The following is a 56,274-nucleotide window of genomic DNA, read 5'->3' as shown; positions in this document are numbered from 1 at the left end:
TGGCGGCGTAGGCGAGGCCGTCGCCGCGGTCCAGGCCGAGGAGTTCAGCGGCCTTGTCCTCGTTGATGATCGCGGTGTTGAGGCGTTCCCCGTTGCCGGAGAAGTAGCGGCCGACCGCGTGCGGCATCCGGCCGAGCTCGGCCTCGCTGCGCTGCAGGATGACCGGCGTCGCGCCGGCTCCCGCCGCCATGACCACGATCTTCGCCTCGATGGTGCCGCTGCCGATCTGCACCCGGTAGTCGTCGTTGTCGACCACGTTGTAGTGCACCCGGTAGTCGCCCTCGTCGGTCCGCGATATGCGCTGCACCTCGTGCAGCGGGCGTATCCGGGCCCCGTGGGCGAGCGCCGCCGGCAGGTAGTTGAGGGTGAGCGACTGCTTCGCCTCGAAGCGGCAGCCGGCCATCATGAAGTTGCAGTTGACGCACTTGCTGTTGTCGATCGCGGCGGGCAGGGGGTTGGCGGTGCGTCCGGCGTGGTCGCAGGCCGCTGCCCAGAGCCCGCCGGCGTAACTGACGTCGTTCCACTCCTGCTTGGTGATGTTGAGGGACTCGGCGACCCGGTCGTACCAGGGGTCGAGGGTGTCGCGGTCGATGGAGCCCGGCCACATGCGGCGGCCGATGCTGCCGTGCCGTTCGAAGACGAAGCGCGGGGCCCGCGGCATGGCCGCGAAGTAGACGATGCTGCCGCCGCCGACGCAGTTGCCGCCGAGCACGCTCATGCCGTCGCCGACCGTGAAGTCGAAGGCCCTGGTGTAGGAGGAGCCGAGCTTGTAGTCGTGCTCGAACTCGTTGCTCTGCAGCCAGGGGCCGCGTTCCAGGACGGTGACCTTCGCGCCGCCCGCGGCCAGGTGGTAGGCGGTGATCGCGCCACCGAAGCCACTGCCGATGACGAGCACGTCGGTCTGCTCGGCGGTGCTGCTCATGCTGGGCTCCCAGAAGCCGTCGTGTCGGGGTGCATACGGGCGAGGGGGCGGCCGTAGCCGAAGTCGGTGAAGCGCCACAGTCCGTCCGGGTCGGGCGCGGTGATGCCCATCGCGGTGAGACCGGGGTGGCCCTCCGCCAGGGCCTGCCGCGTCGGCAGGTGCGCCGCCGAGTCGAAGGCCATGTTGCAGAAGAGCGCGAGCATCACCCAGAACTCCTTCTCCGGGTGCCCGGGCTTCGTCAGCCGCAGGACCAGCTCGGCCCGGTCGTCGTAGCCGAGCGCCACGAACTGCGGTACGTCCGCGTCGAGTTGCAGGCTCCGCTCCTCGGCGTACGCCGCGGCGTGCTCGTTGAGCAGCCGCGCCAGGTCGTCGAGGCCGTCGTGGATGCCGGTGGCGTCCCAGGCGAGCAGGTCGAGGGCGCCGGCCTGGACCGCGCCGCCGCCGGTGGCGACACCGGCGATCGCCCGGTCCTCGGGCCCGCGCTTCTCTCCCGGGACGATGGTGTCCGCGTACGCCTCGAGCGTCATGGTGCGGAACTCGCCGCTGAGCGCCACTTGCTCTTCGTGGTGACTCAACTCGGCCTCCATTCTGTCTGTTTGGAGCGGGGCGCCCTTGCGGCGTGAGAAAAAGTTAGGCCGGGGCGCGGTGTTCAAGCAACTGCCCTAAGTAGCCGCGAGAACGGAATGAACTCCGCAGAGTCGGAGCATCGCCGGGAGGCCCCCCGGTGGCCGATTCGATTCGCACTTAGGCTCCAAGACCGAGTTCATTTCTCCGCCGCACGCGACATTCCTTCTGCGACAACCACAAGGCCTGCGGAAGTACCTCTCGGCCTCTTGCTTGGGGGAAACTTGAAAGGCTCGGAAGACTCCAGAGAAGTGCCGAGGCACGCCACTCAGCTCGTCCGCATAGACGAGCTGGTCCCCGCGGACTCGCCGCGACTCGGCGGCATCGACAAGGCGCACGTGCGCCGGCTCGCGGCCGTGTACGCGGCACTGCCGCCGATCCTCGTGCACCGGGCGACGCTGCGCGTGGTGGACGGCATGCACCGCGTCGACGCCGCGCGGCTGCGCGGCGACGAGACGGTCGAGGCGCAGTTCTTCGACGGCTCCGACGACCAGGTGTTCCTGCGCTCGGTGACGGCGAACATCAGGCACGGCCTGCCGCTGTCGGTGGCCGAGCGGAAGACGGCCGCGGAGCGCATCCTCGCCTCGCACCCGAACCTGTCGGACCGGGCCGTGGCCGGCTACGTGGGGCTCGACGCGAAGACCGTCGCCTCGGTGCGGGTGTGTTCAGCCGTGGGTTCTCCCCCGCTGAACATGCGGACCGGCGCCGACGGCAAGGTACACCCGCTGGACCGCACCGCGGAGCGCATCCACGCGGCCGAGCTGATGACCCGGGACCCGGACATCCCGCTGCGCGCGGTGGTGCGCGAGACGGGGCTCTCGCTCGGCACGGCCCACGACGTGCGGCGCCGGCTGCAGCGCGGCGAGGACCCGGTGCCGCCCAGCCGGCAGAGCGCCGTCGCCCGGGCCGCGCAGCGGGAGCGCGCCGTACCCCCGCAGCCGAGGGCCAAGGACCGGCCCGCCGCGGCGCCGACGCCCGCGCCGGAGCCGGCGGCCGCCGCCCCCGCACCGGCCTCCCCGCTCTCCCCGCGGTCGCGGGCGCCGCTGGACGTGCTGCGCCGGCTCGCCAACGACCCGTCGCTGCGCCACTCGGAGACCGGGCGGGACTTCATCCGCTGGTTCCACACCCACTTCATCGTCGACGAGGCCTGGCAGAAGCGGGTGGACGCCGTTCCCCCGCACGCCACCGAGTCGATAGCCGATCTCGCCCGGCACTGCTCGGACGCCTGGCGGCGCTTCGCCGACGACATGGCGCGGCGCAAGCACGCCGACTCCGAGCGGATCACGGAAATGCGCGCTACTCAGCCAACTCGGCGTTGACGCCCCACCACCCCGGGGAGATAGGGAGATACGGTGACCACGTCCACCATCGAGCACGCCGTCCGCCGAGTCATCCGCTATATGCACGTGAATCTCGGGCAGGACCTCACGATCGATGACATGGCCCGCACCGCGATGTTCAGCAAATTTCACTTCACCCGGTTCTTCCGGGAGGCGACGGGAACCTCTCCGGGGCGTTTTCTTTCCGCGCTCCGCATTCAGGAAGCGAAAAGGCTGCTGCTTGAGACGGATTTCAGCGTCGCCGACATCAGCAGCCAGGTGGGCTACAGCAGCGTGGGCACCTTCAGCTCCCGCTTCAAGGCGTGCGTCGGGCTCTCGCCGAGCGCGTACCGCGAACTCGACGGCGCCGTCCCGAAGTTCCCCTCCTCGGCGGCGGCCGGTGCGACGGCCGTCGCGCAGAGCCTGACGCTGCGCGGGCGGGTCGTGTTCCCGCCGACCACCGCGCCCGGGCCGGTCTTCGTCGGCCTGTTCCCGAGCTGTGTGCGGCAGGGCCGGCCGGCCCGCTGGACCGTCCTGGACGGCCCCGGCGCCTTCGAGCTACGGAACACCCCCAACGGCACCTGGCACATCCTGGCCCACTCGGTGCCGTACGGCCACGAGGACAGCCTCTTCGGGCAGTCCGCGCCCGAGCTGTCCGTGGGCCGGGTCGGGCCGGTCACGGTGCGGCCGGGGGCGCTGCTCAAGCCCGTGGAGGTGGCGCTGCGCCCGCAGGACGTCCTCGACCCGCCGGTGCTGCTCGCGCTCCTGGACATGGAGTCGCCCGCGGCGGGTGCCCGGGTCGCCCCCTGACGGCCCGTCACCGCCGCTGCCACGACGAAAGCGAGGGCCGGCCACGGATGTCCGTGGCCGGCCCTCGCTGTGGTGGCGCCGTTCCTTCGTCTCAGGGCACCGGATGCACCGTCATCGGCAGCCCGCCCCGCATGCGCAGCGACAGCATCGGCTCCGCGACCGCGTCGTGCCCCGGCACGCTGCGCAGCTCCAGGTCCCGGGTGACGAGCGCCGCGACGAACACGGCCTCCATCATCCCGAGGTTGCTGCCGACGCAGAACCGCGGCCCCGCGCCGAACGGGATGTACGCGTACCGCGGCCGGTTGGCCACCCGCTGCGGGTCGAACCGCTCGGGGTCGAAGGCCTCCGGGTCGTCCCAGTAGGCGCGGTTGCGGTGCAGGATGTACGGGCAGACAAGCACGTCGGACCCGGCGGCGACGTGGTAGCCGCCGACCTCGTCGTCGGCCTGCGCGATCCGCGGCAGCACCCACACCGGCGGATAGAGCCGCATCGCCTCCTGCACCACCATCGTGGTGTACGTCAGCTGGTGCAGGTCCTCCACGACCGGGTTGCGGTCCCCGAGGACGCGTACGGCCTCCTCGCGGACCCGGTCCCGGGCGTCCGGGTGCCGGTCGAGCAGGTGCAGGACCCAGCCGAGGGTGCTCGCCGTCGTCTCGTGCCCGGCGAGCAGCAGCGTGACGAGTTCCTCGCGCAGCCGGGTGCGGGCCGCGTCCGGGTCGGCGTTCTTGCGGGCCACCAGGATCATCCGGGACAGGGCGTCGTCGGCCGGCTCGCCGTCCGCCATGCGCGAGGCACGGTCGGACACCAACCGGTCGACGACGTCGTGGAGTTCGCTGCGGGCGCGGCGGAAGTCGCGCTGCATCCGCGTCGGCACCCACTGCGGGACCAGGCCCTGGGTGACCATCTCGAACATGGCCTGGTCCTGGACCGCCTCGAAGGAGTGCGCGATCGAGTCGTACGCGCTCAGGTCACTGTCGAGGAGGGACCTGCCGAGCACGCCCAGGGTGAGGCCGGTGACCTCGTGCAGTACGTCGACGGGGTCACCGCCCTCGTGCCGGCGCAGCAGGGCGACCAGCTTGGCGGCCTCCTCGGCGACCACGTCGGCCTGCTGGTTGATGCGGCCGGGCTTGAACGCGGGCTGCACGGCGCGCCGTCCGGCCCGCCACACCTCGCCCTCGCTGGTGAGCAGCCCGTCGCCGAGCACCCGCCGGGCCTCCACCAGGCCGATGCCCTTGTGGTAGTTGGCGGCGTTGTCGGCGAGCACGTGCTTGGCGTAGTCGGGGTGGTTGAAGATGTACAGCTTCTTGGGGCCCATGTTGACGCGGACGGCGTCGCCGAGCGCCGCCGCGTCCCGCATCAGGCCCAGCCGGTCGACGGCGAGTTTCTTCAGCAGCCCCGGCAGCGCCGTCGGCGGCGGCCCCGGCGGGTGGACCTTCATGCCGCCCTGCCTTCGGGCAGCTCCGGCACGGCCTGCCGGAAGCGGCCGTTGTGGAAGAGGACGGCCTCCCGGTCGGGGCGCCGGGCCGCGGCCACGACCCGGCCGAGGAAGACGGTGTGGTCGCCCCCGTCGTACGACGCCCACTTCTCGCACTCGAAGTGCGCCACCGCGTCGGCGATCAGGGGCGCGTCGGTCTCCCGGCCGGGCACCCAGTCGACGGTGTCGAACTGGCCGGCGCCCGCTGGTCGTGACCGGCTGGCGAAGTGCCGGGCCACGCCCTCCTGGCCGGCGCCGAGCACCGACACGGAGAACGTCGGCGACGTCTCCAGGCTGCTGTGCATCTGCGCCTCCCTGGTGACGCAGATCAGGACGAGCGGCGGGTCGAGCGACACCGACGTGAACGAGTTCGCCGTCATGCCCCGGGGCGAGGCCCCGCCGACGGTCACCACGGTGACGCCGGTGGGGAACGAGCCGAACGCGCCTCGCAGTTGCTTGCGGTCCTCCAGGTCGACACTCTCCGCGTACGGAGCGATCAGTAGGGTCATTTCTGCCTCCCTGCCAGCGGCCGGACCCCGGCCGCCGAGTAGGGCGCCAGCGCCCGTGCCAGCGCGTCGGGGATCAGTGCGGGGACGGCGGACGACTCCGGGCCGCGCATGCAGGCGATGCGCTGCCCGCCCCGCGCGACCAGCGTCTCCTCGCCGTCCGCCGCCACCTTGACGTAGTCGAACGTGAGGCTGAGCTCGGTGTGGCCGGTGCCGGCCACCCGCATGCGGACGGACAGCTCGTCGAGGGCCATGACCTCGGCGAACATCTCGCACTCCACCTGCAGCGTGAGCAGGCTCAGCTCCCCCTGGGCGTCGACGAGGGCGTCGGGTTCCAGGTGGCCGAGGAACAGCTCCCGGCAACGCCCTTGCCAGCTCAGGAAGTTCACCGGGTCGGCCAGGCCGCAGAGATCGGTCTCTGCGGCCGTGACCCGGTGCCGGTACTCGAAGTGCCGGTACTCGCAGTGGCCCGCCATGTCAGCGGCTCCGTCCCGCCGGGGTGCTCGTACCGTCGGCGAGGACGGCGAAGACGACCGGTTCGAGCACGTCCCGCAGGGCCGTGACGAATGTGGCGATGCGCAGCTCGCCCGCCGTCAGGACCACCCAGTTCGCCCGGCCCGAGGGGGCCAGGGTCAGGGGCGCTCCGGCGGCGACACCGGCCTTCTTCAGGCACTCGACGGCGCTCCAGACCCGGGTGGCGGCGGTGTCCGGCGCCTCCCCGGTCTGCCGCGCCACCTCGGCGGCCAGCGGGGCGTGCTCGCCGAGCAGGCCCTGCCAGTCGTCCTCGGTGCGGACGTTGACGGCCTCGACGTCGCAGGCCACGGTCTGCTCGGTGCTGTCGGAGACCACGCCGAGGGTGAGGCCCAGGGTGTGGGCCGCGGACAGCCGCCGCCCGTCGGCGAGTTCGGGCCGGCCGTCGGGCCGGTAGCCGATCTCGACGCTCTCCCCGAGGGCCCGCCGCACGGCGGCCGCGGTCCCGGCCCGGCGCTCCTCGACGCCCGCGCCGGTGGACGGCTCGACGGCGACCGAGACGTGCGTGCCGAGCTCCTCCTCCAGCGTGCGCTCCAGGTACGAGCCGAGCAGCGGCGCCACCCACGGGCCGGAGCCGTCCGTCTTGCGCACGGCGTGCAGGGTGAGGCCCTCCCAGCGTTCGACGGCGGTGCCGTCGGGGGTGCGGACCACCACGTCGTACACATAGGTGTCGCCGTCGCGGTGGCGCTCGGTGGCGCAGTAGCGCAGCTTGTCCGGGGCCTCGGTGGCGGTGCCGAGCGGGTGCAGGCGCTCGATGCCGGAGGGCAGCAGGGTGGCGTCGGGGACGCACACCTGGTTGCCGTGCATCAGGGCGTCGCGCATGCCCGGGTCGGCGAGCAGCAGCTCGTTGGGCAGGAACCCGGCGAACCAGCCGCCCGGCGCCCGGAGTTCGACGTCCGCGTCCACGTGCCGGGCGGCGGCCCGGTGGAAGTGCAGCAGCCGGTGGAAGCGGTCGCCCTGGAAGTTGACGCCGCCGTAGAGGTCGGTCGCCGGGTCGAGCGGCGCCGCGGGGACGCCGGGGTCGACCTGCTCGGGCGGGCCGTCGGGCACGGTGGTCTCGCCGTACTGCAGGCGGGCCCGGAAGTGCTCGGCGACGAAGCCGGTCTCCTCGGCGTGGATCGCGACGTCCACCGCGCTGGTGCCGGTGACGGTCGCCGCGATCCGGATGCGGGTGGTGCCGCCGGGCGGTACGACGATGGGCCGCAGGAACTCCACGCCCTCCAGGGTCGGCGTGCCGCTCCAGCCGGTCGCGGCGTGCGCGACCTGGGTCATCGCCTCCATGCCGACGACGGCGGGCATCAGCAGGTTGCCGTCGAGGAGGTGGTCGGCGAGATACGGGTCGGTGCCCGCGTTCAGCTCGACCTCGGTGACGAGTTCGACGCCGTGGTAGCGCACCAGCGGGGTGCCGGTGAAGCGGAGCAGCGGCAGCTGCGGCAGGTCGCGGCGTACGGTCTCGATGCCCTCGGTGCGGCCGCTGATGACGGCGACGACCGGGGCGTCGGGGTCGTTGACGAGGCGCAGCAGGATCTCCACGCCCTGGTCCGGGGAGACCGGGACGATGCCCTCGCGGGACAGCGACTCGACGACGGACAGCTTCTCGCCCATGCCGACGCCGGACCACACCGACCACTCCATGCACACGGCACGGCAGTTCGGGTTGGTGCGGGCGACCTCCTCGGTGAGGTCGGCCAGCCACTCGTTGGCGGTGGCGTAGTGCGCCTCGCCGCGCAGGCCGGCCCGGCCGATGATCGAGCCGAACGTGACGAACAGCTTCAGCCGGTCCTCGCCGACGGCGTCGAGCACGGCGCGCAGCCCGTCGACCTTCGGGGCGAAGGTGGAGCGGACGGTGTCCATGCCGAGGCCGGTGAGCGCGGCCGGCTCGTTGCGGCCGGCGCCGTGCAACAGGGCGGTGACCGGGCCGAGTTCGCCGGTCAGCTCGGCGACGGCGGCACGGACCCGGTCGGGGTCGGTGACGTCGGCGGCCGCGTACCGCACGGTGATGCCGCTGTCGGCCATGCGCTGCAGGTTGGCGGCCAGGTCGGCGTCCTGCGCGGGGTCGGAGCGGCCCAGCACGGCGAGCTTGGCGCTGCTGTCCTTGGCCACGGCGAGGGCGCACTCGGCGGTGATGCCCTTGCCGCCGCCGGTGACGAGGAGGACGTCGTCGGCGCCGAGGACGCGTTCGGTGCGCTCGGCGGCGACCGGCAGGGCCCGCAGCGTCGGCACGGTGCGCACGCCGCCCGCGTCGTAGTGCACCTCGGTGAACCGGGTGGTGGCGGCGACCTCGGCGACGACCTGGTCGATCACGTCGTCCGACGCCGGGGCGTGGACGATGGTGGTCCTCAGGTGCGACTCCTGGTGCAGGGTCTTGGCGAGCCCGGCGGCGCCGCGGCCCGACTGGACCAGGACGAAGCGGCGGTCGCGGTCGCCCGCGAGGGCGTCCTTGGCGCCGTTCAGGGCCAGCTCGATGTGCTCCTGCGGGCAGTCCGCCGCGAGGGCGACGAGCACGCCGGAGCCGACCTGCGCGTTCTCCAGGGCCTGCTTGAGGTCCGCGGCGAACGGGTGGGCGGCGTCGGCGAACAGCTGCCAGCTGCCGCTGACCTGCCCGGGGACGGCGGGCCCGATGGGCACCTCGTCCAGGTCGACGGAGAACGCCCGCGCCCACGGTGCGGCGCCGGCCACGAGGTCGGCGACCCCGTCCCCGGCCTGCCCGGTCTCGGCCAACGACTCGAGCGCCTCGGCCAGTTGGGCCAGGGTCGCGGTCGCGAAGTTGGTCGGTACGTGCGCGGTGGCCAGGCCCAGCTTGGTGGCGGCCTGGTTGACGATCTGGCCGACGGTGATGGAGCTCATGTGCAGGTCGTCGAGGAGGCTGGAGTCGTCGGCGACCAACTCGGGCGGCAGCTCCGCCCGTTCGGCGACCAGGGCCTTCAGCACCTCCAGGACGGACTGCCCGGTGGAGCTGCCCGCGTCCGCGGCGCCGTCGCTCTCGGCCTTCCTCTCCTCCCGTACGGGCTGCACGGTGGGCAGGTCGACGTGCGGGACGGCCTCGCAGGGGCTGGTGAGGAAGCTGAACTCGGCGCCGATCTCCAGGGGCCGGGTCAGCCGGTCCTGGAAGAGCCGCTCGTGCATCAGCGGGGCGCCCACCACATAGGCGGCGCCGACCACCTGGAGGAGCCCGCGCAGCGACTCGTCGTCGGTGTCGAGGGCGACGGCCGGCACGTCGGTGGAGGCGGCGGCCAGATGGGAGAGGACCCGGCCGGGGCCGACCTCGACGAACAGGTCGACGTCCTGCGCGGCCTCGCGTACGGCCTGGGTGAACAGGACCGGGTCGGTGATCTGGCGGCGGAGCAGCTTGGGCAGGTCCTCGTCGTCCGCGAGGTCGGCGCCGGTGACGGTGGAGACGATCCGGCGCTCCAGCGGCCCGAAGTCGGCCTGCTCCAGCCAGCTGCCGAAGGCGTCGGCGGCCGGGGCGACCAGCGGGGAGTGGAAGGCGTGGGACACCTTGAGCCGGGTGCAGTTGACGCCGGCCTCGGCGGCCCTGGCCGCGACGGTCTCGATGTCCTCGACCGGCCCGGCGACGACGGTCTGCTCGGGGCCGTTGTAGCCGCCGATGACGACGGACAGGCCCTCGGTCAGCGCCCTGGCCCGGTCCGGTCCCGCGGCGAGCGAGGCCATGGTGCCGGAGGCGCTGTGCTCGGCCATCGTGGCGCCGCGCACCCGGGCGACCTCGAGGAGCGTGCCCGCGTCCATGGCTCCGGCCCAGTGCAGGGCGGAGATCTCGCCGAGGCTGTGGCCGACGGCGACGTCGGCTTCGAGCCCGAGCCAGTCGAGGACGCGCAGTCCGGCGGTGGAGCCGGTGACGATCCGCGGCTGGGCCACGTGGGTGGCGACCATGTCGCCGTCGGTGGGCATCGCGGCCCGGTCGTAGACCTCGGCGGCGGCGTCGAAGCGGCGGCGCAGCGCACCGCCTCCGGTGCCCTTGCCCGAGCCCTGGCCGGGGAAGAGGAAGCCGATGGTGGCCTCCCCGTCGGCCTGGCCGAGGAAGGTGCGGCCGTCCGCGGAGAACACGGTGCTCTGGCCCGAGTCCAGCGCCTCGATCAGCTGGCGCAGCCGCTTCTCGGCGTCCTCCGGGGAGGTGACGACGGCGGCGGCGCGGTAGGGCTGCTCGCGCAGTTCGCGCTGGAGCGTGGCGGCGAGGTCGCCGATCTGCGCGTACGCCAACTGCGGGACGAAGTCGGCGACTTGGGTGAGGCGCTCGCGCAGCGCCTCGGGCGACTCGGCGTCCAGGAGCAGCAGTTCGCTGTCCTGCAGGGAGCTCGCGAGGGTGCGGGCGCGGCGGCTGACGGGGGCGCGGCGCTTGCCGTCGACCTGCTTGTCGAGGACGACGTGGGTGTTGATGCCGCCGAAGCCCATGGCGGTGATGCCGGCGCGGCGGGCCGCGTCCTTCGGCCAGGGCTCGGCCTTGCGAAGGACCCGCAGGTTGGCCTGCTCGTCGGTGAGCAGTTCGTGCGGGTCGACGCAGCCGATGGCGGGCGGCAGCATGCCGGAGTCGACGGCCATGGCGGCCTTGATGAGTCCGGCGATGCCGGCGGCGGCCTTGGTGTGGCCGATCATGCCCTTGATGGAGCTGATGACGGCGCTGGGGGCGTCCGGGTCGGCCTCGGCGCGGGCGCCCATGATGGCCTTGAGCTCGGTGGCGTCGCCGACCTGGGTGCCGGTGCCGTGGCCCTCGAAGAGCGGCACGGTGCCGATGCCGAACTCGGCCCGCTCGTAGGCCCGTTTGAGGGCGAGCTGGTAGCCGGAGACCTCGGGGCGGGTGATGCCGCCCTGGCCGTCGGAGGAGATGCCCCAGCCGGCCACGCTGGCGTAGATGCGGTGCCCGGCGGCGAGGGCGTCCTCCTCGCGCATCAGGACGATCATGCCGCAGCCCTCGCCCGGCCAGAAGCCGTTGGAGCCGCGGTCGTAGAGCCGCATCTCCTTCTTGGCGAGCGCGCCGGTCTTGGCGAACCCGATGATCTCGAACGGGTCGATGGACAGGTCGACGCCACCGGCCACGGCGACGTCGAGGTCGCCGTTCTGCAGCGACGTCGCGGCGGTGGTGACCGAGAGCAGCGACGAGGAGCAGGCGCCGTCGACGGTGTAGCCGCCGCCGTTGAGGTCGAAGTGGTTGCAGATCCGCCCGGCGATGGTGTTGGCCAGGCCGCCGGCGAGGGTGTCCTCGTCGATGGCGGGGAACGGCTGCTTGTACGCCTCCTCGACGCCGGCGAGGAACTCGGCGGTGCGGTCGTCGTCCCAGTCCTGCGACTTGAGCGCGCCGGCCAGGACCCTGCGGACGTACGGCCAGCGCAGCCGCATCACGTTGGCGCGGGAGAACTCGCCGGTGAGGGTGTTGCCGACGACGACGCCGGTGCGCTCCTTCGGCAGCCCGTCCGCGGCCGGGAATCCGGCGTCGGCCAGGGCGCGGGTGGCGGTGTCGAGGGCCAGCCAGTGGGTGAGGTCGGTGGAGCGGTAGGTGGAGCCGGCGATGCGGTGGGCGATGCGGTCGAACTCGTAGCCCTCGAGGACCGCCGCGTTGCGGGCGTAGAAGCGGTCGGGGGTGGTTGGGTCCGGGTCCCAGTAGTCGTCCAGGTTCATGCGGACGTCGGGCAGGCGCCGGAAGGCCCGGCGGCCGGCGACGGCGTTCTCCCAGAGTTCGCGTGGGGTCGTGGCGTCGGGGTAGCGGCAGGCGATCCCGACGATCGCTATTCGGCTGCTCATACGGGCACCGCCACCTTCTTGTCGGCTTCCTTCTGCTCGTCGACGCGGGCCGCGGCGCACTTGCCGTGCTGGCAGGTCCCGGCGGAGCACGGGTCGGTGGGCTGGTCCGCGGCGGGCTTGTCGGCGGGCTTGTCGGCCACGGCCGCGAGCGGCGCCCCGGTCAGCACGGCCTTGGCCTCGGTGGCGGCCTTGGCCTCGGCGGCGCGCTGCTTGTCGAGGTAGTTGAGGAGCCACAGGTAGCCGCCGCGGATGAGGCAGACCAGCGCGGTGGCGAAGAAGATGCCGTACGCGATGCCGAGCGCGGTGAGCAGTCCGTACACACCGGCGACGCCGGCGCCGAAGGCGATCTGCGAGGAGCGCTTGGACGGCGAGGTACCGGGGTCGGTGACCATGTAGTTGGTGAAGAGGATGAAGGCCGTGCCGGTCATCATGCTGAGCGCGGACGGGATGGCCGTGTCGAAGACCAGGCCGCGGATGACGGCCTGCAGGACGAAGCCGACGAGCCACGCCATGATCAGCCACATGCGGTTGGTGAGCTTGGCGTTGAGCATGGTGCCGAGGGTGATGATGATGGCGGGCAGCACCCAGTCGGCGGGGCCGTACAGGTACTCGGTGAAGTGGTAGGGCGGCGCGATGCTCGCCCACGGGAACAGCACCAGGATGATCATGATCCCGAAGTTCGACGGGTTCATGTAGTGCCGCATCCGGCCCTTGAGCGGGGCGCGCAGCACCCACTTGGTGCCGACGGCGACGAGGACGCCGAACATCATGACCCACACGCGGTCGTTGACGTACGTGAGCATGTTGACCGCGAGGCCGGTGATGTGCGCCGGGTAGAGGAACTCCACCAGGCCGCGGGCGCCGTTGCCCGCGTAGCGGGGCGCCCGGCCGTCGACCTTGGCGCTGATCGCCTCCAGGACGATCTCGGTGGTGTACGCGGTGGCGAGGGCGATGAACGGCCACAGCCAGGGCTGTTCGAAGCCGAGGAACGTGTAGCCCGCGATGTTCAGGACGCTGATCGAGATCGCGAACCGGCGCAGCGCGGTGATGACCTTGTTGCTGTGGCGGGGCGGGGCGGCCGGCTTCGGCGCGGCCTTGCCGGCCTCCGCGGACTTGTCGGCCGGGGCCTGGCCGGGTATCTGAGTGGTCGACACGGTCACTTCTCCTTGGCGTCGGCGCCGAGCTGGAGCGAGTGCCAGCCGGGGGTCAGCGAGAGGTCCTTGTTCTGCACCTGGCCGTCACGGTCCCGCCAGGTCAGGTGGACCCGCACGGGTCCCTGGGCGTCGCCAAGGCCGATGTGCAGGTCGGTGCTGCGCTTGCCGGAGTGGCCGCCGCCGCCGTCGACGCGCCCGATGCGGGTGCTGCCGTCGGAGAGGGTCACGGTGGCCTGCGCGCCGATCACGTCGGAGCCGGCGGCGTCGGTCAGCTTCAGGCCGAGGAACTTGCCGGACTTCTCGCTGGTGTTGCGGTAGAAGACCGGGGCGTCCCACTGCCGGGCCACGGCCAGGTCGAGCTTGCCGTCGCCGTCGGCGTCACCGGTGGCGATGCCGCGGGTGGGCACCGGCACGTCCATGTCGAGCTGCCCGGCGAGGTTGCTGTAGGCGCCGTCCTTGTTCTTCACGTAGAAGCGCAGGGACTGGTTGCCCGCGATGTCGTCGCCCTCCTCGACGTTGGGCCAGAAGTACGGGTACTTGACCAGGCCGTCGTTGGCGGTGGCGAGTTCCTGAAGCTGCGCCCAGCGGTTGCGCTTGCCCTTGACGAAGCCGGTGGCCTGGGTGATCTCCTGGTCACCGTTGTTGTCGAAGTCGCCCATCTTGGTGTCCCAGCCCCAGCCGGACCAGGCGAGCTCCAGGGGCGCCGAGCGGTCCTCGTACGGGGCCTCGCCCTTCTGGAACCGCTTGCGCAGGTCGGCCTTGTTCCGGGCGGTGTCGAAGAAGGCGAAGTTCGACTCCTCGATGCCGAACGAGGTGGTGATGTTGGAGACGAACGCGTCGTAGAGGCCGTCGTTGTCGAGGTCGCCGAAGTCGACGCCCATGCCCTTGAACGAACTGCGGCCCAGCTCCTTGGACTTGGGGGTGGTCGCGGTGCGCTTCCCCTTGACCTCGGAGAACGCGAACTTGCCCGGCTTCGACTTGTTGTAGAGCAGCGCGGAGGTGCCGAAGTCGTGCGCGAGGTACATCTCGGGACGCTGGTCGCCGTCCAGGTCGTTGGCGGACACCGCGAGGGTCCAGCCCTTCTCGATGCCCTCGGGCAGCACGTCCTTCTGCTCCTTGTAGCCGTCCTTCGTCCAGCGGAAGAAGTGGCCGCCGCCGCCGTTCTGGGCGTGCGACAGGGAGTCGTTCATCTCGACGCCGCCGTTCTTCGACGGGTCGAGGACCGGGCTGTCCGGGAAGTAGTTGCCGATGTAGATGTCGTTGTGGCCGTCGCCGTCGAAGTCCGCGACCGCGGCGGCGTTGGAGTTCCACAGCGGGCCGGAGTAGACGTCCTCGCCGACTCCGGGCACCAGCTCGACGGGCTCGAAGCAGTCGGCGGCGAGCGTGGGCCGCTTGCCCTCGGCGGGCAGCTTCGACTGGAAGATCACCGGGGTGCGGCCCCAGTAGTAGACGAGCAGGTCGGTGGCGCCGTCCTCGTTGAAGTCACCGGGCATGCAGCCGATCGGCGCGGACGTCTTCGGCTTCGGCAGCGGCGCCGGGTCGAGGGCGAACGGCCGGTACGTCTCGCTCTTGCGGTTCGCCACCGGCGCCGGCGTCACGGAGACCGTGTCGGTGCGCGGGTCGGTGATGCACAGGTCGTTGGGCAGCTTGTCGCCGTCGATGTCGTTCATGGCGACACCGGCGCCGACCGAGGAGATCCACGCCTCGATGTGCTTGTAGGCCTGGTTGACCTCGCGGACGGTCTGCTGCTTGTGGCCCTGGGGCAGGGCGATCGACATCGGCTCGAACTGGAAGTTCTCGGCGAGCTTCGCGTTGTCGGCAGCGGACGACTCGGCCGGCTTCACCGCGTAGAAGGCGGACACCATGAGGGTGAGCGCCACAACGCCGGGAGCCTGCTTGCGAAGCCAGGCAAGGGGATGCGTCATGCCGTGGCACCTTTCTGGACGTACGGGACGGTCGAAATGTCGGCAGCGATCCGCTGCCGCCAGGTCTCAAACGCCGGGACGTCGGCCTGGTCGCCGGCGTCGCGCATGGCGGGGATCAGATCCGTGCACACCCGGGCCGCCTGGGCCGGGGTGCGCCCGCCGCACAGGACGTGCGCGGCGACGTGGGTGTGGGCGATGGTCAGTCCGGCCTTCTCACGTGCCTCGCAGGCGAAGGCGGAACCCTGGGCCAGCTGCGGAAAGTGCTCGCCCGCGTGTTCGGCGAAGCGGCGCAGCTCGTGCTCGTCGGCGGCGCCCGCGTACGTGCAGGCGAGGCCGGCGCCCGCGTACAGGTCGCCGTGCCGGTGCTCCGGGTAGGCGGCGATCAGGCCCGCGACCACGTCCGGGTCGGTGCCGCCGACGAACCACAGGGCGCGGCCGATGCCCTGGTCGAGGGCGCGGGCGCTGTACGCGTCGTAGCCGGCGCCCCAGCTGAAGGGGTGCTCGCGCTGCGGGTCGCGGACGTAGGCGTCGGTGCGGAAGTACGCCTGGTGGAAGCCGTATCCGTCGAGGATCAGCCAGCGCTTCAGCGGGTCGTACGCGTCGACGTCCGGCCACAGGAACTTGGGCAGCCGGGCCATGGCCCAGCCGACGCCGACGAGGATCATGTAGTCGTGGTGGCGGCCCTCGCCCTCGAGCAGCCCGGTCAGCCGCTTCTGGGTTCCGGTGAACGAGTCGAGCATGGCCGCGCCCATTCCGGCGCCCTCGTAGGCAAATCCACGAAAGGCGCGCGGAATTGTGTTCAGCCATTCGTCGGCCTCGGCCGCATTACGCGCCTCGACCGCGTACGCATATCCCTGAAGAAAAGAGGCGCCGACGGTCTCCAACTGGACCCTGGCCTCTTCGTTCTTCACATGGAAACCGCGCCGCGCCAGTTGCGTTTCGCGGACATTGGGTGTGAGGATTCGGCGCCTGAGAGCGCGCAACATGGACACGTGACAACCCCTCGTCGAAATCCCTGCAATTCCTGTACGCCGCATTCGAATACCACTTTGGAAGGTGCCAAAGTGTGTGCGTCGGCGTCTACTTCAGAAGTGCTCAGCGGCTTTTCAGGCCGTGACGTCCACGAGCAGCCGGGCCCGGACTCCCAGGCGCCACTGCTCGTACGCGGGGCCCTGCCCGGAGGGGCCGGAGGAGCCGGAGGGGACGTAGGTGTCGTCGGCGATGCGGGCCGCTGACTCGACGGTGAACCCGGCAAGGGCGTGCGTGGCCGTGCGGGTGTGCTCGGGGATCGCGCCCGAGTGGTGGCGGGCCTTGGCCGCGAAGACGGCGCCCTGCGCGAGGTGGTCGCGGTGTTCGCCGGAGGCCTGCCGCAGCGCGTCGAGGTCGGCGGCGGTGGAGCAGCCGGCGAAGGTCGCCGCGAGCCCCGCTCCGGCCCACAGGTCGGCCTGCCGCTCCGACGCGAACCGGCGTACGGCGGCGGCGACCTGGTCGACGCGGGCGCCGTGCACGAACCAGAGGGCGCGGCCGATGCCCTGGTCGACGGCGCGCGGGAAGTAGTCCGCGTCGCCCTCCCAGGCGTACGGGCGGTCCCGGTGCTGCCGGCCGATCCAGCGGTCGGTGTCGAAGTACGCGCGGTCGAAGCCGTAGCCGTCGACGGCGAGCCAGCTCATCTGCGGGTAGTGGGCCTCGCCCGGCAGGTCCGGCATGACCTTCTTCCACAGCGGGCGGGGCAGCCGGGCCATGGCGAAGCCGATGCCGATGTAGTTGAGGAAGATGTGCCGCTTGCCGTGCCCGGCCAGGAGCTCCTCGGTGCGGGTGCCCTTGCGGGGGCCCATCACGTCCCGGATCGTGCAGGCCATGGTGGCGCCCTCGTAGGCGAAGCCCTGCGTCTCGGGGTCGACGAGCGAGAGCCGGCGCTCCAGCTCCCACAGCCCGGACGCGTCGATGCCCCATTCGAAGCCGCACACCACGGACTGCGGGATCGACTCCAGCTGCCGGGTCGCGGCGGTCTCGACGACGGGGAACCCCCGTCCGGCGAAGCTCACGTCCTGCAGGGACGGAGCCATGAGCAGTCTGCGCAACGATCCCATTGCCGTCGCCACGATCGCCTCCTTGAGTACCACCCGAGTGGTTGCGGAGGGCTCATCGTCCGGCGGGGCGCGAGCGGCGGGCATCTTCCCAGATGCGCAGCCCGCGCCGTGCGCAGCGGTGCCGGGCGGCCTGCCCCGGCTGCCGTTCAGCGGATCCGGCGGACCTCCACCTCCTCGTCGTGGACAGGGCGTTCGCACTTGTCGCAGCCGAGGTGCACATGGACGTGCCCCTGGCAGCCGATGTGCTCGGCACGGCGCGGCGGGCCCTCGTCGGAGGGCAGGTTCCGGTCGCCCCACTGCATCAGGGCGATGACGGCGCGGGTCAGGTCGCGGCCCATCGGCGTCAGCCGGTACTCGTACCGCACCGGCTTGTCCTGGTACGGGACCTTCGCCATGATGCCCAGCTCGACCAGGCGGCCGAGGCGGTTGGTCAGGACGTTCCGGGCTATGCCCAGGTTCCCGAGGAATCCGTCGAAGCGTTTCACACCGAGCAGCGCGTTACGGACGATCAGCAGCGTCCAGCGCTCCCCGATGAGTTCGAGTGAGCGGGCAAGATTGCAGTCCTGCCCTTCATATGTGTTCGGCAGCATTCCGCAACGGTAGCGTGATCGAGTTGCGTGAAAGAACCCACTTGACCGCACAGGTGGCGACTTCGGCAAGTTGGTCCGTAAACATGCCGAAGCACGTCACGAAAAAGGCCCCGGAATCCCGTCGAGCATTTTCGAAGAAGACCACGGACGCCGAAAAATGCTGAGATCATCTCCCCGGATTCCGAGCCAGGGAGGTTCTTCGAACATGACCGCGACCGCCACACAGGCGCCCCCGTCCCGGCAGCGCCCCGGCGCGCTCGACGCGCTCAACACCCGGCTGCACAAGGTCGGTCTGAGGATCTTCCTGGTCATCGTGCTCGCCCACTGGGCGGAGCACCTCACCCAGGCGATCCAGATATACGTCCTGGGCTGGCCCGTCCCGGAGGCCCGCGGCGTCCTCGGCGTGCCCTTCCCATGGCTGGTGACGTCCGAGTGGATGCACTACGGCTACGCCCTGGTCATGCTGGTCGGCTTCATCCTGCTCCGGCCGGGCTTCACGGGCCGGTCCCGCACCTGGTGGAACATCACGCTCGGCGTGCAGGTGTGGCACCACTTCGAGCATCTGCTGCTCCTCGTCCAGGCGCTGACCGGCGCGTACCTGGCGGGCAAGGCCGTCCCCACGTCCATCATCCAACTCGTCGCCCCGCGCGTGGAGTTGCACCTCTTCTACAACGCCCTGGTCACCCTCCCGATGATCGTGGCGATGGTGATCCACCAGCGCATCACCAAGGACGACGACCCGTCGGTGCGCTGCTCCTGCGCGCTGCAGGCGTGAGCGCGGCGGCCCCGGCATGAGTACGGCGCAGAACCGTGCCCGCAGGCCGTCGGGGTTCGTGTCGAGCCTGGTCCTCGGCCTCGCCGCCCTCCTGCTGTACGTCTCCCTGCCGAACCTCGGCAACGTGGCGCGCGCGGCTACCGCGGAGGGGGTGGCCGGCACGTTCACGGCCGGCCGCCTCACCTGCGTACGGCATCCCGGGCATGAACAGTGCGAGTGGACCGGCACGTTCACGTCCGCCGACGGAACGGTGCTGCGGGACGCGACCACGCTGTACGGCAGCGGGCGCGGCTCGCTGAAGGAGGGCCAGGAGATCCGGGCCGTGGACGTCGGGAACCCGGGCCGCGTGTACCGGCCCGAGGGCTCCCACGAGTGGATCTTCACGGCCCTGCTGCTGGTCACCGGCTACGGGCTGTTCGCCTGGGTGGCCCGCCGGCACCTGACGCCCCCGCCCCGGCCCCGGCGGGCGCGCCGCGAGCGGCCAACTGCCCACAACCGCACCCGTGTTCAACCGGGGAACGGCGCACCGGCCTGAACACAGGCCGAGACCCCGCCTCCTGCCACGGGGGACGAGGACAGGGAGGCGGGGTCGTCACGGGGGGCTCCGGCCGGGCCGGAGCCGTCAGACCGCCTGCGGCACCCGCAACGGCTCGGTCTGCGCGAGTTCGACCCGGCTGTACGCGTACGCCGCCGACACCAGCGTCATGTGGTGGTGCCAGCCCGGGTAGGAGCGGCCCTCGAAGTCGAGCAGCCCGTAGTCGTGCTCCAGCGACTGCACCGCGGCCCGGGCCCGGCGCCGCAGCTGGGTCAGGGCGAACAGGTCGTCGGTGCGCCGGTGCACCATGTTGGTCAGCCACAGCTGCGTGGAGCGCCGCCCGGCACTGTGCCGCACCGCGAACAGCCGGTAAGTCCGGTGCGGCGCCTGCCGGTTGACCCGCGCCTCCGGCAGCCGTACGAGCCCGGTCACCACGGAGGCCTGCCCGGCACGGCCGTCCCGCGCGGTGGCGGTGTCGAGGCGGATCTGGCTGTTGTGCTTCAGCTCGAAGAACCGCTGCGCCTCCACCGGCGCCTGCAGGTCCGTGTTCATCGACGCCCGCGACGTCACCGGCCCGCCGGCCACCACCGGCATCCGTCCGGGCACCGCGAGCACGAACCCGCGCCCGTTCCGGCTCAGCCCACGGACCAGGGCGCCGGCCCCCGCGTACGCGGTGAGGTCGGCGACGACGGGCAGGTCGCCCAGGGACGAGCCGGCCGACAGGGAGTCGACGAGGTCCAGCGCGTGGTGGTCGACGGCCCGGGTGGTGATGTCGGCGGGGATGCGCGCCCGCGCCCTGCGCTGCTCGTCGTTCAGCCAGGAGCCGGGCAGCAGCAGCCCCCAGTCCACCGGCACCGCCTCGGTCTCCGTGGTCAGGAACGCCCCCACCCCGAGCTGGCAGTTGACGGACCGCCCGGTGGAGGGCACGAAACGGCGGTGCACGCCGCAGGAGTGTTCGCCGCGCTTGCGCATCACGGCGACGTCGAGGGTCCAGGCCTTCGGGGCGAGCCGCTCCTCCGTCCAGCGCATCAGCTCGGCGCGGGCGGGAGCCCAGTCCCAGGGGCTGGCGTTCACGAACTGGTGCATGGACTGCGAGGCGGTCGGGGAGTCGGACACCGCGGCGGCGAGGCGCCGCACCGACTTCTTCCCCTCCGTGCTGAGCAGGCCGCTGAGATAGGCCTGGGCCCAGTAGCGCTGGTCTGTGCGGGGCAGGTGTCCGAAGACGCGCTCGATGAACATCGAGACCGACACCTGTGAACGGGTCAAGTCGCGAGTTGCCATGGTGCCTTACCTCCCTGTGCCGGTCGGTGACTGGCGAACACGCGCCGAACATACGGCGCACTCGCGCGCGGCCGCCGCGCGCTGACCCTGTTCTCTAGCGGTCCTCAAGACGGCCCTCGCGGCCACGGCACGCACCGGACACGGCGACTTTGGAAGGTTCGGCCAGTTCCACGGGCCTGTCGTGGGCGACGTCACGTTCTCGTTTGGGCGACTTGAACAACTCCCGCTTGTCCCGCCGCTCTTGACCCGCCCAAGCTGAGCCCGCCGCTCCGTCCGCCGCCGGACGCCCGCCGTCCGCGCGCCGACCCAGCGCACCCACCCCTCCCGTACGACCTTGAAGCAGCCGCTTCGGAGACACCATGGTGAAACAGGAGAGGGCTGCCCGAACGCGTGGCGCCCTCGTGCAGAAGGCAGCGTCCCTGTTCGACCTCCAGGGCTATACGGGCACGTCCCTCGCCCAGATCGTCAAGGAGACCGGGGGGATCTCCGCGGGGGCGCTGAACTTCCACTTCTCCTCCAAGGCCGAGCTGGCCCGGGCCGTGGTGGAGGCGGGCGACGCGACGACGCGGGCCGCCCTGGCGGAACTGGACGACATCGGCGGCGACACGGACAGCGACCGGGACCGCGACCCGCTGGACCAGGTGATCGGCCTGACCCTGGCCCTGGTCCGGCTCCTGGAGGCCGACGACACGGTGCGCGCCGCGATCCGCCTGGAGCGCGAACTGCCCGGCGTGGAGCCGTGGTCGCGGCTGTGGCTCCCGCACGTCGACGCACTGCTGCGCCGGGCCGGGGAGAGCGGCCGGCTGCGCCCCTCGGCCGCCCCGGAGACGGTCTCGGGCCTGGTGTGCCGTCTGGTCGCCGGTACGGAGACCCTGCTGCGGCACCACCGGCACACCCGTCCCGGCACGCCCACCGACTCCGCCGAACTCCTCGCCGCCATCTGGCAGTTGGTCCTCACCGGCATCGCCCCGCAGGCAGAGCCCCGACCACCTCAGGTGGACGCCTGAACACGAGCCGACGCCCCCGTGCGCGCGCTGCGGCGTGCACGGGGGCGTCGGCCTTCGCTCACTGCGCCCAGAGCGCGGTCACTGCGCCCAGGGCGCGATCGGGTACCAGGGGATGATCTCCCGCCGGGCCAGCAGCCGTACGTCCCAGTACAGGAACGTGAAGACCCCGGCCACGATCAGCGTGACGGCGGTCAGCACGGCGAGCCGTCCGGGCCTGCTCATCAGCCACGCCTGCAGCCGGCCGCCCGCGAACGCGGCGATCGCCAGGAACAGCACCGCCATGATCACGATGTTGCCGATCGACTGCAGCACGAACGCGGCCGCGCCGTAGAGGACGTTGCCGCTCTCCGCCGCGTCCCGGAACAGGTGCCGGAACAGCGGATACGGCCGCCCGATCAGGAACCCGCCGATGAGGGCGCCCATGAACACGGTCCGCGCCTGCGGAAAGCGCCGGGAGACCCGCGCGAACGGGTCCTTCACGAAGCCGAGCGCGGCCAGCCCCAGGTACAGCATCGCCAGCCCGATGACGCCGAACACGACCATCGACTGCACGGACCGACCCGACAACTCCCCCGGCACCGGGTCGGCCTGCGAGAACTGCGGCATCGCCGTACCGACCGCCCCGACGACGGCCCCGTACGCCGCGGACACCACGACCATGCCGAGCGACATCCACCCCAGCGGCTTCAGCGCCTGCACGAGACGGCCCCAGCGGCTGCCCACCGTGCCGAGCAGCGGGGCGACCGCGCCGAACGCGGCGATGTTGCAGGCCGTGAACGTCCCGGCGAGCCCGGAGGTGAAGGCGAAGGCGACACCCGCGACGACCCCGGTGATCGGGGTGTCCTCGGCGCTGTGCCCGAGAATGCCGTCGGCGATGGTCGCCCCGATGGTCTGGTCGACGAACTCCGCGGACCACACCACCGTCAGCAGAAACCCGACGAGAGCACTGACCCCGAGCACCAGCCAACGCCGCCGTACGACCGCCTCCGGATCCGACGGCAGCAGTCCGTGCGCCCCTCCCGCGCTCCCCCGGACCGTGAACTCCTCAACACGCGTCACTGCAAGCCCCTCTCAGGCCGCTCAGCCATGCCGGAAGCGCGACGGCAGTGGTCTGCGCCGCCGCGCGCTCCGCAGCGTAGGAACTGCGACGCCCCGGCGACAGAGGGCCTCGGCAACCCCGCGACGCCCGCGGCCACTTGACCACGTCCACCCGCCCGCGCCTACCACACCCCCAACCCCGCCCCTCTCCCCCAACACCCCACACATCCGTACGACCCCACCGCACTCCCCCCGCTCCCCCGCGAACCATGCAAAATGCGAAGCGCAAGCCCGAAATTACGTAGGACGGTGCGGCCCATGACACTGACGACCAAGGCGGCCGAGGCCGCGATCCCCCACCCTCACCGGCGCACACCGGCGCCGCCCCGACTCGTCGGCGGCAGCCGGGTGCTGGCGCTGCTTCTGGTGGTCACGGGCGCGGCGGGCGTGCTCGCCGCGTGGGTCATCACGCTCGACAAGTTCAAGCTCCTGGAGGACCCGAACTACCAGCCGGGCTGCAGCCTCAACCCGGTGGTGTCCTGCGGCTCCATCATGAAGAGCGAGCAGGCCGCGGTCTTCGGCTTCCCCAACCCGATGCTCGGCCTGGTCGCGTACGGCATGGTGATCTGCGTCGGCATGAGCCTCCTCGCCGGCGCCCGCTTCCCGCGCTGGTACTGGCTGACCCTCAACGCCGGCACGGCCTTCGGCGTCGCCTTCTGCACCTGGCTGATGTACCAGTCGCTGTACAACATCAACGCCCTGTGCCTGTGGTGCTCCCTCGCCTGGGCGGCGACCATCCTCATGTTCTGGTACGTCACCGGCCACAACGTCCGCCACGAACTCCTCCCGGCCCCGCCCGCCCTGCGCACGTTCTTCGACGAGTTCACGTGGGTGCCGCCGGTCCTGCACATCGGCGTCATCGGCATGCTGATCCTGACCCGCTGGTGGGACTTCTGGATCAGCTGACCCCCCACAACTACCGTGCGTGACAGGCAAGTTCATCCTTTGCGGTGACGTCCGGCCCGGCGCCGGCACGCAGAACGCGGCGCGGCCCCCTCGACGGATCGAGGGGGCCGCGCCGCGTCGTGCCGATACGCGAGCCGGGTCAGCCGACGGCGCCGAGCAGACCGACGACCGGAGCGGCCTGGTCGGTGAGCGGCGCCAGCTTCTGCTGCACTTCGCCGAGCTGGTTGACCTGGTCGAGCTGACGGGAGACCGACGGGACGTCGTCGCGGAACTCCGGGCTGATCCCGGACTTGGCGAGGTTGTCGAGCTCGCCGGACACCGAGATGGCGGCGGAGGCCGTGGGCGCCGCGAGCGCGGAGGCTCCGGCGGCGAGGGCGACGGCGGCGAGGATGCGCTTTGCTTGGATCATGTGCTGCACAACGAGGTGGGGCACGGGCAGGACACGAGCGGCCCCGCGCGTCACCCGAAGAGGCAGCTCCCCGAACAGCAGGAAGCCCCGGCGCCGAAACGCCGGGACTTCCCTTGCAGCACTACGAGTTGACGTGACGTCAGCCCGCGTTGGCCGAGAGAACGTTGTGCAGGACGTTCGCAAGGCCGTCGTCGCCCTTGGTCTGCGTCGAGTTCTCGGTGCACTGCTGGTTCTGCGAGCTGGACAGGACCGGGATGTCCTGGACAGCCACGTTGACGAGACCCACGAGGGAGCCGACGTTGGCCTTCGCGGGCAGACCGATGCAGGGCTTGTTCAGCGAGCCCTGGACCAGGCCGAGCTGCGGGCTCATGTCGCCGTGGGTGGCGGAGTTGCCGTAGACCTGCGAGGCGCCGTTGCCGCTCAGCGACGTCGGGTCGTTGTCGGCGAACGCCTGCGGAGCCATCGCCGCACCCAGGCCCGCAACTGACATGGTGACGGCCGCGGTGGCCATGACCTTCTTGAGCATGTTCTGTCCTTGTGTCGCATGAATGCCCGCGATCGGAGCGCACTGACCAACTCGCGTTCGCCGCGGTTGGTTCTCCTTCTTCACTCCGATGGCCCTACCGATCACTCCCGCGAAGGGTTTCCCGTACCCGAGCATTCGCCCAAGTGCCCGAAGAACGCCCGCCGTTGCTCCAAACGTGGTCAACACCGCGCCGGGCCGTGTCGTCCTGGCCAACCGACACGTTTCGATCTACGTGGGCCCGAACTCGGGGCCCGTAAGTCAAAGAGAAGGTGCACCCTCATGAAGACTGCCAAGAAGGCCGCCCTGGTCCTGGCCACGGCCGGGCTCGCCGCCGGCGCCTCCGCCGGAAGCGCGTTCGCCGACGCCGGTGCCAACGGTGCCGCCGCCAACTCCCCCGGCGTCCTCTCCGGCAACCTGGTCCAGGTTCCGGTCCACGTGCCGATCAACGCCTGCGGCAACACCGTGAACGTCATCGGTCTGCTGAACCCGGCCTTCGGCAACACCTGCGTCAACGACTGACGTTCCGCGGCACGACGGCAGGGCGGCGATCACCGAACGGTGCATCGCCGCCCTGCTTTTTGTCGATACGCAAGTGGCCGTACGCGGGTGACGGTACGCAGCGAAGAGGGGTGCGGGCCCGCTGCCCGCACCCCTCTTCGCCTGCCCCGTAAGGGAGTTGGGCGATCAGCCGATGCCCGCGGGGAGGCCGCCGATGAGCGGGGCCGCCTTGCCGAGGAGCTGCTGCGGCGCGCCGTTGCCCTTGGTCAGGCCGCCGGCCGCGTCCGTGACGGTCTTCAGGGGGCCGCCGTCCTGGTTGCTGATGCCCTGCTGCGCCTGCAGGTGCTGCAGATCCAGACCCGAGGAGAGCGTGTCCTCGACGGCGCCGTTGAGGCTCATCGGGGGGATCTTCCCGACGTGGTCGGCGGCGAGCGCCGGCGCGGCCGTCCCGAGCGCCATCACGGAACCGGCGACAGCTGCGGCAGCCTTCGAGTACTTCACTGCGTGTCCTTTCTCCGGGTGCGCTCTCGCAGTGACGCGAGCCTTCGCGTCAGGCAGGTGTCCCGTCGACACCAGGCGCCACCGTCACGCTGTTCAACGAGCCCTGCCGCAGCGGGAAACCCCGAGCCCCGGGGGAATTCCACTACCGGGGACGTGCGGAAAGGACTTTCGACTCGGCAAACGGGTGAAGGCCCCTCCACCTCCGCCCGCCCATGGTGTGTACTGAGCGCAGCGGTCTCTCTCGAGCGGTGCGGGCTCCCAGCCGCCGGCGTTCCTCACGCCGTCGAGCCCACCGTGCCCCTTCTTGCGCGGCACAGCACACAGGGACCGCAGCTACGTTGGGGGCCCCTCAGGGGCCCCCAACTCGGTTTCCGCACAAGTCCGTTGAGCAGAGGCCGCGCGCACGTGAAACGGCCCCCGGGTGCAAGCACCCGGGGGCCGTCGGCCGTTCCGCTTCGGCGGCGCGAACGTCAGTCGTTGACGCAGACGTTGCCGAAGGTCGGGTTCAGGCCGGCGATGCCGTTGACGGTGTTGCCGCACACGTTGATCGGCACGTGGACGGGAACCTGGACCAGGTTGCCCGACAGGACACCGGGAGAGTTGGTGGCGGCACCGTTGGCACCGGCGTCGGCCATGGCCGGGGCGGCACCTCCGACGGCGAGCATGGCACCGGCGACGACGGTCAGAACCTTCTTGTTCATTGTTCCCTTCCCACAGTGCTGCGTTGCGTATCGCGACGGTCGCGTACGGCCGCAGACGATCCTCACTGCAGCAGGAACAACGATCACGGCGGGGAGAGGCACCGCGAAATCGTGGATCACGTCCCGCATCTCACCCGAATGCTGCACAACCATCGACGGGCCACGGCGAAAGGCGCCCGGACACACGACTGTCCGGGCGCCGAAGAACGACGCCCGGACAGCGGCAGGATGCACTCCCTGCTCAGTCAGCTCACTTGGTGAACGACAGAACGTTGTGCGCGACGTTCGCAAGGCCGTCGTCGCCCTTGGTCTGCGTCGAGTTCTCGGTGCACTGCTGGTTCTGCGCGCTGGACAGGATCGGGACGTCCTGGACCGCGACGTTGACGGCACCGAGGATGGAGCCGACGTTGCCCTTGACGGGCAGGCCGATGCAGGGCTTGTTCAGCGAGCCCTGGATGAGCCCGATCTGGGGGCTCATGTCGCCGTGGGTGGCGGAGTTGCCGTAGGTCTGCGAGGCACCGTTGCCGCTCAGCGACGTCGGGTCGTTGTCCGCCAGCGCCTGCGGAGCCATCGCGGCACCCGCGCCGAGAACGGACGCCGTGACAGCGGCGGTCGCCAGAATCTTCTTGATCACTTGAGTCCCTTTTCTGGGTCAATGCCCGGTGGTTCAGCAGCCTGCACAACTCTCCGCGCCGGGTTTTGGTTCTCTTCGTTCACTCGAACGCCGGACATGGTCAACGCACGAAAAGGCGCCGCGCCGCGCCCGTCGCACCAGGGGTACGAGGGGGCGGCACGGCGCCGGGAGCTCCGTGCGCGACGGTGCTGCCTACTTGTTGATGCAGACGTTTCCGGCCGCAGGGTTCAGCAGGCCGATCACGTTGATGGTGTTGCCGCACACGTTGACCGGGACGTGGATCGGAACCTGAACGGTGTTGCCCGAGAGGACGCCGGGCGAGTTCGAGGAGACACCCGAGGCGGAAGCGCCCGAACCCGGACCCGGGTCCGAGGCGGCGGCGACGCCCGCACCGCCCAGGAGCAGCGCCGTGCTGGCCACGGCCATTGCGCCAAGCTTCACGATCTTCATTACGTGCCTTTCTGTCGGGGCAATGCGCGGCCGGTTCCGGGGAACGGCCGCGCCCACTGCCACGCATAATCACGTAGTCGATGGTGAATTTCGTGCGACATTCCGATGGGCCTCCGAATGGAGGAATCCCGTACCCGGTACGGATTCCACGGGCCCCGAAACGCATTCCGTCACGCACCGTGTCCGCGCCCCGGAGAATGCTTGCGGAACTCCCCCGGGTGTCACTCTGTGTACCCGAGAATGTGCACCGGGTTGAAGGTTGCGGAAAGCGGGCGGATGCTCGAAGGGATGCCCCGGACGATCCGGTCGCGTTCCTTCACGAGGAGTCTCGATGCGCCTGTTGTTCAGTGTGCTGGCCGTCGTGTTGTTCGCCTCGGTCTTTGCGGGTGTCTGCGCCTCCGCGCAGGCGCGGACACAGACACCCGCCGGCGACACACCAGGCTGCAGCACGGTCTTTCTCTCCATGACCGCGGCGGGCGGCAGCTGCAGTTGAGGAATCCGCCGCGAGCCCGGCGGGTCAGTCCTGCGGCAGCAGCTCGACCTGCTGCTGGGAGCTGGCGAGGAACGTCGTCTCGATGGGGATCAGGCCCGAGGTGGGCTTGATCTGCACGAGGTGGCCCTCCACGGTGGCCGCGCCCGCCTCGAGGCGGATGTCACGGAATCCCTGGGCCTTCAGCTCCCAGCTGTGCACCTGCCCGTCGCACACCGCCTTCTGCGAATTCCCGGAGATCGACACCCCGCCCTGCTTCACGGAGGCGCTGACGTACACCGGCGCGGCCTCGGAGCCACCGGTGCAGCGATACGTTCCGGACGTCGTGACCGTATGGTCGGCCGCGATGACGGCGCGGGAGTTCACGTCGATCTCGTAACCGGGGGCGGAAGTGGCGGAGCCGGCTCCGAGGAGTACGGCCAGAGCGGCGATACCCGTGGCGGTCCGTGCGTACATGACGACCAACTCTCTTTCAGGGAGTGGGATTTCCGGTGCCGTTGTGCGTATCACGCGGACAGGTGCCGGAAACGCTTCCGTCGGCCCGTCGGTGGCGTCGCGGTCGCAGGATTCACTCTTCCCGTCGAGCTTTCACGACCTGCGGGCGGCCCATTCCCGGCGCATTCCTCCCGCTCGGATTCCCAATGGATTCCGAGTGGATTCCCAATTGGCGGTGTGCGTACGGGGGTTGGTGGCGCGCCGGGTGTGCGCCGGTGCGCGGGCCTCGGCGTGCTCTCCCCTGAACGGGTGAAACGCGGGGCTCGTACCGGTATCACGCCGTTAGGGTGCCGAACCATGGTCGATACCCAAACCGCCCCCAGCGGCAACCAGTTCAGCCTCGGCACCCTGTCCATCCTGGCCTGGATCGGCGCTCCCGAAGAGGGCCACGCGACGCCCTATCTGCTCGCGTACACCCTCGGCGACGGGGCGAACGGCGCCGCCGAGAACGAGGCGGCCGTCGCCGCGCTCGCGCGCAGCCTGTCGCTGCCGCTCGACGGGAGCATGGCGGACGGGTCGCGCCCCGGCTTCCCCGTGCAGCTGCTCGTGGAGGCCGGCCAGGCGGTGCTCACCATGCAGGGCCTGAACGCGCAGTGCGTCGCGCCGCCGGAGTGGCTGGACGCCGTGGAGCAGGGCGCCGCCGTGCATTTCGTACTGAGCACGCGGGCGTGGCCGCAGGCGGCGCCGGGGCAGCCGGTGTCGGTGGAGGCGTTCCGCGCGTACGTGGGGGACGAAGCGGTGCTGCGGTCGGCGGCGCACTGTCTGCTGCCCGTCGGCAAGCTGCGCTGACCGGGGTCGCCCGTGGGTGGGGTCGTTGCTGCGCCCAGGGGACAAACCGTGGGGTTCGCCGGGGCGGCTCGTTGTTCCGGTGGACGTGACCGTTGCTCTCTCGAAGCTCGAAGGTGGACACCGTGAAGTTGACCAGCCGTGCGGGGATCGCCGTACTGATGACGTGCATGGCCTCGGCCGCCGCCGTGACGCCTGCCGCGGCGTCCGACGCGGTGCCCGTGCCCGTCCCGTTGGAGGGGCTCGAGACCGCGCTGCCCATCGACGCGCCGGAGCTGAAGAGCGGTGTGCCGCTGCTCAAGCCCGGTGCGCCGCAGATCGGGGAGCGCGAGGAGGGCAAGCTGATCGGGCACAACGTGCTGCCGCAGCTGCCGGTGCACAGCGACCTGCCGGAGACCGTGCTCGACCTGCCGCTCACCGACCCGCTGAGCCGGGAGCGCGTCGCCGGGCTGGGCGTGGAGGCCGTGGAGTCGCCGGTGCAGGCGCTCTCCCCCGGCCTGGGCGTGGACGCGCCGCTGGCCGAGCCGGGAGCGGGCCCGCTGGGGCTGCCGCGGGTGAACGTGCCGGAGCTGGCGGTGCTCCCGCCGGCCTTGCAGGCCACGCCCAACGCGGGCACGCAGCTCTCCTGACGGGCGGCGGGCGGCCGACATGAACTCCAGCCCCGTGGGCGGCACTTCGGACCACGGCCGCCGAGGCCCCTCCTCGGACTCCGGCGGCCGTGGGGCTTCCCCTGACTCCGGCCGTGGGGCTTCTTCCTCGGATCCCGGTCGCCGGGGCGCCGCGGGGCGTTGGCTCCGGCTGGGCCACATCGAGCGGGCCCTCCCCCAGCCCCTGCCGCCCGCACCCCCTCCCCCACTCCCGGTCCCCCCGCCCCGCGGCCCGAGCGGCACCCCGCTGTACGACCAGTTGGTCGCGGAGTACCGGGCCCGGAACCTCACGGTGCCGGGCGCCGGCACCCGCCCGTCGGGCCCGTTCCTCGGCTCTCGTACGTTGAGCCCATGGGACTCCTCGACAAGCTGACCGGAACCAGACGCCCCACGAACGGCACGGCCCCGCGGCCCGCGGCCGAGGTGCACGCGGGCCTGCTCGGCCTCGGCGGCCCCGACGTCCCGTACGTCGTGCGGGACGGCCGCGCCGAGGGCGCCGATCTGGTGGCCGAGTGGCGCATCCTCGACCCGGCCTGGCGGACCTTCTTCGTCCGCACGCAGGTCAGCAGCGTCTTCCGGGTCCGTATGCGGCTGGTCCCCGAGAAGCACGCGGTGCGGGCCCTCGACGAGCAGTACGACGTCACCTGGGCCGGGGAGACGCCCAGCCTCGCCCTCTCCGCCGAGGCCCGGCGCGGGCAGGTGCGGACGGTCTCCACACGCCGGACGCTCGGCGGCGCGGACGGCCATGCGGACGACGGCTCCGACGGGACGTTCCGCTTCGACAGCGCCGACCTGAAGACCCCCCTCCAGGAAACCGTCCTGGCCGCAGGTTGGACCTGGCGCGGGGTCGTCAGCGGACGGCTGTGACGCCGTCGGGCTCTCACCGGGCCGGTGACTCGTCCCCCCGTACCTGCCGTCCGTACTGGGAGCGTTGGGTCTTCTCGCCGACCTTGCCGGGGCTGATCGTCCGCGGGTCGACCGCTTCGCCGGGGGCGCCTTCGCGGTAGACGCCTTCGGGGGCGTAGTCGCGGTCGTGGGGCAGGAGGTAGAAGACGCGGCGCTGGTAGTAGCCGGAGTCGGCCTGTTCGGCGTCGGTGGTGAGTTCCGCGTAGCCGACGATGCGGCCCTCGCGGGCGTAGGCGGGCTTGCCGCGGCGGCGGGTGGTCTTGTCGCGGGACTGGCGCACGTAGTCCAGGCGGTCCGGGTCCTCCAGCCAGACCACGTTGTTCTCGTGACAGAGCTCTTCCTCCGTCAGCAGCGAGCTCATCGAAGCGGCCTTTCTGTCTCGTCGGGGAGCAACCCGATACGGGGGTAGTACTTCCGGCCGTTGGACTTCAGCATCTCGGCGGGTGAGGCGAGGCCGGTCTCCTGGCGTACGCGGGTCGCGAAGGCGCGGGCGGTGGCGGGCCTGATGCCCTCGCCGGCCGCGCACCAGGAGACGTACGACGTGTACAACGCGCCCTGTTCTGCGCGGAGTTCGCTCTCGCCGTCCGGGTCGCGGCGGCAGCACTCGGTGAGGAAGCGGCCGATGTGGTCCTCGGTCGCCGCGTACGCGCGGGTGGCGAGGCGGACGCGCTGCGGCCCGTCGAGGGCGTCGCGGGAGCGCAGATAGCGGCCCGCGCCCGTGATGAGCCACTGCAGGATGCCGGGGCCCTCGTCCCGTACGAGCTCGAAGGCCAGGTTGTCGATCTTGCGGGCGTCGGGGACGACCCGCTCGAAGGGGATCAGGCGGATACGGCGCCAGAAGGCGTAGCCGCCGGTGGAGACCTCGGGGCGGTGGTTGCCGAGGAGCCACAGGTGGTGGGTGGGCGTGAACGAGAAGTAGTCCTGCCGCATCCGGCGGGCCTTGATCTTGTCGCCGCCGGTGAGGAGTTTGACGCGGGCCTCGTCGAAGCGGTCGTTGGGTTTGAGCTCGCTGCAGATGAGGATGCGGCGGCCGTGCAGTTCGGTGAGTTCCGTGGAGTGCTCGGAGAACGAGCCGCGGTCCATGAGGAAGCCGGGCGGCGCGGCGTCCGCGTAGTCCCCGAGCAGCTGGATCATCGTGTCGAGCAGCACGGACTTGCCGTTCTTGCCCTCGCCGTGGAGGAACGGCAGGACCTGCGCGCCGACGTCGCCGGTGATCGAGTACCCGAGCATCAGATGCAGGAAGTCGATCATCTCGCGGCCCTCGTCGTCCTCGCCGAAGGTGTCCGCGAGGAAGCGGTGCCAGCGCGGGGTCGGGGTGTCCTCGGGGGCGACGGTGGTGGCCTTGGAGTGGAAGTCCCGGGTCGGGTCGGGCTTGCGCAGGGCGCCGGTGCGCAGGTCGACGACGCCGGTGGGGGTGCACAGGGCGTACGGGTCGCCGTCCAGCGCGTCCGGGTCGAGGGCCAGCGCGGGGGCGGCCTTGGCCTGGGTGAGGAGGGCCTTCATGCCGTTGGTGGAGAGCGTACGGCGGCGGTGGACGCGGAGTTCGCGCTCGCTGTACCGGCCGTCGGGGTCCTGCTCGGGCATCTCCTCGGCCATCTCGCCCGCGGCCCACAGGGCGGCCTTGTCGCCGCCGCTGCGCTTCCAGCGGTGGCCGTTCCACTCGTGCCAGCCGAGGCCCTCGACGTGCCGGAAGCGGTCGCCGTAGAGGTGGGCGAAGAGTTTGGCGTTGCCGCGGTCGCTGAGGGTGGGCGGCAGGGCGGCCTGGTCCGGGGCGGGGGCGGCGCGGGCCTGTGCCGGGTCGGGGATCACGGGCTGCGCCGGTCCGGGGACGGCCCTGGCTCGGTCCTGGGCAGCCTGGTGCGCGAGGGCGAGCATCTGCCGCGCGACGGCGGCTGCGTCGAATCCGGGCGCGCTGGTCATGGGCGTCCTTGCGGGTGGTGGGGGTGGCGAGTCTTCTCGTACGTAGCGTTCTGTCCTGTTTTGCGAGTGCTGAAGGGACCGACTTCCGTGCGCGCCGCGGCTGGTCGGTGCGGGACGGGCCCTCGCACGCAGGTAACTGGAGTTGAGTCCCTTGGGTCACTGCCGCACCGGGGGCGCACCGGAAGCAGGTCGCGAGGGACGGAAAAACAGGGGCCGAACCGTTCGGGCCCTGCTTGGGACCCTGCCGGGTTTACGCAGGTCAGAGCGGTGCGGGGGCCGCTTTAGGGACTGAAGGGACTCTGAACCTCCAGTTATGAGCTGTGCATGGATACATGTCTTCACATGTGTGCGTACGCGTACGCGCGTACATGAACAACACGTAGTGCCGCTCATAACTGGGAAGTTGAGTCACTTCGGTCCCTACAGGCCCTGCCCGGACGGCAGTTGAACCGCCGTGACCTGCAGTTTTGCCCAGGGACTGAAAGGCGAGGGACGGAAGGGTCCCTCGGGCCCTTCGGCCACTCCCCCGCCGGCCCCTCGCCTGTGGCCCGGCTCACACCGGCCGCCGTGTCACGTTCCGGCCGCCCGCACCCATCTGCTGGGTGTCGGCAGGCGAGCGAAGGGACGGAACGATGGGACACCGAACGATGAGGGACGCAAGCGTGAAGGACGCAGCGGGCAGCGGGCACCGGGTCGTCGTGCTGGGCGCCGGGTACGCGGGCCTGGCCGCCGCCGTGCAGCTCGCGGCGCGCGGGCAAAGGCGCGGGCCGGGCCGGGTGCGGGTGACCGTCGTGAACGCGCAGGAGCGGTTCACGGAGCGGATGCGGCTGCACATGGCGGCCACCGGGCAGCGGCTCGCCGAGCTCAGCGTGCCCGAGCTGCTCGCGAGCACGGGCGCGGAGTTCGTACGGGGCTGGGTGACGGCCGTCGACGCTCAGACGCGGACCGTGCGGGTCGACGACGAGCTGGTCCTGCCGTACGACACGCTGGTGTACGCCCTGGGCGGGGTCGCCGGGACGGACGCGGTGCCGGGGGCGGCGGACCACGCGTACACGCTGGGCGGCGCGCAGGACGCCGCGCTGTTCGCGGAACGACTCGACCGCCTCGTCCGGGGCACCGTCGTCGTCGCGGGCAGCGGCCTGACCGGCGTCGAGTCGGCCGCGGAGATCGCCGAGCGGCACCCGCGCCTGAACGTCGTCCTCCTTGGCCGGCAGGAGCCCGGCGCGCGCCTCGACTCCCGGGCGCGGGCGCATGTGCGGGCCGCGCTGGACCGGCTCGGCGTCCACGTCCGCAGCGGCGTCGAGGTGGCGAAGGTGCTGCCCGGCGCGGTCGAGCTCGCGGGCGGGGAGAGCGTGGCCGCCGACGCGGTGCTGTGGACGGGCGGCACCCGGGTGTCACCGCTGGCGGCCGCCGCGGGCCTCACCGTCGACGAGCAGGGCCGCATCGTCACCGACGCGGCGCTCCGCTCGGTCTCGCACCCCGACGTGTACGCGGTCGGCGACGCGGCCGCGGTCCGGCAGGCGTACGGGATCATGCACGGCACCTGCCAGAGCGGCATGCCGACCGGGGTGCACGCCGCGCTGTCCGTCGACCGGGAGCTCCGGGGCAAGGAGCCCAAGCCGTTCCGGTTCGGCTACTACCACACGCCGGTGAGCCTCGGCCGGGGCGACGCCGTGGTGCAGTTCACGCGGCCCGACGACCGTCCGCGCCGGATCTGCCTGACGGGACGGGCGGCGGTCCGGTACAAGGAGACCGTGACCGCCTCGCCCTGGCCGACGTACGGCCGTATGAAGAAGCTGCCCTCGTCCGGCGCGTTCTGGCCGCGCGGGGGACGGTTCACCCGCCGCGGGGGCACCAAGTGACCGACGGGCAGGGGCAGTTGGAGGGGGTCTTCGTCGAGCATCGCGGGCTGCTGTTCTCCGTGGCGTACCGGCTGCTCGGCAGCGCCGCCGACGCCGAGGACGCCGTGCAGGACGCCTGGCTCAAGTGGTCGGCGGCGGACCGCTCGCAGGTCGCGGACCCGAAGGCGTACCTGACGCGGATCGTGTCCAACGTGGCGCTGGAGCGGCTGCGTTCGGCCCGGCACAAGCGGGAGACGTACGTGGGGCCGTGGCTGCCCGAGCCGGTCCTCACCGAAGCCGGGGGCGCGGGCGGGGCGGGCGTCGCGGGCGGCGCGGTGGCGGACACGGCCGAGGTGGTCGCGGACGCCGAGTCGGTGTCGATGGCGATGCTGGTGGTCCTGGAGACGCTCAGCCCGCTGGAGCGCGCGGTGTTCGTGCTGAAGGAGGTCTTCGGCTTCAGCCACGCCGAGATCGGGGAGGCCGTGGAGCGTTCCGAGGCCGCGGTCCGGCAGGCCGCGCACCGGGCCCGCGAGCACGTACGGGCCCGGCGGCCGCGGTTCGCCGCCGACCGGTCGCGGCAGCGGGCGGCCACCGAGCGGTTCCTCGCGGCGGCGACCGGCGGGGACGTCAACGCCCTGCTGGAACTCCTCTCCCCGGACGTCACGCTGTGGACCGACGGCGGCGGCAAGGTCCGGCAGGCGCTGCGCCCGGTGGTCGGGGCGGAGACGGTGGCGTCGTGGTTCGCGGCGATCGGCACGGTCACGTACCAGGGTGTCGCGCCCGGCGACATGAAGGCTCAACTCGTCGGCATCAACGGCGAGTCGGGCATCCTCTTCAGCGGCCCGGACAGCAACGGCCGGGGCGAGCGGGTGATCGCCACCGTCACCTTCGACTTCGACGCCGACGGCCGGATCACCACGGTCCACAACGTGGCCAACCCGGACAAGCTCCGCTACGTCGCGGGCGGCACGGCGTACGACCTCGGCACCCGCTAGCCGGCCAGCGCGGGCGCGACCGGCCCCGGCGACAGGCGGGACAGTTCCTCGGCGACGGCGAGGACGGTCCGGTCGGCCAGGTAGGGGCCGACGACCTGCACGGACAGCGGAAGGCCGGACGCCGTCCGCCCCACCGGCACGGTCGCCGCGGGCAGCCGCACATGGCTGGTGAGGTTGGCCCACGCGGTCTGGTCGAAGTACGGGCGTTCCTCGCCGTCGACGGTGATGCGGCGCTGCGGGACCGGCACCGACGTGAGGTCGGGGACGGCCGCGGTCGGCGCGGCCGGGGTGACGAGCACGTCGTGGTCCTCGAAGTACCGGGCCCAGCGGCCGATCAGCTTCTCCCGCTCCTCGTCGGCGCGCAGCCAGTCGCGGTGCCGCTGGGTGCGGGAGCGGAGGTAGAACGCGCCGGGGCTGTGGTCGTCGTCGGCGAGCTGCGCGGCCGCGTCCACCTCGGCCTGGAACGCCGCGTCGGACGCGGAGGCGGTGCCGGTCGCGTACATCAGGGTCTGGAAGAGGCGGTCCGACTCGGCGAGGTCGACGGGCCGGGCCCCGGGGTCCGTACGGGCGCCCTGTGCGGCCGCCAACTCCTCGATGCGGGCGAGGAGTTCGCGGGTCTCGGTGTCGACGCGGCAGTACGGGTCGTCCGCCCACACCCCGACGCGCAGGCCGTCCAGGGTGCGGCTGCGGGGTGCGGGCAGGTCGAGCCGCCAGGCGGGGGCGTCGGCCGGGGCGGGGCCGGCGAGGACGTCGAGGAGCAGGGCGAGGTCGTCGGCGGTGCGGGCGAGCGGGCCGGGGGTGAGCATGTCGCCGCTGGTGAGCCAGCCGGGCGGGCGCGGGATGTGGCCGCGGGTGGCGACGATGCCGTGGCTGGGGCGCAGGGCGTGCACGCCGCAGTAGTGCGCGGGCAGCCGCAGCGAACCGGCGAGGTCACTGCCGACGTCCAGGGCGGTGAGGCCGGTCGCGACGGCCGCCGCGGGCCCGCCGGACGAGCCGCCCGCGGTGCGCTCCGGGTCGTACGGGTTGCGGGTGGTGCCGAAGAGTTCGTTGGACGTCTGGATGTCCTGGCAGTTCGCGGGGGTGTTGGTCTTGCCGAGGACGATCGCGCCGGCCGCCCGCAGCCGGGCCACGGCGTCGGCATCCCGCTCCGGCACGTGCTCGGCGAGCTCGCCGCTGCCGCAGGTCGTACGGAGCCCCGCGGTCTCGAAGGCGTCCTTGACGGTGATCGGCAGGCCGTGCAGCGGGCCGCGGGGTTCGCCGGTGCGGGCGAGGTGGTCGTCGGCGGACCGGGCCGCCTCGAAGGCGCGGTGGGCATCGGTGGCGACGACGGCGTTCACGTCCGGGTTGACGCGCTTGTGGTGGTCGAGGAGCAGGGCGAGGAGTTCACGGCTGGAGATCTTCCGCCGGCGCAGCGCGTCGAGCTGTTCGCGGGCGGGGGCGAGGTGGAGCGGGGTGCGCACGGGGGTGGGGGCCTTCCGGGGGTGGGGGGTGGCGGTCGCGGTGGCCGGCTCGGCCAGGGACACGGCGGCGAGGCTCGTGGTCAGGGCCAGGAAGGACCGGCGGGAACGGCCGGTACCGGTGGAGCGATGGGTCAACTGCGGGCTCCTGCGGGAGTCTCGGCGGGCGCCGGGGCGGGCGGTGGGCTGAACCGGGCGGCGACGCGCAGCAGCAGCCGGGTCTCCTCGTCGGCGGTACGGCTGGGCAGGCGCGCGTCGGCCCACCCGGCGGGGTCGTCGACGCGGGCGTCGTCGCGTTGCCGTACGAGCGCGTCGCGCAGCTGGTCGGCGGTGACGGCGGCGGCGAGGTCCGGGTCGGTCAACCCCTCGGCGGCGCGCCGGAGTTCGGCCTGTTCGCGGACGGCCGGGTCGAGGTAGGGGCGCAGCTCGATCTGGGCGTCGCGGATCTCGACGGTGCGCCGGTACACGTGGAAGCCGACGCCGCGCAGCCGCAGCACTTCGGTGAGCTGGCGCGGCGGCTCCAGGAGCCCGATCGACGGGACGGCACGGTGCAGTTCGGCCCACAGCGGCCCGAGCCGCCGGTACGCGAGATGGTCCCGCACCCACACCCGGCCCTCGGCGGCCCGCGCGGCGACGGTCGGCAGGAAGTAGCCGACCTGGGTGACGGCGGCCCCGATGTCCCCGCAGATCCACGCGTACGGCTCCAGTTCCCGTACGTCGAACCCGAAGTACGCGCCGAGGACCGAGCCGATGCGGATCGCCGAGTAGCCGAGGGTGATGACCGCGCCGACGCTGATGGTGCGCAGACCGCGCGCGATCCACGGCGAGTTCGCCTTGCGGGCGAGCCGGGCGCAGCCGACGGCGAGGGCGATCTCGGCGACGGTGTACGTGGTGATGTAGAGCGTCAAGTACGCCTGGTAGTAGGGGTCGTGGACGTAGTACAGGGTGAAGTCGGCGGGGCGTTGCTCGGCCGGGGTGAGCAGCGTGAACAGCACGCCGAGCGCGGCGACGACGGCGGCGCCCGCGGCGACGAGCAGCCGGGTGCGGCGGCGGGCGCGGCGGGCCTCGGACTCGGGCAGCGCCCAGTGCACGAGGACGACGGCCTGCGCGACGAGCACGCCGATCACACAGGACTGCGCGAGCGGCACGGCGATGTTGGTGACGCCGAAGAACGCGTCGACGCGCACCCACACCGGGGTCAGGGAGATCGCGTAGCTCAGCGCGGACGCCAGGTAGGCGACGCTGAGGGCGACGAGGGCCCGGTCCCGGCGGTCGCGGCGCAGGTCCCGCAGGAGCAGCAGGAACCCGGAGCCGGCGAGGAGCAGGCCGAGCGGATGCAGCAGGTCCTTCACCGGGCCGCCCACCCCTCGCGCCCCTCACGTCCCTCGCGCCCCGGGCCGTGCGCCCGCCCGCCACTCCCCCGGTGCCGCAGCAGCGTGCGCGCCACCCGGTCGGCGTCGGCCTCGGCGGCGGGCTGCGCGGCGGGGTCGGCGTCCGCCGCGAACGTGCCGTCGTACGGGGGGGTCGGCGGCCGTGGGCCTGGGCTTGCCGGGTGTGGGCCTGGAGGTAGGAGCCGATCAGCTCCGCCTCGCGTTCGTCGTGCTCGGCGTAGTCGGTGCGGCCGAGGACCGCGCGGACGACGGCCGGGTCGATGTGGGTGATCAGCGCGGTGGCGTCCTTGTCGCGCAGGGCGGGACCGCCGCGGTGTTCCTTGAGGATGTGTCCGAACTCGTGGGCGATGATGTGGTCCTGGTGGGAGCGGCTGGTACGGGGGTCGTAGAACACGTAGTGGGTGTCGCGGGTGGCGAGCCACATGCCGCAGGGCACCGAATCGGACGCGGCGACCTCGGCGGGTTCGAGGCGCAGGGCACGCCCGGTGCGGGCCTCGACGTACGGCACGAGGTCCCGCACCCCGGCGACGGCGGGCAGCTGGAGGTCGCGCACGAAGTCACGGCAGCTGAGCCGGATCGCGTCCGGCCCCGGCAGGCCCCGCTCGCCCCTGCGGGCCCGGAATCTCACGGCCCACCTCCGCGACGCGGCCGAACTCTGCTGATGGGTACGGGAGTTGGGGTCACTGCGGCTGCCCCGGCCCGGGCGGCAGGCCCTCCAGTTCGCGGACGCGGTCGATCATCGCGAGCACCGCGTCCATCGACTTCGGCGAAAGACCGACGGCCCGCAGCGCCACGCTCTGCACCCCGGACTCACGCAGCCGCAGCAGTGTCTCCAGGTCGGAGCCGACACGGCGGGCGACGTCGTCGTCGAAGAAGTACGCCACCGGTACGCCGAAGAAGTCCGCGAGGGCCTCCAGGTGACGTTTCGTCGGGTTGTCGCGGCGGCCGGTGCGCAGCTGCCACAGATAGGTCCCGGAGATCGTCGGCCCGCCCTGTTCCTGCAGCAGCGCGGCGAGTTCGTCGTTGCTGTACGGGCGGTCGCGGCCGGCGGGGCGGATCACCTCGAAGAGGTGGTTGAGCCGGACGGCGAGGGTCGGTTCGCCGTCCGGTCCTGAACTCTGGTCGCTCGCTGGCATGTTGCTGTGTCTCCCCGTTCTGTTCCGCTCCCCCACCGGCGCGATCAACGCCAGTTGACTACTTCACCGCCGAAACCATAGTTTTCCCACGCCACAGCAACTGAGATGGATGCACTGGACGGCGGCCACTCCGGCGTACGCGCGGAGCGGCACACATGCTCTCACTGCCCGTCTCGGCTGTTCGAGGCAGCATTCGTACAGCGGCTTCCCGACGGGACGGAGTACCACGTGTCGCTCTCCGACGCCACAGGTCACCACCGGATTCCGCCGTACGTCGCGCGGGTCTCGGCGTGAGTCCGGCCGCCGACGCGGCCCGGCTGCGGGTCATCGGCCACGTCGAGGAGCTCCGCGAGACCCTGCCGCAGCCGCAATTCGCCCTGCTTCTGCGGGTGTTGCGCAGTGTGGCGGGGCAGGGCGGGCACGCGGCGCGGCTGCCCGCGGGCGAAATGGATCGGGCGCATTTCACACCCTTGGTGCGCAACGAGATGCTGCGGACCTGGACCATGGTCGGGCCCGCGGCCCTGCAGGACCCGTCGTGCACGCGGCAGCTCGCGGACGCCCTGGACGGACTGCTCGCGGGCATCGACGAGGAGTCCGCGACGCTGGAGGGCATCGCGCAGGCGAGCGGCCTGCACGGCGAAGCGCCGTCGGACGGCACCGGCGGCGCCTGAGGAACCCCGTGGGTGCGGGGCGGCTGGGACGGGGGTCCGGCCGCCCCGCGTCGACGGCTCCCCGCGCCCGTACACACCCCCCGTACCCACCCTGCCGGCACGCGGTGCCGGGGTACGACGGGGGAACGCACCCCGACACCGCGCTGCCCACGAGCGTAGGGAATCCGGGACGGCCACGGCCACGCGTGCGGGCACAACTGGCTTGATTTGCTTGGGAGTTGACGGCACCGGAGTCGGTCCCGTGCCGCCGCCCGTGAGCAGCGATGAGTTCCTTGCCCTCGTCCGGTCTACCTCTGTGAGGGCACGGTCCCGGAGCAGACCGGACCGTGCAGGCGCACGGGAACGGAGAACACCGATGGCCGCATACGCCCAGCTCGGGGACGTGAGGACTTGGTACGACGAGCATGGCGAGGGCGCTCCCCTCGTGCTCCTGCACGGCGGCCTCGTCGACGCCCGGTTCTTCGCCCCGAACATCGACGCACTGGCCGAGAACTTCCACGTCTACACGCCCGAGCGGCGCGGCCACGGCCACACGCCGGACGTGCCCGGCCCCATCACGTACCAGCTGATGGCCGACGACACGGTCGCGTTCCTGGAGCAGGTCGTGGCGGAGCCGGCCGACCTGGTGGGGCACAGCGACGGAGCGTTCGTCGCGATGCTCGTCGCCATGCAGCGGCCCGAGCTGGTGAAGCGGCTCGTGCTGATCAGCGGCGGCTTCAACAAGAGCGGCGAGGCGGCCCCGGACGCCGAGTGGGATGTCGACGCGATCTTCGAGTTCCTCGGCCCGACGTACGGCGAGGTCTCCCCCGACGGCATCGACCACTTCAAGGTCGTCGCTGCGAAGATCGGCGAGATGGCCGCCAAGGAGCCCGACCTCCAGGCCTCCGACCTGGCCGCGGTCTCGGCCCGCACGCTGGTGATGTTCTCCGACGACGACCTGGTGACGATGCAGCACGTGGTCGAGATGTACGACGCGATCCCGGGCGCGGAGCTCGCCGTCGTACCCGGCACGTCGCACTTCCTCACCCAGGAGAAGCCGCACCTGGTCAACGCGCTCGTCCTGGACTTCCTCACCAGGGAACCGGTACCGACGGTCGCGGCGATCCGCAGGGCGGAGCCGATCCCGGAGACGCCGTGAGCGCGTTCTCCGCGAGAGCAGCGAAAGCAGGGAGAGCCTCGAGTGCAGCAAGAGTTCCAAAACTCATTGACACCACTGCAACTGCACCGCTAATTTCAAAGCACTTCACTCGCAGTGGTTAGTGAAGTGGGGGCAGTTCACCACGAACTGCCGCCTGCTCTCTGCTACTTGCTACCTGCCGCCCGCTCTGAAGGAGCCCTCTTGCGCGTACGTCTCGACCAGCTCGCCGGCACCGGCCTCTCCCCCGCCCCGCGCGGCGGTCGACCCCGGCATCTTCCGCAGCCGAAGCCCCGTTCCGTACCCCGCCCCCGTCCGCTTCCCAAGCCCGGCGCGCGCCGGTGACCCGCCCGGGCAGACACGTCTGTGCCCCGCCCGGTTGGTCAGGCCGGGCGGGGCGACAGGCAGGGTGCCGAGGCGGGGTCAGCTGAGGGTGACGCGGGCGTCGGACGCGCGCTTCCAGCCGGTGTCGATCCTGGTGGTGGCGCCGCCGCAGTCCTTGTACGTCTTCGTCGCGCCGCTCGGCACGAAGCGGATCTTCGCCCAGACGCAACGGCCGTTGGACTTGGTGTCGTTGAGGACGCCGACGACCCGGCGACCGGGCCCGTTGTCGCACTCCCGGTACTTCAGGTAGCCGCCGTTGACGGTGATGGTCCGTACGCCCGAGCAGCGGACCGCCGCAGCAGCGGCGTCCTCCGCCTGCACCGCGACCGTCTTCGTCTGCGGCGCACTCGAAGCGGCCTGCGCACCGCCGGCCGGAATCACGAACGCGGCCGTACCGAGAGCCGCTGCGCCCACCACACCCATACGGATCTTGCTGATCATGTCGTTCCCCCTGGTTGTGCTCGGTCCCGCCGTCGACATGGTGTCGACGTGCTGTCACCGCCAAGGAAACGACCTGCCGGTACGCCAGGAGAAGGTATTTCGGCACCCGCCGAAACTGTGCTGCCGGACTGACGGCCCGCACCCTAACTGCCGGGGGCAGTACGCCAGTTGGTCCGCCCGCTCACCGCCCGCGCCCCGCCGCAGCCGCCAACGTACGGGCCAGAGCGGCGAAGTCGGACCTCTCCCCCGCCGCGAACACCACGACGGAAACCGGCCCGCCCGTGTGCCGCTCGACGAGCCGGGCGACCGTGTACGCCTCCGAGCCACAGCCCGAGAACCCCGCGAGCACGAGCCTCCGCCCCCGCCTCCCGCCTTGTCCGCCCTGCCCGCCGTCGTCGAGCAGCCGCAGCAGCGAGGCGAGCCCGCTCCCCACTGCCTCCGTCTCCGTCCCGCCGACGCTCAGCTGGACCACGGTCTCCAAACCCCGGTACGCCAGGGCGAGTTGCTCGTACCCCTCCTGCGGCAGCCCGGGCGACGACACCAGGCACACCACGGCCTCGCCCTCCCCGGCCCCCGACCGCAGCACCCGCACCCCGGGCCCGCCCGGGAACGTCCCGGCACGCCCCTCCCCCGACTCCGCCAACTCCCCCAGCAACGACCCGACCGTGTCCGTCGAGCCCTCCGACTCCCCCGAGCCTGAGGACGACGAACCCCGCCCGGGAAACCGCCGCAACAGCCAAGCCAGGTCGGCCAGCACCCCGTCCACGTCCCGGAACAGCCCAGGCTCGTACGCACACGTCAGTACGAGCCCGCCCTCCCGGTCGGCGTGCAGGGTCAAGGTCAGCGGAAACCCCGTGTCCGCGTCGTACGTCGTCGGCTCCTGCACGACGACGCCCTGCGCCCCGAGCTCTCCGACCGGCACGGCAGCAGCGGAGTACCCACCCCTGAACGCCAACAGCGCCCCGCCCCGCCGCCGCTCCTGAGGCTCCGGTCGCCGCAGGCCCTCCGCCCACCCCGCGATCTGGCTCCCCGCCACCCACTCGTACGCGGCCCGGTCCAGCCCCCGCTCCCCCACGTCCGCGAGCAGCCCGGCCACGTCACGGTCCGGGGACACGACGACGGACACGGGCAGCGAGTTGCTCAGCGCGCCCGGCATCCGGTCCACGCTGTCGAGGGGTACGCCACGGCCGGACACGGACACGCTGAACCTCACGGGCCCGGCGGACGCCTCGCCGGACTCCCCGCCGGACGCCCGGTGGAGCAGCATCGCCCAGGCCGCCTGCAGCGCACCGAACTCCGTGCAACCCCGGCGGCCCGCCCACGCGCGCAGCCGCTCGGCCTCCCCCGGCGTCAGCCGGCACCGGGCACGCCACCGCCCGTGCGCCCCCTCCCCCACGGCCCGTACCGGCAAGTCGACCGCGCCACCGCCCAGCGGGACAGCTCGGGCCCAGAACTCCCTTGCGGGCGTGAGGTCTTGGGCCTCCAGCCAGTCGCTGTAGTCGCCGATGTCGGGCCGCCGCTCCCCGCCGGGCAGCCGTCCCCCGGCGAGGTAGGCGCGGACGAACTCCCGCAGCAGCAGCCGGGCGCTCAGGTCGTCGAGCAGGGCGTGGTGGTAGGTGAGCAGCATCCGGTGTGCCGACCGCTGCCCGCCCTGCTCTCCACGTACGCCCTCCAGCAGGGTGACGCGCACCGGCCCGGGTCGGCGCGGGTCGAGGCCACGACGCCGGTCGCGGGACAGCAGACCGAACCAGTCGACGTCCCGTAGCCGCAGCAACCGCGGCGTGACCCACGCGTGCACGGCGACCCGCAGCTCCTCCGCTCCCCAGCCCCCGTCGAACGCCGCCCGCAGCACACTCTCCCTCTCGTGCACCGACCGCCAGGCCGCCGCGGACCGTGCCACGTCGAGCGGCCCGTCCCAGTCCCAGCTCAACTGCCCGATCCCGACCCCCGCCCCGGGCCACGCCTCGGCATCGGCCAACAGCTCCCGCTGCAACGGAGTCGCCCGCAGCAACTGAGTCACGGGCCCGTACGTCTTCTCGTACGTCTTCCCGTCCCTCTTCTCGTACGGACCTTCGTCTTCGTAGGTGTCCTCGTACGCCTCCTCCGGAACCTCCGCCGGAGTTGCCGTGAGCAGGTCGGCGATCAGGCCGACGGGCGAGTGCTCCACGGGTGCGTCGCCGCCTGGCCCGGCCGGGGCTTCCAAGGTGAGCGTGTGACGGCCGGGCCCTTCACGCCGCAGCCGGTACCGCCAAGCCGCACTCCCCTCCCCGTACGGCAGTGCCTGCCGCAGGGCCCGTTCGACGGCGGCCTCGACCGCACGGCCGTCGACGGAGCCGCCCGCGGAGCCGAGCAACTCCAGCACCAGCGGGGCCCCGGGCCGGGTCGGCGTGACGGTGACGGTCAACGGCATGGACGAGAGGCGGTCGGCGTTCATCCGGACTCCTCCTCCTCGGCTCACCCCGTCTTCGTCGTCCTGTCGTCGCGGATCCCCTACCGAGGCTGCAGCACGGACGAGTGGGTCCCGGTGACGCGTGCCCCGCTCGACGACGCGTCACCGGGACGTTCCTGCGGGGAGGCAGGGCGGATGAGGAACGGCATGATGCCCGCACACACCATGGCGTCCTCCTCGTCCCGGCACTCGTCCGTGGCTGCGTTCCCTCACCGCAGGACAGTAGGACGGGAAGGCGCTGTGGTCCCGCGCACTCGACCGTTCCTGAGCCGAGACACGATCGACTCTCGAAGCCCCGCCCGGACGCTGCGTTTTACCGCGGTAAAACGACGACCCGCTCTCCCGGCACGCCGACAGCCCATCCCGCCGCCGCGTCTGACGCCCGTCTCGTTTTACCGCGGTAAATCGCTCGGCCCCACGGCGGGCCGCCCGACGGACCTGACGCACCGCCGCCCGCAGATCCTCCATCGGACGGCTCTCCGCTTTACCGCGGTAAAACACAGCGGCCGACTCCCCGGGCCACGGGCGGCGGCAGGGCTCCGGGAGCGGGACGCGTTTTACCGCGGTAAAGCGGAACCCCCAACTCCAACCTCCACCCCCGGGCCCGCAACATCCACGAGCTCTCGGGGCCCCCGAACCCCACACCCCGTCAGCCCCCAACCCCCCACCCCGTTTTACCGCGGTAAATCGCTCGCCCTCCCCCAACTCCCCCGCCCCCTCCTCACGGATCGGGGCAAAACACCTGGTGTCCGACCAGAGAAGGCTGCCGCGTCTGCGATGATGCTTCCGCCCGAAGTACCGGAACCCACGGGAAGCAAACGGAGCATCACATGCCAGCTTCTGTCTACGTCGTGTCCATCGACCCCCAGGCCTCCACGGTCTGGTGGGCGAACCGGATCAACGATCTGCCCTTCGACTTCTCCCAGGAGCACGAGACTCCGGAGAACCTCGCCGTCCTCAAGGACACCGGCGCCCAGGTCCACGTCGTCGCCAACCAGAAGGGCGGCGTCGGCAAGACGACCACGACCCTCAACCTCGGCGCGATCGTCTCGGACACCCTGAAGGGTCAGGACAAGGGACTGCAGCACGTCTTCATCGACACCCCGGGCAGCCTCCAGGACGAGAACCTTCTCCTCGAGGCGCTCAAGTACGCGCATGACGTGATCGTCCCCATGCCGCCGGAAGGCCTCGCCTTCGACCCGACCGCCCGCACCATCCAGAAGGTCATCGAGCCGACCGGCCTCCCCTTCAAGGTCACCGTCAACAACTGGGACCCGCGGGACGGCATCGCCGACCTCGAGGACACCAAGGCGTACATCGACGCACAGGGCTGGCCGCGCGCCGAAGCCGTGATCCGCCGCTACAAGGTCCACACCCGGGCCTCGGTGGAGGGCAAGGTCGTCACGCAGTACCCGAAGAACCGTGTCGCGATGGAAGCCCGCGAGGACTTCTTCCGCCTGGCTCTCGAACTCGGTTACGGAGGTCGCTCCTGATGGGACGAAGGACCAGTCTCGCTTCGCTCGCGGGGGCGAAGGTCGATGACGTTCCCGGCCGCAGTGATCTGCTGCTGCTCTCCCTGCCCCTGGAGAAGCTGATCCCGACCCGCTTCAACCCGCGCCGCAACTTCGGTACGGAGGAGCAGCTGCGCGAGTTCGGCCTGAAGCTGCAGCAGAAGCAGCTCCAGCCGGCCGTGGTCGTCTCCCGTGCCGGCTATCTGAAGCTGTGGCCGGAGGAGGCCGAGCGGATCGGCGACATCCCGTACGTCATCGCCAACGGCGAGCGGCGCTTCCGGGCCTCGCAGCTCGTGGGCCGGCCGACCCTGGACGTGGTGCACCACGAGGAGGTCGCCAACTCCCGGGCGGAGTTCCTGGACGCGGTGCTCGCGGAGAACAACGACCGTGAGGACCTGGACCCGATCGAGCGGGCCCTCGGTATCGAGACGATGGTCGTCGAGCTCGGCGGCGCCGACAAGGTCGCCAAGCACTACGGCAAGTCCGGCCCGTGGGTCAGCAACCAGCGCAAGCTGCTGCGGCTGACTCCGGAGCTCCAGCAGTTGGTGAGCTCGGGGGAGCTGTCCATCCGCATCGGCCGCGAGATCGCCGGCCTCCCGCAGGAGGAGCAGGCGGACGCCTGGCAGGCCGAACTCGACCGCCGCGCCGCGGTCCTCGCCGCGCCGCGCACCCGTCGTACGAAGGACGAGCCCACGGAGTCGCCGGAGTCGCCGGAGCCGACGGCGGCGACGGCGGCGACGGCGGCGACGGCGACAGCGAGCCCGGCGACCCCGGCGACCCCGGTGGGGGAGCAGCCCCCTGCGGCCCCGGAGCCCGCACCGACCCCCGAGGTCGTACGAGAGCCGGCACCCGAGCCCGTACAGACGCCCGCCCCCGCCTCCGTGCAAGACCCGGCTCCGGCTTCCGCTCCCGCTGCGCCTGCCGCTCCTGTCGCGGAGGCGGGGGAGGAGGCTGCGGCTCCGGCGGCCGCCGTCCCTGCGGAGGGGCACGACGCTCCTGCTCGGCGGGCAGCAGCGACTCAACGGCCTGAGCCGCTGCCGGACATCGCGACGGTGGGTGCCATCCCGTGGCGGAACCCGGAGACGGTGTTCCGGACCATCAAGCACTGGATGACCCCCGAGGACTTCCAGTCGCTGCACAAGCTGATGCGGGAAGACCTCCAGGACTCCTGAGTCCGGCATGCTTCTTGAGTCGCTGGTGTGGGCCGACCTCCACCCGGAGGTCGGCCCACACCCATGTCCGCCCCCATGTTCGCCCCCATGTTCGCCCCCATGCCCGCATGTCCTCCGAGAGCGCATCCTCCGTACCCCACAAGCCCGTTGAACAGCCCTGAAGGCCCGCCAGAGGCCTCTGAACGCCCTGAGTCGCCGCTCAGGGCCCTGACAGCGGTCGCTGGAGGGAAACGGCCACAGCAGTCCCGCGAGGCTCTCAGATCGCCGTACAGCGCTTCTGTCCCGTGCGGCAGCAGCCAGTGGGGGCGCCCGGGGGAGTGGCGGCAGCTACTGAAGCGACCGAAGCGACCCAGTTCCGGAGTTGGCCCCCGACGCTCGACAACGCCGAAAGGTTGCCCACGAGTTGGTCGCTTCGGTCGCTCGGGTCGCTTCAGTCGCTTCGGTAGCTGTTCTCGGCCGTTCTTCAGTCGCTCTTCGGTCGCTGCCCGAGGGGTCCCGCAGCGACCGAAGAGGGCCAGCGACTGAAGACCAGCTACCGAGCGACTCTTGAGTCGCTCTCAGTCGCTGGGACAAAACCGCAGGTCAGAGGCGTTGAGCCCAACGGAACAGCGACCGAAGCGACTCAAGGTTCCTATATATGAAGAGCAAAGCGCGTGTGCGCGCCTGCGCGTAGAGCTCATATATACAGTCGCTGAGTCGCTTCAGTCGCTGTTTTTCTGGTTGCATGTCTCTGACCTGCAGTTTTGTGAGCGACTGAAGACAGCGACCGAAAGGCCTTCAGTCGCTGCGCCCAACGTTCAGTCGCTGTTGGGTAGCTGAGGGCCCGCAAGGTAGACATCAGGAACCAGCACGCAGATCGACACGCTGTTCGGGCTTTGTCCCCAGCAGCCCCACCAGCCGCCCGAACTTCGCTAATCTATGTCCGTCGTTGAGTCGCTTCGGTCGCTGATAGGGGAACTAAATGCCTGCTGAGCTGCGGTTTTCACGCAGCGACTCACGGCAGTCCAGCTCTGCGCGTTCGGTCGCTGCACCGCTCGCCACCGCCCGCTGGTGCGCGAGCCGTGGCTGGCCCGTGTTCCCGCTGGCCGCCGGACGCAAAGTTCCTGCCGCCAACTGCGAGTCCTGCCGCAAGCCCGGGCACACCCACCGCGACTGCGGGTGCCGTGCCGAAGGCCGCTGGTGTCACGGTTTCCACTCAGCGACGCTCGACACCTCCAGGATCGAACGCTGGTGGGGGAGCGCCCCGTCGATGGGCGTCGGAGTGTCCTGCGGCCCCGCCGGCCTCGTCGTCATCGACGTCGACGCGCATCAACAACCCGTGCCCAGCCGGGACCGACTCCTGCCGGGCATTCACATCCCCGACGAGGTCGACCTCATGGGCCTCGCCAACGGCTACCACACGCTCGCCGTCCTGGCCGCCCTCCGCGGCGTCGTCAGCCCCTCCGAGGACGACACCACCCTCCGCGTCCGCACCCCCTCCGGCGGCATGCACGTCTGGTACCGGGCCGTCGACGGCCGCGCCTGGCAGTGCTCCACCGGCGCCAGCACCCGCCGCGCCCTCGCCTGGCAGGTCGACATCCGCGCCCACGGCGGGTACATCGTCACCCCCGGCACCACCACCGCCGACGGCACCTACACACCCGTAGGGCCCGTACGAGAACCCGCCCCGCTGCCCGGCTGGCTCGCGCAGGAGCTGGAGCGAACCGGGCACCTCCCAGCGGCCGTTCCCGCACCCAGGCCCGTGCCGCCGCGCGCCCGGCAGGCCGTGATGGCCGCCGGCGGACGCACCGGCAAGGCCACCAGGACCCTCCTGACCGTCCTCACCGAAGTCGCCGACTGCGCCCGCGTACCCGAAGGCGCAGCGTTCTCCGAAAAGCTCAACCGGGCCGCGTACACACTCGGCGGGCTCGTCGCCGCAGGCCACCTCGACCAGGACGAGGCCGAACACGTCCTGCTGCAGGCCGCCGAGCAGGCCCGGCCCGGCCAGACCCGCCGGGCCGAACAGATCATCCGCAGTGGCATGAGCGCCGGGCTGCGTCGTCCCCTGGAACCCGGGAGCAGCTCGTGACGCCGTCCCCGCACCCGGATCAGAACAACGCCCTCTTCGACTTCGATGCGGAGGCCGTCGCGGCCCAGATCCTCGCCCGCTCCACCGCGGGCCCCGTACCGCCCCAGGCCGGGGAAGCCCCCCCGCCCGAGGCACCACCCGACCCCGTCGCCACCCCCGGCGGGCTCGTACCCGACACCCTCACCGACCGCGGCAACGCCAAACTGTTCGTGAAGCTGTACGCGGCCGACTACCGGCACGTACCCGGCCTCGGCTGGTACCGCTGGGACAGCACCCGCTGGCAGATCGACGACGACGACACCGTCATGTGGGCCGCCGGCGACCTCGCCGAATCCATCGCCAGCAGCGACCCCCGCGGCCTCCACACCACGTCCGACCTGCAGAAGCACCGCAGGCGCGCCCTCAGCACCTCCGGCATGAACGCCATGCTCCTGCAGGCCAAGTCCGCGCCCGGCATGGTCCTCAACGCCTCCCGCCTGGACGCCGACCCGTACGTCCTGTGCACCCCCGCCGGCATCGTCGACCTGCGCACCGGACTGATCCGCACCCCCGACCCCAACAAGGACTTCCACTCCCGCTCCACGACCATCGGCCCCCGCCAGATGGCCACCCCGCGCTGGAACCGCTTCCTCCAGGACACCTTCGGCGGCGACGACGAAGGCACCGAGATGATCGGCTTCCTCCACCTGCTCCTCGGCTACTCCGTCACCGGGGACGTCGGCGGCCAGGTCATGCCGTTCCTCTTCGGCGTCGGCAAGAACGGCAAGTCCGTGCTCCTCGACGTCCTGATGAAACTCCTCGGCGACTACGCAGACGCCGCCCCGCCCGGCTTCCTCATGGCCCGCCCCTACGAAGGCCACCCCACCGACCTCGCCGAACTCCACGGCCGCCGCGTCATCGTGTGCAGCGAGGTCAAGCCGGGGGACCGGTTCGACGAAGCCCGGGTCAAGCTGCTCACCGGCGGCGACCGCATCAAGGCCCGCCGCATGCGGCAGGACTTCTTCAGCTTCGAACCCACCCACAAACTCTGGCTGTTGGGCAACCACCGCCCCGAAGTCGGCACCGGCGGCTTCGCGTTCTGGCGGCGCATGCGCCTCATCCCGTTCGAGCGGACCGTCCCCGACGACCGCAAGATCGACAACCTCGCCGACATCCTCGTCACCGAAGAAGGACCCGGCATCCTCAACTGGCTGATCGAGGGCGCCCGCCGCTACCTCGGCGGCGACAAGGACCTCACCGGCCCGGAACGCGTCCGCATCGCCACCACCGCGTACGCGGAGACAGAGGACCATACCGGCCGTTTTCTCAGCGAGGCGTGCACACTCGACCCGGATCAGCGTGCGGAACAGGCACGGCTGTATGCCGCATACAAGAGCTGGTGCCAGAATGAGGGGGCGCCGGCCATGACGTCCCGCTCCTTCGCAGCTCGCGTACGCGAAACGATCGGGCTCGAGTCTCCCAAGCAGATGATCCTGTCCAATCAGCGCAAGTACTACCCGGGCATCGGACTCCTGGCCGACGGGGAGGATGGCTGATGACGGGAACAAGCCAACCGCTGCACACGGCGGACCGTCCGAGGGCCATGGCCGGGCGGCCCGGTGGGTATCCGGCCCGTGGCATCCCGCACGAGGCTCAGGACCTGGCACGAGAAGGTAGGACAGCATGAGCGCCCTCATCACCGAGGACGAGATCCGTGAGGAGACGGAGATCGTCTGGCTCGAAGACGCCACGGCGCTGGACTACGTACGACAAAGCCTCGACCGCCTGCCCACCCGCAAGGGCAAACCGGCCTACCACCGCGACGGCCGCATGGTCGGGTACGCACTCCTCGGCCCCGGCGCCAAGGCCTCCCGCTCGTCCGGCACGTTCCGCCGCCGCGTCTTCTGGCTGCTGCCGCACGACCGCGACACCGAACCCAACGGCCTGTACGCGACCGGCGCCCCCGCCGAGGCGGTCGACCCCCGCACCCTCGCCCCCGGCGTCAAGGGCTACAAAACGGAACGCTCCGAAGGCGGACCGCCCTCCTCCGCAATGCAGGAGCTGGGCATAACGCTGCCGCTGTAGCACCCCGCACCCTGTAGCACCCCGCACCCCACCGGTTCACCAGCTGCGCCCGCCGTACCTCTCCTCACACGGCGGGCGCTTGCATGCGATATGCCCCAATTGCCGTACGGGGGTTGCGATTTACCGCGGTAAACCAAGCACCCGACGCCAGACAAACCGGGGGAGTGGACGAGACCGGCAACCCCCTCGCCCCACTATGCGGAATACGCATCCCCGAACGGTACGATGCGAAGGCCATGGACAGCTCGCACACCCCCGCACGACTCCGCGCCAGCGTCACCGCCCTCATGCAGGCCACCGGCCAGACCCAGACCGACGTCGCCCACGCCCTCGGCGTCGACCAGACCCAGGTGTCCCGCCGCCAGACCGGCCGCGCCGCCTGGACCCTCGACGACTGCGACCGCCTCGCCGCCCACTTCGGCATCGGCGTACTCGACCTCCTCGCCGGCCCCGAACACGCCTGCGCCCGCCTCCCACGCACCACCCGCCACACCCGCGGACACGGAGTCCCCGCATGAACGACTACCGCGAGGGATACGACGCCGTCGACGCCCTGCTCGCCTCCGCCGTCGAACCCGAACCCCTCCCGCCCGCCGAACAACGCCGCGCACTCCGCGAAAGCCTCGGCCTCTCCCGCGCCCAGGTCGCCGCCGCCCTCGGCGTCGGCCCGTCCACCGTCGGCGGCTGGGAGAACGGCCGCGACCCGTCGGGGGAAGTGCGCGGCAAGTACGCGTACTTCCTGGACGCCGCCCGCACGAAACTCGACGAAGCCGCCGCCGCACAGACCCGGCCCTGCGTGCTCTGCGGGGGACCGGCCACGGACGAGGTCGAGGGCTTCCCCCAACACCTCGACCCGCAGGAATGCGCGCGGGCGACGACCCCCGCGCCCGTACGAGCGGAACCCCAGCCGGCGCCCCAACCGGAGCCCGAGTCGGCGCCCCAACGGGAACCTCAGCCGAAGCCGAAGCCGCAGAGCCCGGCCCGCCCCGCGACCAACACCGCACCCCCACGCAAACCCACCCCCGTACGCAAACCCACCACCGGCCAGCCCACCCCCGAGGCCGAGCTGATCACGCAAGCCGTGGAAAACGCCCTCGCCCAGCACGAAGGCGACGTCGAGGCGGCGACCGCGCAGCTCGTACGGCGCGCCATCCCCGACGCGATGGCGCTCCTCGACGCATGCCGCACCGGCGGCCGCTACGACGTCATCGCCCACCCCTGGGTACCGGACATCCTCCGCAAGCAGAGCGCCCGCGGCAGCGACAGCATCTGGGAAGCACGCCCCAAGTGGACCCGCCCCGAACTCCCACCCGGCGCCCACGAAGTCACAGCACTCGACATCAACGGTGCCTACCTGTCCGCCCTCAAAACCCACCTGCCCATCGGACAACTCGAGCACTCCAGCGGCTTCGGCCACGACCGCCGCCGCGCCGGCGTCCACCTCATCACCCCACCGGACTGGCACCACGACCCGTACCTGCCCAACCCCATCGGCAACCGAGACGAACCCGGCCCCCTCTGGGTCACCGAACCGACCCTGCGGCTGCTGCTCCGCCTGTCCGGACCCAAGTACGGCCTGTGCGAACCCCCCGAGATCCACGAGTCGTTCACGTCCGGCGCCACCGAGAACCTCCTGGAAAAGTTCCGCACCGCCCTCCGCGACGCCCGCGAACACGCCATCACCACAGGCGACGAGACAACCGTCGAGTACGTGAAAGCCATGTACTCCAAGTTCGTGTCCACCATGGGCGAGTCCAACTACAACCGGGAGCTGTACCGCCCCGACTGGATGCACCTCATCCGCTCCCAAGCCTTCGCCAACCTCTGGATGAAAGCCCACCGCGCCCACGAACAAGGCCTCTCCGTCGTACGCGTCATGGGCACCGACGAACTCCACGTCACCGGCGACTGGCGCCGCGTCTTCCCCGAAGGCCGCGGCGTCCTCGAAGTGAAGGTCAAGGACGTCTACACCGTCGGCCCCCAGGACGACACCGAACTGAACGAGGAGCAGCCGGATGCCTGAGTACACACGGGAGTTCGGCAAGTACGGCGCACGCGGCATCCGCGGCAGCGAAGCCGTCTTCCGCCGCCTCGACGACCTCGCCGGATTCATCGTCTCCCCGGTCGAATCCCGCCGCGGCCTCCACGCCCGCCTCAACTACCTCACCCGCACCGACCACGCCCGCGCAGCCGCCCGCGCCGCCGGCCTCACCGTCACCGACCGCACCCTCAAGGCCTGGCTCGACGGCAAACAAAAACCCAACCCCCGCAACCTCCAACGCATCGAGGACGCCTACCGCACCGTCCGCCGCCACAACGTCGCCCGCCACCTCCTCCGCCGCCTCAACTCCCGCGGCGGCACCCGCGTCGAACTCCACCCCCTCAACCAGTCCCAAGTCCCACGCCCCCGCCAACGCGTCCTCGAATACCGCAGCCTCAACATCCGCCGCTGGGACCGCATCATCGAAGCCTGGACAGCCGGCGACACCGACGCCCTCGACGACGCCTGGATCGACCAGATCGTCGACCTCGGCTCCCAATGGGGCCAGTACGAGTACGTCACGAACGTCGGCTTCGCAGCCTGATGCAGCGGGGGAGCACCACGGTCGAGCGCTTAGACGGCCAGGCCGCGGCCCACGCCGAGGACGCATTCCGGCTCATCTACGCGGAGGCCTTCACCGAACCGCCTTACGAGGAACCCCCCGAGGACATCGAAGCCGCCTTCCGCGACTTCCCCGCCCACACCCGCAGACCAGGCTTCCGCGCAACCCTCGCCCGCACCCCACACGGCGACCCCGTAGGCATGGCGTACGGCTGGACCCTCCCACCCGACACCCCCTGGTAGGACGAACTCACCGAACCAGCCCCCGACAACCTCCGCCACGAAGACGGCCACCGCACCTTCGGCCTCATCGAACTCGCCGTACGCCACCCCTGGCGCGGCCAAGGCATCGCCCGCCGCCTCCACACCACCCTCCTCGACGGCCTCCCCACCGAACGGGTCCTGCTCAACGTCCACCCACACAGCAGGGCGGCGACGTCCGCGTACCGCGCGTGGGGCTACCGAAAGATCGGCGAGGCCCGCCCATGGGGGAGCGGAGCCGATCTGCATGACGTGATGCTGCTCGACCTCCAGCACTGACCCTGCAACGACCGCCAGACCTGGAACGTCAACGCCCTTGTTGGATACGGGAGTTGACGTCCATCGCACTCCGCACGAACGCCCGCACCCGCTCAGTCTCGTTCGACGGCAACCACACCGGCCCCGCGGCGAACCAGACGACACACCTCCCTCGACCCACCGCAGGTCAGCAACCACGACGCACTCGCACACAAGGACACCGGGAGCCGACACAGCCAACGCGTGATCACAAGTGAGCAGAAACCCACCGCCAGAACCCCACACACAGAGCGAAAACTTCCGACTCCCTTTGCACATAAGGGAGTTGAGCAACGTCTTGTGTTCGGAGGCGCGCACAAGGTGCCCTCCCGAGACTCTCTGGGGGTGCGATAACTGGGTCTCGCCTCACACAGCGAAAGGACCACGCGCGTGACGATGGAGCTTGCAGGAGAAGCGCTCATGGCAGCGCTAGCGGTCAGAGTCTTCGGCCGCGACGCAATCCGCCTCCTGCGCCGCGCCGCAGCAGCAGGTGTACGCCTCGGAGTCGACGAAATGGGACGACGGGCCGACCGAAACGAGGCCCACAAATGACCCACGACCTCCCGCACACACCCACGCCACACCGCATGACCCACCTGCCGCTGGACTTCTCGGCCTTCCACCAACTCCACCGCGAGGCCTACATCCGCTGGGCACGCGCCTTCCTCGGCAACCACGCAGACGCCGAAGACGCCGTCGACGCCGCCTTCGAACAACTCCTCAAAGCCTGGAACGCCGTACTGAAAACCGAAAACCCCGCCGGCTACGCCTGGACCGTCATGCGCAACAGCACCATCGACACACACCGCCGCGGCAGACGAGCACTCCCACTCGACCTAGCCGCCTTCGAAACCCAAGCCCTCGCCGGCGCCCCCGACCCCATCAAACAGTACGAAGAATCCAGCACCCTCGTCGCAGCCATACGCCAGCTCCCACCACGCCAAATGGACGTCATGGTCCTCCGCTACCTCCTCGACTACACCGACCGCCAAGTAGCCGACGAACTAGGCATCACCCCCGCCAGCGTCCGCTCCAGCGCCCGCCACGCCAAACGCCGACTCCACGACCTCCTCACCACCCCCGACACCACGGAGGAACACCCCGATGTCACCCATTGACGAACTCCTCGAACGAGCACGCCTAATACGCCGCCCCTACGACCAAGCAGACACCGCCGCGGCCGAAGCACGCCTCGCCGCCCGCACCCGCGCCCCAACCGACCCCAGACCCACCACCCACCACACCAACCCAGCCCTCAAAACCAGCAACACCGCAGCCCAGGACCTCACCAACCTGTGCGAATCCGTCGTAGCCCAACCCGAAGCACTCGTCAGCCTCCGCATCTTCCTGGCACAAGCCATGCCCGAACCCGTAGGAGCCCGAGTCCTCGGATGCCTCCTCCAACTCGCCGCCCAAGAAGAATCCGCCCGCTTCTGGTGGCAATACGCCGCCGGCGCAGGAGACTCCGCAGCCACCTACTGCCTCTTCCTCCACCACCGAGCCCTCGGCGAAGAAGCCGAAGCAAATTGGTGGCACAGCCAGAACGAGATCGTCGCCGCCCAGAACATAGACCCGGACATCGTCGACATCACCACAGCCCTAAGAGTCCTCCGCGCACTGAAAAGCGCCCCACGCACCTACCCGGAAGCCGTCCACGCTGTCCTCGGATATATCCCTCTGGCCGTCTCCTACGTAGACGACGACCTCGACCTCCCACTTCCCGAAGCGGACTTCACCGAACGCGTACTCGCCCTTAGTGGCCAGGCCGCAGGAGCAGCAGAGGAAGGCAGTCGTACCGATGCTCCTCTGCCTGAGCGTGAGCGTGGAGCTACGGTCATTGGTGCTGGGGGAGTTGCGGGTCCGCCTGATTTGCCATCAGCTTCCTTCTAGGGCTGGGGCTTGACGCCTTGTCAGAGTTGGGGAAGCTGAAAAGACTAGGCCGAGGCTGTGCTAGCTAGCCGCCTTTAAGGAATTCGCGGAGCTAATTCCTTAGCGTGAATTGCGGAGCAATTCACGCCCCGGGCAACGGAGTTGACCGGGAAGAATTCCAGCGGAGCTGGAATTCCCGCGCGGAGCGCGGCAATTCACCCGCCGCGTAGCGGCGGCGCGTCGTGTCTGCGGAGCAGACCGCGCGC

52 protein-coding genes and 1 pseudogene (1 of these 53 only partly in view) are annotated in these 56,274 nt (G+C 71.2%); 26 read left to right on the top strand and 27 right to left on the bottom strand.

The genetic code is table 11. The features are described from left to right. Together ACIDOF_RS32625 and ACIDOF_RS32620 are read right to left on the bottom strand one after the other, a co-directional pair. A protein-coding gene (locus ACIDOF_RS32625) for an FAD-dependent oxidoreductase (protein WP_409009800.1) crosses the window boundary here: on the bottom strand, nucleotides 1-922 show its 5' portion. The gene continues 737 nt to the left of window position 1, outside the view; the window shows 922 of its 1,659 coding nt (coding positions 1-922); it begins with the start codon at nucleotides 920-922; its stop codon lies beyond the left edge, outside the window. Further along, complete coding sequence (locus ACIDOF_RS32620; protein WP_409009860.1) at nucleotides 919-1,449, bottom strand: DUF5987 family protein; 531 nt, start codon at nucleotides 1,447-1,449, stop codon at nucleotides 919-921. Before ACIDOF_RS32620 ends, ACIDOF_RS32625 begins: the two co-directional genes overlap by 4 nt. Before the next feature lie 348 nt (nucleotides 1,450-1,797). Between ACIDOF_RS32620 and ACIDOF_RS32615 the strand changes: the two genes are divergently transcribed. Continuing rightward, complete coding sequence (locus ACIDOF_RS32615; RefSeq protein WP_409009799.1) at nucleotides 1,798-2,865, top strand: transcriptional regulator; 1,068 nt, start codon at nucleotides 1,798-1,800, stop codon at nucleotides 2,863-2,865. A 33-nt stretch (nucleotides 2,866-2,898) separates the two neighbouring features. Further along, on the top strand, nucleotides 2,899-3,675 hold the full coding sequence (locus ACIDOF_RS32610) for a helix-turn-helix domain-containing protein (protein WP_409009798.1): 777 nt from the start codon (nucleotides 2,899-2,901) through the stop codon (nucleotides 3,673-3,675). A 91-nt stretch (nucleotides 3,676-3,766) separates the two neighbouring features. Here ACIDOF_RS32610 and ACIDOF_RS32605 read toward each other — a convergent pair whose 3' ends face one another. From ACIDOF_RS32605 to ACIDOF_RS32565, 9 genes are all read right to left on the bottom strand, one after another. After that, nucleotides 3,767-5,113 carry a cytochrome P450 gene (locus ACIDOF_RS32605; RefSeq protein WP_409009797.1) on the bottom strand — a complete coding sequence of 449 codons (1,347 nt, stop codon included), beginning with the start codon at nucleotides 5,111-5,113 and terminating at the stop codon, nucleotides 3,767-3,769. Further along, entirely contained in the window at nucleotides 5,110-5,658 is a 549-nt protein-coding gene (locus tag ACIDOF_RS32600; protein WP_409009796.1) for a flavin reductase family protein, read from the bottom strand. Before ACIDOF_RS32600 ends, ACIDOF_RS32605 begins: the two co-directional genes overlap by 4 nt. Then, nucleotides 5,655-6,131, bottom strand: coding sequence for an acyl-CoA thioesterase (locus tag ACIDOF_RS32595; protein WP_409009795.1), 477 nt, complete (start codon nucleotides 6,129-6,131; stop codon nucleotides 5,655-5,657). Before ACIDOF_RS32595 ends, ACIDOF_RS32600 begins: the two co-directional genes overlap by 4 nt. 1 nt (nucleotide 6,132) lies before the next feature. Beyond that, a complete protein-coding gene (locus tag ACIDOF_RS32590) occupies nucleotides 6,133-11,940 on the bottom strand; it encodes a type I polyketide synthase (RefSeq protein ID WP_409009794.1) in 5,808 nt (1,935 codons plus the stop codon). Beyond that, nucleotides 11,937-12,989, bottom strand: a complete 1,053-nt coding sequence (locus ACIDOF_RS32585) for an enediyne biosynthesis protein (RefSeq protein WP_409009859.1) — start codon at nucleotides 12,987-12,989, stop codon at nucleotides 11,937-11,939. The genes ACIDOF_RS32590 and ACIDOF_RS32585 overlap by 4 nt, the downstream gene beginning before the upstream one ends. 107 nt (nucleotides 12,990-13,096) lie before the next feature. Then, entirely contained in the window at nucleotides 13,097-15,019 is a 1,923-nt protein-coding gene (locus ACIDOF_RS32580) for a CRTAC1 family protein (RefSeq protein ID WP_409009793.1), read from the bottom strand. Next, nucleotides 15,016-16,005, bottom strand: a complete 990-nt coding sequence (locus tag ACIDOF_RS32575; protein ID WP_409009858.1) for a DUF1702 family protein — start codon at nucleotides 16,003-16,005, stop codon at nucleotides 15,016-15,018. The genes ACIDOF_RS32580 and ACIDOF_RS32575 overlap by 4 nt, the downstream gene beginning before the upstream one ends. Before the next feature lie 120 nt (nucleotides 16,006-16,125). Beyond that, nucleotides 16,126-17,121, bottom strand: coding sequence for a DUF1702 family protein (locus tag ACIDOF_RS32570; protein ID WP_409009792.1), 996 nt, complete (start codon nucleotides 17,119-17,121; stop codon nucleotides 16,126-16,128). Between the two features lie 134 nt (nucleotides 17,122-17,255). Next, nucleotides 17,256-17,699, bottom strand: a complete 444-nt coding sequence (locus ACIDOF_RS32565) for a winged helix-turn-helix transcriptional regulator (protein WP_409009791.1) — start codon at nucleotides 17,697-17,699, stop codon at nucleotides 17,256-17,258. A gap of 205 nt (nucleotides 17,700-17,904) precedes the next feature. On the opposite strand from ACIDOF_RS32565, the gene ACIDOF_RS32560 reads away from it, so the two are divergent. Further along, entirely contained in the window at nucleotides 17,905-18,474 is a 570-nt protein-coding gene (locus ACIDOF_RS32560) for a hypothetical protein (protein ID WP_409009790.1), read from the top strand. A gap of 16 nt (nucleotides 18,475-18,490) precedes the next feature. Further along, complete coding sequence (locus ACIDOF_RS32555) at nucleotides 18,491-19,009, top strand: hypothetical protein (protein ID WP_409009789.1); 519 nt, start codon at nucleotides 18,491-18,493, stop codon at nucleotides 19,007-19,009. 87 nt (nucleotides 19,010-19,096) lie between these two features. Here ACIDOF_RS32555 and ACIDOF_RS32550 read toward each other — a convergent pair whose 3' ends face one another. After that, nucleotides 19,097-20,290 carry an IS701 family transposase gene (locus tag ACIDOF_RS32550; RefSeq protein WP_409009788.1) on the bottom strand — a complete coding sequence of 398 codons (1,194 nt, stop codon included), beginning with the start codon at nucleotides 20,288-20,290 and terminating at the stop codon, nucleotides 19,097-19,099. Nucleotides 20,291-20,691: 401 nt separating this feature from the next. Here ACIDOF_RS32550 and ACIDOF_RS32545 point away from each other — a divergent pair, with 401 nt between their 5' ends. Further along, nucleotides 20,692-21,297, top strand: a complete 606-nt coding sequence (locus tag ACIDOF_RS32545) for a TetR family transcriptional regulator (protein ID WP_409009787.1) — start codon at nucleotides 20,692-20,694, stop codon at nucleotides 21,295-21,297. A 78-nt stretch (nucleotides 21,298-21,375) separates the two neighbouring features. On the opposite strand, the gene ACIDOF_RS32540 is transcribed toward ACIDOF_RS32545, so the two are convergent. Next, complete coding sequence (locus ACIDOF_RS32540) at nucleotides 21,376-22,356, bottom strand: hypothetical protein (RefSeq protein WP_409009786.1); 981 nt, start codon at nucleotides 22,354-22,356, stop codon at nucleotides 21,376-21,378. Nucleotides 22,357-22,653: 297 nt separating this feature from the next. Between ACIDOF_RS32540 and ACIDOF_RS32535 the strand changes: the two genes are divergently transcribed. Next, nucleotides 22,654-23,301: a vitamin K epoxide reductase family protein gene (locus ACIDOF_RS32535; RefSeq protein ID WP_409009785.1), complete on the top strand. Its 648-nt coding sequence runs from the start codon at nucleotides 22,654-22,656 to the stop codon at nucleotides 23,299-23,301. A 139-nt stretch (nucleotides 23,302-23,440) separates the two neighbouring features. Here the strand turns inward: ACIDOF_RS32535 and ACIDOF_RS32530 are convergent, their stop codons facing one another. Next, on the bottom strand, nucleotides 23,441-23,710 hold the full coding sequence (locus ACIDOF_RS32530; protein WP_409009784.1) for a hypothetical protein: 270 nt from the start codon (nucleotides 23,708-23,710) through the stop codon (nucleotides 23,441-23,443). A 139-nt stretch (nucleotides 23,711-23,849) separates the two neighbouring features. Further along, entirely contained in the window at nucleotides 23,850-24,236 is a 387-nt protein-coding gene (locus tag ACIDOF_RS32525; RefSeq protein WP_409009783.1) for a rodlin, read from the bottom strand. Nucleotides 24,237-24,515: 279 nt separating this feature from the next. Here ACIDOF_RS32525 and ACIDOF_RS32520 point away from each other — a divergent pair, with 279 nt between their 5' ends. Then, complete coding sequence (locus ACIDOF_RS32520; RefSeq protein ID WP_409009782.1) at nucleotides 24,516-24,755, top strand: chaplin; 240 nt, start codon at nucleotides 24,516-24,518, stop codon at nucleotides 24,753-24,755. A 165-nt stretch (nucleotides 24,756-24,920) separates the two neighbouring features. Here the strand turns inward: ACIDOF_RS32520 and ACIDOF_RS32515 are convergent, their stop codons facing one another. From ACIDOF_RS32515 to ACIDOF_RS32500, 4 genes are all read right to left on the bottom strand, one after another. Then, nucleotides 24,921-25,235 (bottom strand): hypothetical protein, encoded by a 315-nt coding sequence (locus ACIDOF_RS32515; RefSeq protein ID WP_409009781.1) that lies wholly within the window; start codon nucleotides 25,233-25,235, stop codon nucleotides 24,921-24,923. 470 nt (nucleotides 25,236-25,705) lie between these two features. Continuing rightward, nucleotides 25,706-25,936, bottom strand: a complete 231-nt coding sequence (locus tag ACIDOF_RS32510; RefSeq protein ID WP_409009780.1) for a chaplin — start codon at nucleotides 25,934-25,936, stop codon at nucleotides 25,706-25,708. Between the two features lie 250 nt (nucleotides 25,937-26,186). Beyond that, complete coding sequence (locus ACIDOF_RS32505; RefSeq protein WP_409009779.1) at nucleotides 26,187-26,570, bottom strand: rodlin; 384 nt, start codon at nucleotides 26,568-26,570, stop codon at nucleotides 26,187-26,189. A gap of 192 nt (nucleotides 26,571-26,762) precedes the next feature. Beyond that, on the bottom strand, nucleotides 26,763-27,020 hold the full coding sequence (locus tag ACIDOF_RS32500) for a chaplin (RefSeq protein ID WP_409009778.1): 258 nt from the start codon (nucleotides 27,018-27,020) through the stop codon (nucleotides 26,763-26,765). A 331-nt stretch (nucleotides 27,021-27,351) separates the two neighbouring features. Between ACIDOF_RS32500 and ACIDOF_RS32495 the strand changes: the two genes are divergently transcribed. After that, nucleotides 27,352-27,513 carry a hypothetical protein gene (locus ACIDOF_RS32495; protein ID WP_409009777.1) on the top strand — a complete coding sequence of 54 codons (162 nt, stop codon included), beginning with the start codon at nucleotides 27,352-27,354 and terminating at the stop codon, nucleotides 27,511-27,513. 24 nt (nucleotides 27,514-27,537) lie between these two features. Here ACIDOF_RS32495 and ACIDOF_RS32490 read toward each other — a convergent pair whose 3' ends face one another. Further along, nucleotides 27,538-27,966 carry a DUF6299 family protein gene (locus ACIDOF_RS32490; protein ID WP_409009776.1) on the bottom strand — a complete coding sequence of 143 codons (429 nt, stop codon included), beginning with the start codon at nucleotides 27,964-27,966 and terminating at the stop codon, nucleotides 27,538-27,540. A 336-nt stretch (nucleotides 27,967-28,302) separates the two neighbouring features. On the opposite strand from ACIDOF_RS32490, the gene ACIDOF_RS32485 reads away from it, so the two are divergent. From ACIDOF_RS32485 to ACIDOF_RS32475, 3 genes are all read left to right on the top strand, one after another. Continuing rightward, a complete protein-coding gene (locus ACIDOF_RS32485; RefSeq protein WP_409009775.1) occupies nucleotides 28,303-28,794 on the top strand; it encodes a DUF5949 family protein in 492 nt (163 codons plus the stop codon). Between the two features lie 122 nt (nucleotides 28,795-28,916). Further along, a complete protein-coding gene (locus tag ACIDOF_RS32480; protein WP_409009774.1) occupies nucleotides 28,917-29,420 on the top strand; it encodes a hypothetical protein in 504 nt (167 codons plus the stop codon). A gap of 369 nt (nucleotides 29,421-29,789) precedes the next feature. Continuing rightward, nucleotides 29,790-30,305 (top strand): hypothetical protein, encoded by a 516-nt coding sequence (locus tag ACIDOF_RS32475; RefSeq protein WP_409009773.1) that lies wholly within the window; start codon nucleotides 29,790-29,792, stop codon nucleotides 30,303-30,305. Nucleotides 30,306-30,318: 13 nt separating this feature from the next. Here ACIDOF_RS32475 and ACIDOF_RS32470 read toward each other — a convergent pair whose 3' ends face one another. Then, a complete protein-coding gene (locus tag ACIDOF_RS32470) occupies nucleotides 30,319-30,705 on the bottom strand; it encodes a DUF6009 family protein (protein WP_409009772.1) in 387 nt (128 codons plus the stop codon). After that, a complete protein-coding gene (locus ACIDOF_RS32465; RefSeq protein ID WP_409009771.1) occupies nucleotides 30,702-32,264 on the bottom strand; it encodes a phage/plasmid primase, P4 family in 1,563 nt (520 codons plus the stop codon). The genes ACIDOF_RS32470 and ACIDOF_RS32465 overlap by 4 nt, the downstream gene beginning before the upstream one ends. Nucleotides 32,265-32,926: 662 nt before the next feature. Between ACIDOF_RS32465 and ACIDOF_RS32460 the strand changes: the two genes are divergently transcribed. Next, nucleotides 32,927-34,126 (top strand): NAD(P)/FAD-dependent oxidoreductase, encoded by a 1,200-nt coding sequence (locus tag ACIDOF_RS32460; RefSeq protein ID WP_409009770.1) that lies wholly within the window; start codon nucleotides 32,927-32,929, stop codon nucleotides 34,124-34,126. Beyond that, nucleotides 34,123-35,100 carry an RNA polymerase sigma-70 factor gene (locus tag ACIDOF_RS32455; protein ID WP_409009769.1) on the top strand — a complete coding sequence of 326 codons (978 nt, stop codon included), beginning with the start codon at nucleotides 34,123-34,125 and terminating at the stop codon, nucleotides 35,098-35,100. Before ACIDOF_RS32460 ends, ACIDOF_RS32455 begins: the two co-directional genes overlap by 4 nt. Here ACIDOF_RS32455 and ACIDOF_RS32450 read toward each other — a convergent pair. The 3 genes from ACIDOF_RS32450 to ACIDOF_RS32440 all read right to left on the bottom strand — a co-directional run bounded on the left by ACIDOF_RS32450 (nucleotide 35,097) and on the right by ACIDOF_RS32440 (nucleotide 39,084). After that, entirely contained in the window at nucleotides 35,097-36,695 is a 1,599-nt protein-coding gene (locus ACIDOF_RS32450; RefSeq protein WP_409009768.1) for an amidase, read from the bottom strand. The genes ACIDOF_RS32455 and ACIDOF_RS32450 overlap by 4 nt on opposite strands. Next, nucleotides 36,692-37,921: an MAB_1171c family putative transporter gene (locus ACIDOF_RS32445; protein ID WP_409009767.1), complete on the bottom strand. Its 1,230-nt coding sequence runs from the start codon at nucleotides 37,919-37,921 to the stop codon at nucleotides 36,692-36,694. The genes ACIDOF_RS32450 and ACIDOF_RS32445 overlap by 4 nt, the downstream gene beginning before the upstream one ends. Nucleotides 37,922-38,628: 707 nt before the next feature. After that, on the bottom strand, nucleotides 38,629-39,084 hold the full coding sequence (locus ACIDOF_RS32440) for a helix-turn-helix domain-containing protein (RefSeq protein ID WP_409009766.1): 456 nt from the start codon (nucleotides 39,082-39,084) through the stop codon (nucleotides 38,629-38,631). Nucleotides 39,085-39,374: 290 nt separating this feature from the next. On the opposite strand from ACIDOF_RS32440, the gene ACIDOF_RS32435 reads away from it, so the two are divergent. Together ACIDOF_RS32435 and ACIDOF_RS32430 are read left to right on the top strand one after the other, a co-directional pair. After that, a complete protein-coding gene (locus tag ACIDOF_RS32435; protein WP_409009765.1) occupies nucleotides 39,375-39,755 on the top strand; it encodes a hypothetical protein in 381 nt (126 codons plus the stop codon). Nucleotides 39,756-40,110: 355 nt separating this feature from the next. After that, complete coding sequence (locus ACIDOF_RS32430) at nucleotides 40,111-40,893, top strand: alpha/beta fold hydrolase (RefSeq protein ID WP_409009764.1); 783 nt, start codon at nucleotides 40,111-40,113, stop codon at nucleotides 40,891-40,893. 420 nt (nucleotides 40,894-41,313) lie between these two features. Here the strand turns inward: ACIDOF_RS32430 and ACIDOF_RS32425 are convergent, their stop codons facing one another. After that, nucleotides 41,314-41,715, bottom strand: a complete 402-nt coding sequence (locus tag ACIDOF_RS32425; protein ID WP_409009763.1) for a hypothetical protein — start codon at nucleotides 41,713-41,715, stop codon at nucleotides 41,314-41,316. A gap of 181 nt (nucleotides 41,716-41,896) precedes the next feature. Next, a complete protein-coding gene (locus ACIDOF_RS32420; RefSeq protein WP_409009762.1) occupies nucleotides 41,897-44,149 on the bottom strand; it encodes a condensation domain-containing protein in 2,253 nt (750 codons plus the stop codon). A gap of 845 nt (nucleotides 44,150-44,994) precedes the next feature. Between ACIDOF_RS32420 and ACIDOF_RS32415 the strand changes: the two genes are divergently transcribed. The 11 genes and pseudogenes from ACIDOF_RS32415 to ACIDOF_RS32365 all read left to right on the top strand — a co-directional run bounded on the left by ACIDOF_RS32415 (nucleotide 44,995) and on the right by ACIDOF_RS32365 (nucleotide 56,029). After that, entirely contained in the window at nucleotides 44,995-45,657 is a 663-nt protein-coding gene (locus ACIDOF_RS32415; protein WP_409009761.1) for a ParA family protein, read from the top strand. After that, the gene (locus ACIDOF_RS32410; RefSeq protein WP_409009760.1) at nucleotides 45,657-46,847 is read left to right on the top strand and encodes a ParB/RepB/Spo0J family partition protein; all 1,191 of its coding nucleotides are present in this window, start codon (nucleotides 45,657-45,659) and stop codon (nucleotides 46,845-46,847) included. The genes ACIDOF_RS32415 and ACIDOF_RS32410 overlap by 1 nt, the downstream gene beginning before the upstream one ends. Nucleotides 46,848-47,919: 1,072 nt before the next feature. Beyond that, entirely contained in the window at nucleotides 47,920-48,915 is a 996-nt protein-coding gene (locus ACIDOF_RS32405; protein WP_409009857.1) for a bifunctional DNA primase/polymerase, read from the top strand. Continuing rightward, entirely contained in the window at nucleotides 48,912-50,450 is a 1,539-nt protein-coding gene (locus ACIDOF_RS32400; protein WP_409009759.1) for a phage/plasmid primase, P4 family, read from the top strand. Before ACIDOF_RS32405 ends, ACIDOF_RS32400 begins: the two co-directional genes overlap by 4 nt. Before the next feature lie 127 nt (nucleotides 50,451-50,577). Next, on the top strand, nucleotides 50,578-50,979 hold the full coding sequence (locus ACIDOF_RS32395; protein ID WP_409009758.1) for a DUF6009 family protein: 402 nt from the start codon (nucleotides 50,578-50,580) through the stop codon (nucleotides 50,977-50,979). A gap of 236 nt (nucleotides 50,980-51,215) precedes the next feature. Next, a complete protein-coding gene (locus ACIDOF_RS32390; protein WP_409009757.1) occupies nucleotides 51,216-51,497 on the top strand; it encodes a helix-turn-helix domain-containing protein in 282 nt (93 codons plus the stop codon). After that, nucleotides 51,494-53,002 carry a helix-turn-helix domain-containing protein gene (locus ACIDOF_RS32385; protein ID WP_409009756.1) on the top strand — a complete coding sequence of 503 codons (1,509 nt, stop codon included), beginning with the start codon at nucleotides 51,494-51,496 and terminating at the stop codon, nucleotides 53,000-53,002. The genes ACIDOF_RS32390 and ACIDOF_RS32385 overlap by 4 nt, the downstream gene beginning before the upstream one ends. Then, nucleotides 52,995-53,564, top strand: a complete 570-nt coding sequence (locus tag ACIDOF_RS32380; RefSeq protein ID WP_409009755.1) for a transcriptional regulator — start codon at nucleotides 52,995-52,997, stop codon at nucleotides 53,562-53,564. The genes ACIDOF_RS32385 and ACIDOF_RS32380 overlap by 8 nt, the downstream gene beginning before the upstream one ends. Beyond that, nucleotides 53,564-54,121: pseudogene (locus ACIDOF_RS32375) on the top strand (GNAT family N-acetyltransferase). The gene ACIDOF_RS32380 and the pseudogene ACIDOF_RS32375 overlap by 1 nt, the downstream one beginning before the upstream one ends. A 566-nt stretch (nucleotides 54,122-54,687) precedes the next feature. Further along, entirely contained in the window at nucleotides 54,688-55,257 is a 570-nt protein-coding gene (locus ACIDOF_RS32370; protein ID WP_409009754.1) for a sigma-70 family RNA polymerase sigma factor, read from the top strand. Next, entirely contained in the window at nucleotides 55,244-56,029 is a 786-nt protein-coding gene (locus tag ACIDOF_RS32365; RefSeq protein WP_409009753.1) for a hypothetical protein, read from the top strand. The genes ACIDOF_RS32370 and ACIDOF_RS32365 overlap by 14 nt, the downstream gene beginning before the upstream one ends. Nucleotides 56,030-56,274 lie beyond the last annotated feature (245 nt).

The organism is Streptomyces sp. Da 82-17 (assembly GCF_046098215.1).
In the GTDB taxonomy this organism is placed as follows: domain Bacteria; phylum Actinomycetota; class Actinomycetes; order Streptomycetales; family Streptomycetaceae; genus Streptomyces.
This window is presented reverse-complemented; position numbering and strand designations above follow the sequence as displayed.

Bases quoted from the DNA above. Each gene is read 5' to 3' on its own strand.
- ACIDOF_RS32580 (WP_409009793.1), bottom strand. From the start codon at position 15,019: ATGACGCATCCCCTTGCCTGGCTTCGCAAGCAGGCTCCCGGCGTTGTG.
- ACIDOF_RS32510 (WP_409009780.1), bottom strand. From the start codon at position 25,936: ATGAACAAGAAGGTTCTGACCGTCGTCGCCGGTGCCATGCTCGCCGTC.
- ACIDOF_RS32520 (WP_409009782.1), top strand. From the start codon at position 24,516: ATGAAGACTGCCAAGAAGGCCGCCCTGGTCCTGGCCACGGCCGGGCTC.
- ACIDOF_RS32590 (WP_409009794.1), bottom strand. From the start codon at position 11,940: ATGAGCAGCCGAATAGCGATCGTCGGGATCGCCTGCCGCTACCCCGAC.
- ACIDOF_RS32555 (WP_409009789.1), top strand. From the start codon at position 18,491: ATGAGTACGGCGCAGAACCGTGCCCGCAGGCCGTCGGGGTTCGTGTCG.
- ACIDOF_RS32535 (WP_409009785.1), top strand. From the start codon at position 22,654: ATGACACTGACGACCAAGGCGGCCGAGGCCGCGATCCCCCACCCTCAC.
- ACIDOF_RS32420 (WP_409009762.1), bottom strand. From the start codon at position 44,149: ATGAACGCCGACCGCCTCTCGTCCATGCCGTTGACCGTCACCGTCACG.
- ACIDOF_RS32575 (WP_409009858.1), bottom strand. From the start codon at position 16,005: ATGTTGCGCGCTCTCAGGCGCCGAATCCTCACACCCAATGTCCGCGAA.
- ACIDOF_RS32365 (WP_409009753.1), top strand. From the start codon at position 55,244: ATGTCACCCATTGACGAACTCCTCGAACGAGCACGCCTAATACGCCGC.
- ACIDOF_RS32440 (WP_409009766.1), bottom strand. From the start codon at position 39,084: ATGCCAGCGAGCGACCAGAGTTCAGGACCGGACGGCGAACCGACCCTC.
- ACIDOF_RS32525 (WP_409009783.1), bottom strand. From the start codon at position 24,236: ATGCTCAAGAAGGTCATGGCCACCGCGGCCGTCACCATGTCAGTTGCG.
- ACIDOF_RS32395 (WP_409009758.1), top strand. From the start codon at position 50,578: ATGAGCGCCCTCATCACCGAGGACGAGATCCGTGAGGAGACGGAGATC.
- ACIDOF_RS32605 (WP_409009797.1), bottom strand. From the start codon at position 5,113: ATGAAGGTCCACCCGCCGGGGCCGCCGCCGACGGCGCTGCCGGGGCTG.
- ACIDOF_RS32465 (WP_409009771.1), bottom strand. From the start codon at position 32,264: ATGACCAGCGCGCCCGGATTCGACGCAGCCGCCGTCGCGCGGCAGATG.
- ACIDOF_RS32385 (WP_409009756.1), top strand. From the start codon at position 51,494: ATGAACGACTACCGCGAGGGATACGACGCCGTCGACGCCCTGCTCGCC.
- ACIDOF_RS32550 (WP_409009788.1), bottom strand. From the start codon at position 20,290: ATGGCAACTCGCGACTTGACCCGTTCACAGGTGTCGGTCTCGATGTTC.
- ACIDOF_RS32370 (WP_409009754.1), top strand. From the start codon at position 54,688: ATGACCCACGACCTCCCGCACACACCCACGCCACACCGCATGACCCAC.
- ACIDOF_RS32620 (WP_409009860.1), bottom strand. From the start codon at position 1,449: ATGACGCTCGAGGCGTACGCGGACACCATCGTCCCGGGAGAGAAGCGC.
- ACIDOF_RS32425 (WP_409009763.1), bottom strand. From the start codon at position 41,715: ATGATCAGCAAGATCCGTATGGGTGTGGTGGGCGCAGCGGCTCTCGGT.
- ACIDOF_RS32565 (WP_409009791.1), bottom strand. From the start codon at position 17,699: ATGCTGCCGAACACATATGAAGGGCAGGACTGCAATCTTGCCCGCTCA.
- ACIDOF_RS32470 (WP_409009772.1), bottom strand. From the start codon at position 30,705: ATGAGCTCGCTGCTGACGGAGGAAGAGCTCTGTCACGAGAACAACGTG.
- ACIDOF_RS32415 (WP_409009761.1), top strand. From the start codon at position 44,995: ATGCCAGCTTCTGTCTACGTCGTGTCCATCGACCCCCAGGCCTCCACG.
- ACIDOF_RS32495 (WP_409009777.1), top strand. From the start codon at position 27,352: ATGCGCCTGTTGTTCAGTGTGCTGGCCGTCGTGTTGTTCGCCTCGGTC.
- ACIDOF_RS32485 (WP_409009775.1), top strand. From the start codon at position 28,303: ATGGTCGATACCCAAACCGCCCCCAGCGGCAACCAGTTCAGCCTCGGC.
- ACIDOF_RS32380 (WP_409009755.1), top strand. From the start codon at position 52,995: ATGCCTGAGTACACACGGGAGTTCGGCAAGTACGGCGCACGCGGCATC.
- ACIDOF_RS32475 (WP_409009773.1), top strand. From the start codon at position 29,790: ATGGGACTCCTCGACAAGCTGACCGGAACCAGACGCCCCACGAACGGC.
- ACIDOF_RS32600 (WP_409009796.1), bottom strand. From the start codon at position 5,658: ATGACCCTACTGATCGCTCCGTACGCGGAGAGTGTCGACCTGGAGGAC.
- ACIDOF_RS32595 (WP_409009795.1), bottom strand. From the start codon at position 6,131: ATGGCGGGCCACTGCGAGTACCGGCACTTCGAGTACCGGCACCGGGTC.
- ACIDOF_RS32430 (WP_409009764.1), top strand. From the start codon at position 40,111: ATGGCCGCATACGCCCAGCTCGGGGACGTGAGGACTTGGTACGACGAG.
- ACIDOF_RS32560 (WP_409009790.1), top strand. From the start codon at position 17,905: ATGACCGCGACCGCCACACAGGCGCCCCCGTCCCGGCAGCGCCCCGGC.
- ACIDOF_RS32530 (WP_409009784.1), bottom strand. From the start codon at position 23,710: ATGATCCAAGCAAAGCGCATCCTCGCCGCCGTCGCCCTCGCCGCCGGA.
- ACIDOF_RS32390 (WP_409009757.1), top strand. From the start codon at position 51,216: ATGGACAGCTCGCACACCCCCGCACGACTCCGCGCCAGCGTCACCGCC.
- ACIDOF_RS32500 (WP_409009778.1), bottom strand. From the start codon at position 27,020: ATGAAGATCGTGAAGCTTGGCGCAATGGCCGTGGCCAGCACGGCGCTG.
- ACIDOF_RS32410 (WP_409009760.1), top strand. From the start codon at position 45,657: ATGGGACGAAGGACCAGTCTCGCTTCGCTCGCGGGGGCGAAGGTCGAT.
- ACIDOF_RS32490 (WP_409009776.1), bottom strand. From the start codon at position 27,966: ATGTACGCACGGACCGCCACGGGTATCGCCGCTCTGGCCGTACTCCTC.